At 68.5% G+C, this 56,059-nt stretch carries 52 protein-coding genes, 1 tRNA gene and 1 pseudogene (2 of these 54 only partly in view); 30 read left to right on the top strand and 24 right to left on the bottom strand.

What is annotated here, in order from left to right:
• Together BLW00_RS01770 and cls are read left to right on the top strand one after the other, a co-directional pair.
• Positions 1 to 114 carry the 3' portion of a hypothetical protein gene (locus BLW00_RS01770; RefSeq protein WP_092548302.1) on the top strand. 69 nt of this gene lie to the left of the window's left edge, so only the last 114 of its 183 coding nucleotides appear in the window; the start codon falls outside the window, past its left edge; its stop codon occupies positions 112 to 114.
• A 63-nt stretch (positions 115 to 177) separates the two neighbouring features.
• Positions 178 to 1,650, top strand: a complete 1,473-nt coding sequence (gene cls / locus BLW00_RS01765; RefSeq protein WP_092548299.1) for a cardiolipin synthase — start codon at positions 178 to 180, stop codon at positions 1,648 to 1,650.
• On the opposite strand, the gene BLW00_RS01760 is transcribed toward cls, so the two are convergent.
• Positions 1,651 to 2,685: a pirin family protein gene (locus BLW00_RS01760; RefSeq protein ID WP_092548296.1), complete on the bottom strand. Its 1,035-nt coding sequence runs from the start codon at positions 2,683 to 2,685 to the stop codon at positions 1,651 to 1,653.
• 74 nt (positions 2,686 to 2,759) lie between these two features.
• Between BLW00_RS01760 and BLW00_RS01755 the strand changes: the two genes are divergently transcribed.
• From BLW00_RS01755 to BLW00_RS01740, 4 genes are all read left to right on the top strand, one after another.
• Positions 2,760 to 3,164: a DUF5684 domain-containing protein gene (locus BLW00_RS01755; RefSeq protein WP_092548293.1), complete on the top strand. Its 405-nt coding sequence runs from the start codon at positions 2,760 to 2,762 to the stop codon at positions 3,162 to 3,164.
• 101 nt (positions 3,165 to 3,265) lie between these two features.
• On the top strand, positions 3,266 to 5,782 hold the full coding sequence (locus BLW00_RS01750) for an ATP-dependent Clp protease ATP-binding subunit (RefSeq protein WP_092548290.1): 2,517 nt from the start codon (positions 3,266 to 3,268) through the stop codon (positions 5,780 to 5,782).
• Between the two features lie 87 nt (positions 5,783 to 5,869).
• Positions 5,870 to 6,388: an amino-acid N-acetyltransferase gene (locus tag BLW00_RS01745; RefSeq protein ID WP_092548287.1), complete on the top strand. Its 519-nt coding sequence runs from the start codon at positions 5,870 to 5,872 to the stop codon at positions 6,386 to 6,388.
• Positions 6,385 to 6,687 (top strand): hypothetical protein, encoded by a 303-nt coding sequence (locus tag BLW00_RS01740; protein WP_092548284.1) that lies wholly within the window; start codon positions 6,385 to 6,387, stop codon positions 6,685 to 6,687. The genes BLW00_RS01745 and BLW00_RS01740 overlap by 4 nt, the downstream gene beginning before the upstream one ends.
• 70 nt (positions 6,688 to 6,757) lie before the next feature.
• On the opposite strand, the gene BLW00_RS01735 is transcribed toward BLW00_RS01740, so the two are convergent.
• Positions 6,758 to 7,027: a TraR/DksA family transcriptional regulator gene (locus BLW00_RS01735; RefSeq protein ID WP_092548281.1), complete on the bottom strand. Its 270-nt coding sequence runs from the start codon at positions 7,025 to 7,027 to the stop codon at positions 6,758 to 6,760.
• A gap of 92 nt (positions 7,028 to 7,119) precedes the next feature.
• Positions 7,120 to 7,290, bottom strand: a complete 171-nt coding sequence (locus BLW00_RS23255; protein ID WP_175494089.1) for a hypothetical protein — start codon at positions 7,288 to 7,290, stop codon at positions 7,120 to 7,122.
• A gap of 113 nt (positions 7,291 to 7,403) precedes the next feature.
• Between BLW00_RS23255 and BLW00_RS01730 the strand changes: the two genes are divergently transcribed.
• Complete coding sequence (locus tag BLW00_RS01730; RefSeq protein ID WP_175494088.1) at positions 7,404 to 7,916, top strand: 8-oxo-dGTP diphosphatase; 513 nt, start codon at positions 7,404 to 7,406, stop codon at positions 7,914 to 7,916.
• Here the strand turns inward: BLW00_RS01730 and BLW00_RS01725 are convergent.
• Together BLW00_RS01725 and fdhD are read right to left on the bottom strand one after the other, a co-directional pair.
• Positions 7,913 to 10,219, bottom strand: coding sequence for an FdhF/YdeP family oxidoreductase (locus BLW00_RS01725; protein WP_092548275.1), 2,307 nt, complete (start codon positions 10,217 to 10,219; stop codon positions 7,913 to 7,915). The genes BLW00_RS01730 and BLW00_RS01725 overlap by 4 nt on opposite strands.
• Positions 10,216 to 11,151 carry a formate dehydrogenase accessory sulfurtransferase FdhD gene (gene fdhD / locus BLW00_RS01720; RefSeq protein WP_092548272.1) on the bottom strand — a complete coding sequence of 312 codons (936 nt, stop codon included), beginning with the start codon at positions 11,149 to 11,151 and terminating at the stop codon, positions 10,216 to 10,218. The genes BLW00_RS01725 and fdhD overlap by 4 nt, the downstream gene beginning before the upstream one ends.
• Positions 11,152 to 11,274: 123 nt before the next feature.
• Between fdhD and BLW00_RS01715 the strand changes: the two genes are divergently transcribed.
• The 4 genes from BLW00_RS01715 to BLW00_RS01700 all read left to right on the top strand — a co-directional run bounded on the left by BLW00_RS01715 (position 11,275) and on the right by BLW00_RS01700 (position 16,748).
• The gene (locus tag BLW00_RS01715) at positions 11,275 to 12,372 is read left to right on the top strand and encodes a DUF6457 domain-containing protein (protein ID WP_092548269.1); all 1,098 of its coding nucleotides are present in this window, start codon (positions 11,275 to 11,277) and stop codon (positions 12,370 to 12,372) included.
• Positions 12,369 to 13,760 carry a molybdopterin molybdotransferase MoeA gene (locus tag BLW00_RS01710; RefSeq protein WP_175494087.1) on the top strand — a complete coding sequence of 464 codons (1,392 nt, stop codon included), beginning with the start codon at positions 12,369 to 12,371 and terminating at the stop codon, positions 13,758 to 13,760. Before BLW00_RS01715 ends, BLW00_RS01710 begins: the two co-directional genes overlap by 4 nt.
• 53 nt (positions 13,761 to 13,813) lie before the next feature.
• Positions 13,814 to 15,205, top strand: a complete 1,392-nt coding sequence (locus BLW00_RS01705) for a GAF domain-containing protein (protein WP_245741196.1) — start codon at positions 13,814 to 13,816, stop codon at positions 15,203 to 15,205.
• 217 nt (positions 15,206 to 15,422) lie between these two features.
• Entirely contained in the window at positions 15,423 to 16,748 is a 1,326-nt protein-coding gene (locus BLW00_RS01700; protein WP_217634264.1) for an MFS transporter, read from the top strand.
• Positions 16,749 to 17,124: 376 nt separating this feature from the next.
• On the opposite strand, the gene BLW00_RS01695 is transcribed toward BLW00_RS01700, so the two are convergent.
• Complete coding sequence (locus BLW00_RS01695; RefSeq protein WP_175494086.1) at positions 17,125 to 18,099, bottom strand: AraC family transcriptional regulator; 975 nt, start codon at positions 18,097 to 18,099, stop codon at positions 17,125 to 17,127.
• A 121-nt stretch (positions 18,100 to 18,220) separates the two neighbouring features.
• On the opposite strand from BLW00_RS01695, the gene exaC reads away from it, so the two are divergent.
• The 4 genes from exaC (at position 18,221) to BLW00_RS01675 (ending at position 21,621) form a co-directional block, all read left to right on the top strand.
• Entirely contained in the window at positions 18,221 to 19,792 is a 1,572-nt protein-coding gene (gene exaC, locus BLW00_RS01690; protein ID WP_092548260.1) for an acetaldehyde dehydrogenase ExaC, read from the top strand.
• A complete protein-coding gene (locus BLW00_RS01685; protein ID WP_092548257.1) occupies positions 19,792 to 20,238 on the top strand; it encodes a DUF779 domain-containing protein in 447 nt (148 codons plus the stop codon). Before exaC ends, BLW00_RS01685 begins: the two co-directional genes overlap by 1 nt.
• A 35-nt stretch (positions 20,239 to 20,273) precedes the next feature.
• Positions 20,274 to 20,945 carry a hypothetical protein gene (locus tag BLW00_RS01680; protein ID WP_092548254.1) on the top strand — a complete coding sequence of 224 codons (672 nt, stop codon included), beginning with the start codon at positions 20,274 to 20,276 and terminating at the stop codon, positions 20,943 to 20,945.
• Between the two features lie 319 nt (positions 20,946 to 21,264).
• Complete coding sequence (locus BLW00_RS01675) at positions 21,265 to 21,621, top strand: hypothetical protein (protein ID WP_139256576.1); 357 nt, start codon at positions 21,265 to 21,267, stop codon at positions 21,619 to 21,621.
• Positions 21,622 to 21,668: 47 nt separating this feature from the next.
• Here BLW00_RS01675 and BLW00_RS23250 read toward each other — a convergent pair whose 3' ends face one another.
• Positions 21,669 to 21,827, bottom strand: coding sequence for a hypothetical protein (locus tag BLW00_RS23250; RefSeq protein WP_175494085.1), 159 nt, complete (start codon positions 21,825 to 21,827; stop codon positions 21,669 to 21,671).
• Positions 21,828 to 21,936: 109 nt separating this feature from the next.
• Between BLW00_RS23250 and BLW00_RS01670 the strand changes: the two genes are divergently transcribed.
• Positions 21,937 to 23,523 (top strand): carboxylesterase/lipase family protein, encoded by a 1,587-nt coding sequence (locus BLW00_RS01670; protein WP_092548248.1) that lies wholly within the window; start codon positions 21,937 to 21,939, stop codon positions 23,521 to 23,523.
• Positions 23,524 to 23,583: 60 nt separating this feature from the next.
• Here the strand turns inward: BLW00_RS01670 and radA are convergent, their stop codons facing one another.
• Both radA and BLW00_RS01660 read right to left on the bottom strand, forming a co-directional pair.
• Complete coding sequence (gene radA, locus BLW00_RS01665; protein ID WP_092548245.1) at positions 23,584 to 24,906, bottom strand: DNA repair protein RadA; 1,323 nt, start codon at positions 24,904 to 24,906, stop codon at positions 23,584 to 23,586.
• A gap of 137 nt (positions 24,907 to 25,043) precedes the next feature.
• Positions 25,044 to 25,829, bottom strand: coding sequence for a cupin domain-containing protein (locus BLW00_RS01660; RefSeq protein ID WP_092548242.1), 786 nt, complete (start codon positions 25,827 to 25,829; stop codon positions 25,044 to 25,046).
• 146 nt (positions 25,830 to 25,975) lie between these two features.
• Between BLW00_RS01660 and BLW00_RS01655 the strand changes: the two genes are divergently transcribed.
• The gene (locus BLW00_RS01655) at positions 25,976 to 26,377 is read left to right on the top strand and encodes a DUF6855 family protein (RefSeq protein ID WP_092548239.1); all 402 of its coding nucleotides are present in this window, start codon (positions 25,976 to 25,978) and stop codon (positions 26,375 to 26,377) included.
• A gap of 117 nt (positions 26,378 to 26,494) precedes the next feature.
• Positions 26,495 to 28,117 carry a stealth family protein gene (locus BLW00_RS01650; RefSeq protein WP_407650940.1) on the top strand — a complete coding sequence of 541 codons (1,623 nt, stop codon included), beginning with the start codon at positions 26,495 to 26,497 and terminating at the stop codon, positions 28,115 to 28,117.
• Here BLW00_RS01650 and BLW00_RS01645 read toward each other — a convergent pair.
• Together BLW00_RS01645 and BLW00_RS01640 are read right to left on the bottom strand one after the other, a co-directional pair.
• The gene (locus BLW00_RS01645) at positions 28,053 to 28,997 is read right to left on the bottom strand and encodes a phosphodiesterase (protein WP_092548236.1); all 945 of its coding nucleotides are present in this window, start codon (positions 28,995 to 28,997) and stop codon (positions 28,053 to 28,055) included. The two genes, BLW00_RS01650 and BLW00_RS01645, sit on opposite strands and share 65 nt — an antisense overlap.
• 167 nt (positions 28,998 to 29,164) lie before the next feature.
• Complete coding sequence (locus BLW00_RS01640) at positions 29,165 to 29,878, bottom strand: potassium channel family protein (protein ID WP_407650939.1); 714 nt, start codon at positions 29,876 to 29,878, stop codon at positions 29,165 to 29,167.
• A 43-nt stretch (positions 29,879 to 29,921) separates the two neighbouring features.
• Between BLW00_RS01640 and BLW00_RS01635 the strand changes: the two genes are divergently transcribed.
• Positions 29,922 to 30,830 carry an alpha/beta fold hydrolase gene (locus BLW00_RS01635; protein ID WP_245741194.1) on the top strand — a complete coding sequence of 303 codons (909 nt, stop codon included), beginning with the start codon at positions 29,922 to 29,924 and terminating at the stop codon, positions 30,828 to 30,830.
• A gap of 26 nt (positions 30,831 to 30,856) precedes the next feature.
• Here BLW00_RS01635 and BLW00_RS01630 read toward each other — a convergent pair whose 3' ends face one another.
• A complete protein-coding gene (locus tag BLW00_RS01630; RefSeq protein WP_092548230.1) occupies positions 30,857 to 31,639 on the bottom strand; it encodes a glycosyltransferase family 2 protein in 783 nt (260 codons plus the stop codon).
• Positions 31,640 to 31,714: 75 nt separating this feature from the next.
• Between BLW00_RS01630 and BLW00_RS01625 the strand changes: the two genes are divergently transcribed.
• Positions 31,715 to 31,804: transfer RNA gene (locus tag BLW00_RS01625), tRNA-Ser, on the top strand.
• A gap of 215 nt (positions 31,805 to 32,019) precedes the next feature.
• On the opposite strand, the gene BLW00_RS01620 is transcribed toward BLW00_RS01625, so the two are convergent.
• Complete coding sequence (locus BLW00_RS01620) at positions 32,020 to 32,709, bottom strand: helix-turn-helix domain-containing protein (RefSeq protein ID WP_245741192.1); 690 nt, start codon at positions 32,707 to 32,709, stop codon at positions 32,020 to 32,022.
• Between the two features lie 13 nt (positions 32,710 to 32,722).
• On the bottom strand, positions 32,723 to 33,289 hold the full coding sequence (locus tag BLW00_RS01615; RefSeq protein WP_092548227.1) for a recombinase family protein: 567 nt from the start codon (positions 33,287 to 33,289) through the stop codon (positions 32,723 to 32,725).
• A 241-nt stretch (positions 33,290 to 33,530) separates the two neighbouring features.
• Here BLW00_RS01615 and BLW00_RS01610 point away from each other — a divergent pair, with 241 nt between their 5' ends.
• The 5 genes and pseudogenes from BLW00_RS01610 (at position 33,531) to BLW00_RS01590 (ending at position 38,008) form a co-directional block, all read left to right on the top strand.
• Positions 33,531 to 34,442, top strand: a complete 912-nt coding sequence (locus BLW00_RS01610) for a chymotrypsin family serine protease (RefSeq protein WP_092548224.1) — start codon at positions 33,531 to 33,533, stop codon at positions 34,440 to 34,442.
• Entirely contained in the window at positions 34,373 to 34,651 is a 279-nt protein-coding gene (locus BLW00_RS01605; RefSeq protein ID WP_245741185.1) for a PDDEXK nuclease domain-containing protein, read from the top strand. The genes BLW00_RS01610 and BLW00_RS01605 overlap by 70 nt, the downstream gene beginning before the upstream one ends.
• Before the next feature lie 670 nt (positions 34,652 to 35,321).
• Complete coding sequence (locus BLW00_RS24345) at positions 35,322 to 35,561, top strand: DUF6518 family protein (protein ID WP_407650938.1); 240 nt, start codon at positions 35,322 to 35,324, stop codon at positions 35,559 to 35,561.
• Positions 35,562 to 35,689: 128 nt separating this feature from the next.
• A pseudogene (locus BLW00_RS01595) lies at positions 35,690 to 36,217 on the top strand (integrase core domain-containing protein); the annotation flags it as partial.
• Between the two features lie 606 nt (positions 36,218 to 36,823).
• Positions 36,824 to 38,008, top strand: coding sequence for a thioester domain-containing protein (locus BLW00_RS01590; RefSeq protein WP_092548218.1), 1,185 nt, complete (start codon positions 36,824 to 36,826; stop codon positions 38,006 to 38,008).
• 168 nt (positions 38,009 to 38,176) lie between these two features.
• Here BLW00_RS01590 and BLW00_RS01585 read toward each other — a convergent pair whose 3' ends face one another.
• From BLW00_RS01585 to BLW00_RS01560, 6 genes are read right to left on the bottom strand one after another with little or no spacing between them, the layout of a single operon-like run.
• Positions 38,177 to 39,682 (bottom strand): aminopeptidase P family protein, encoded by a 1,506-nt coding sequence (locus tag BLW00_RS01585; RefSeq protein WP_092548215.1) that lies wholly within the window; start codon positions 39,680 to 39,682, stop codon positions 38,177 to 38,179.
• On the bottom strand, positions 39,679 to 40,593 hold the full coding sequence (locus BLW00_RS01580) for an ABC transporter ATP-binding protein (RefSeq protein ID WP_092548212.1): 915 nt from the start codon (positions 40,591 to 40,593) through the stop codon (positions 39,679 to 39,681). The genes BLW00_RS01585 and BLW00_RS01580 overlap by 4 nt, the downstream gene beginning before the upstream one ends.
• Entirely contained in the window at positions 40,590 to 41,423 is an 834-nt protein-coding gene (locus tag BLW00_RS01575) for an ABC transporter ATP-binding protein (protein WP_217634263.1), read from the bottom strand. Before BLW00_RS01575 ends, BLW00_RS01580 begins: the two co-directional genes overlap by 4 nt.
• Positions 41,420 to 42,385, bottom strand: coding sequence for an ABC transporter permease (locus tag BLW00_RS01570; RefSeq protein ID WP_245741183.1), 966 nt, complete (start codon positions 42,383 to 42,385; stop codon positions 41,420 to 41,422). The genes BLW00_RS01575 and BLW00_RS01570 overlap by 4 nt, the downstream gene beginning before the upstream one ends.
• A complete protein-coding gene (locus BLW00_RS01565; RefSeq protein ID WP_092548209.1) occupies positions 42,382 to 43,458 on the bottom strand; it encodes an ABC transporter permease in 1,077 nt (358 codons plus the stop codon). Before BLW00_RS01565 ends, BLW00_RS01570 begins: the two co-directional genes overlap by 4 nt.
• 14 nt (positions 43,459 to 43,472) lie before the next feature.
• Positions 43,473 to 45,047, bottom strand: coding sequence for an ABC transporter substrate-binding protein (locus tag BLW00_RS01560; RefSeq protein ID WP_092551795.1), 1,575 nt, complete (start codon positions 45,045 to 45,047; stop codon positions 43,473 to 43,475).
• Between the two features lie 158 nt (positions 45,048 to 45,205).
• On the opposite strand from BLW00_RS01560, the gene BLW00_RS01555 reads away from it, so the two are divergent.
• Positions 45,206 to 45,790, top strand: coding sequence for an Lrp/AsnC family transcriptional regulator (locus tag BLW00_RS01555; protein WP_092548206.1), 585 nt, complete (start codon positions 45,206 to 45,208; stop codon positions 45,788 to 45,790).
• Positions 45,791 to 45,802: 12 nt separating this feature from the next.
• Here BLW00_RS01555 and BLW00_RS01550 read toward each other — a convergent pair whose 3' ends face one another.
• Both BLW00_RS01550 and BLW00_RS01545 read right to left on the bottom strand, forming a co-directional pair.
• Positions 45,803 to 46,156 (bottom strand): hypothetical protein, encoded by a 354-nt coding sequence (locus BLW00_RS01550; protein WP_245741181.1) that lies wholly within the window; start codon positions 46,154 to 46,156, stop codon positions 45,803 to 45,805.
• 131 nt (positions 46,157 to 46,287) lie between these two features.
• Positions 46,288 to 49,779, bottom strand: a complete 3,492-nt coding sequence (locus BLW00_RS01545; RefSeq protein WP_092548203.1) for a bifunctional proline dehydrogenase/L-glutamate gamma-semialdehyde dehydrogenase — start codon at positions 49,777 to 49,779, stop codon at positions 46,288 to 46,290.
• Between the two features lie 92 nt (positions 49,780 to 49,871).
• On the opposite strand from BLW00_RS01545, the gene BLW00_RS01540 reads away from it, so the two are divergent.
• Positions 49,872 to 50,789, top strand: a complete 918-nt coding sequence (locus BLW00_RS01540) for a LysR family transcriptional regulator (RefSeq protein ID WP_092548200.1) — start codon at positions 49,872 to 49,874, stop codon at positions 50,787 to 50,789.
• Positions 50,790 to 50,968: 179 nt separating this feature from the next.
• Here the strand turns inward: BLW00_RS01540 and BLW00_RS01535 are convergent, their stop codons facing one another.
• Together BLW00_RS01535 and BLW00_RS01530 are read right to left on the bottom strand one after the other, a co-directional pair.
• Positions 50,969 to 51,640, bottom strand: coding sequence for a GAP family protein (locus BLW00_RS01535; protein WP_092548197.1), 672 nt, complete (start codon positions 51,638 to 51,640; stop codon positions 50,969 to 50,971).
• A gap of 5 nt (positions 51,641 to 51,645) precedes the next feature.
• The gene (locus BLW00_RS01530) at positions 51,646 to 52,953 is read right to left on the bottom strand and encodes a DUF1254 domain-containing protein (RefSeq protein ID WP_092548194.1); all 1,308 of its coding nucleotides are present in this window, start codon (positions 52,951 to 52,953) and stop codon (positions 51,646 to 51,648) included.
• Between the two features lie 405 nt (positions 52,954 to 53,358).
• On the opposite strand from BLW00_RS01530, the gene BLW00_RS01525 reads away from it, so the two are divergent.
• From BLW00_RS01525 to BLW00_RS01515, 3 genes are all read left to right on the top strand, one after another.
• Positions 53,359 to 54,339, top strand: a complete 981-nt coding sequence (locus tag BLW00_RS01525) for a hypothetical protein (protein ID WP_092548190.1) — start codon at positions 53,359 to 53,361, stop codon at positions 54,337 to 54,339.
• A 337-nt stretch (positions 54,340 to 54,676) separates the two neighbouring features.
• Positions 54,677 to 55,714, top strand: coding sequence for a LacI family DNA-binding transcriptional regulator (locus BLW00_RS01520; protein ID WP_092548187.1), 1,038 nt, complete (start codon positions 54,677 to 54,679; stop codon positions 55,712 to 55,714).
• Positions 55,715 to 55,716: 2 nt separating this feature from the next.
• Positions 55,717 to 56,059, top strand: the 5' portion of a protein-coding gene (locus BLW00_RS01515; protein ID WP_217634262.1) for an ADP-ribosylglycohydrolase family protein. 1,007 nt of this gene lie beyond the right edge of the window; 343 of the gene's 1,350 nt are visible here — the first part of the coding sequence; the start codon lies at positions 55,717 to 55,719; the stop codon falls past the right edge of the window.

Genomic DNA, 56,059 nt, shown 5'->3' with positions numbered 1-56,059 from the left:
ATCATGCGCGCCCTCATCCGCTCCGACAAGTCCGAGCGCAAGGCCCTCGCGAAGATCGAGGCCGAGGAGCGCGCGAAGCTGGGCCTGCCGCTGGAGAAGGCCGCCGCCGAATAGGAACATCCGGAGTTCCCGCACCCGATACGGTATCCCTGAGAGGTTGACGAGGGGGAGGCCGCATTGTCGGGAGCTGATGTCGCGGGATTCATCGCGCTGGCGCTGTTGCTGATCGATCTGACCATCCGTGTCGTCTCGGTCATCGTCGTGCCCCGCAACCGACGACCCTCCACGGGGATCGCGTGGCTCATGGCCATCTTCGTGCTGCCCTACGTGGGCTTTCTGCTCTTTCTTCTGATCGGCAGCTACAAGCTGCCGAAATCGCGGCGAGACAAGCAGTACGCCATCAACGAGTTCATCATCGAGACCACCGAGGGAATCGAGCAGGTCAGCGACGACGACCCGTGGCCCCCGTGGTTCAAGAACGTCGTCGAACTGAACCGCACCCTCGGCGCCATGCCTTTGGTGGGCGGCAACGACGCCACGCTGGTGGGCGACTACGACGACGCGATCCGCCAGATGACCGTCGACATCCAGAACGCGCAGCGCTATGTGCACGCCGAGTTCTACATCCTGTCGTACGACAAGACCACCAAGCCGTTCTTCGACGCCCTCGAGGCCGCGGTCAAGCGCGGCGTGATGGTGCGCGTACTGCTCGACCACATCGCATCCGTTCGCGCCCCCGGTCACAAGAAGACCGTCAAGATGCTCAATTCGATGGGCGTCAAATGGCACTTCATGCTGCCGGTGCAGCCGCTGAAGGGCAAGTGGCAGCGGCCCGACCTGCGCAACCACCGCAAGATCCTCGTGGTCGACGGCGACGTCGCCTACATGGGGTCGCAGAACGTGGTCGACCGCAGCTACAACAAGAAGGGCAACATCAAGCGCGGCCTGAAGTGGCAGGACTTGATGACGCGGCTCGAGGGCCCGATCGTCGCGGGCATCAACGCCATCTTCATCACCGACTGGTACAGCGAGTCGAACGAGCTGCTGCTGCGCGAGACCCGGGCGATCACCGAGGACATCGTCGACGAGCAGAAGGATGCGCTCGACATGCAGGTGGTGCCCTCCGGTCCCGGGTTCGAGGGCGAGAACAACCTGCGGCTGTTCTTGGCACTGCTCTACAACGCGCAGGAGCGCATCATCATCACGAGCCCCTACTTCGTGCCGGATGACGCGATGATGTACGCCATCACCACCGCCACCCAACGCGGCGTCGAGGTGCAGCTGTTCGTCTCGGAGATCGGCGACCAGGCGCTCGTCTACCACGCCCAGCGCTCCTACTACGAGCTGCTGCTGCGGGCAGGCGTGCGGATCTACATGTACCAGGCGCCCTACATCCTGCACTCGAAGCACTTCACCATCGACGACGAGGTGGCCGTGATCGGATCGTCGAACATGGACATGCGGTCGTTCAGCCTCAACATGGAGGTGTCGCTGATGGTGCGCGGGCGCTCATTCGTGGAGGCCGTGCGGGCGGTCGAAGACGGCTACCGGGCGGTGAGCCGAGAGCTCACCCTGGATGAGTGGCACAAGCAGCCGCTGCGCTCGACCATCCTCGACAACCTCGCGCGCCTCACGTCGGCCATCCAGTAGCTAGCGGCGGCGGGGCTGCAGGCGCACGTTCGGCAGCACCGGGGCCGGCAGGGGCGGGCCTTCGAAGTGGTGGTCGGTGTCGCCGAATCGACGCGTGATGGGGGCGGAGCCGGGTGGCAGCGCATCCGGCTCGCCGACCGCGGCGCCGGCACCCGACTCGCGCTGCCATTCGGCACGGTATGCCACGATCTCCTCGTGGCTTCGGCCCACGAAGTTCCACCACATCAGGATCTGCTCGTCGAGCGGCTCGCCGCCGATGAGGAGAACGCGGGCCGGCCCATCCGCCGAGGCCGCGATCGTGAGGGTCTCGCGGCCGGTTCCGGTGTAGACGAGGTCGGTGCGTTCTGCGGCCACGCCGTCGACGGTGACCCGGCCCGTGTCCAGGAGCACGCCGTACTCGTGGTCGGGGCGCACCGGGAGCACCGCGCTGCCGCCGGCCGGGAGGCGGATCTCGGCCGCCGAGAGGGCGGTGAAGATGGTGGCGCCGACTGCGGCGCCCGCGAACTCGCCCACGAACACGCTGATCTCGGCATCGTCGATGCGGGTCGCCACCGCGGTGTGGCTCTCGAAGAACGGGTGGACCTGGCGGCTCGCCTCCGGCAGCGCTACCCAGAGCTGGGCGCCGTGCAGGATCGTGGTCGCAGCCGTCGACACTTCGGAGTGCGAGATCCCGTGCCCCGCGGTCATCAGATTCAGCACGCCGGGGCGCACGAAGGCGTGGCTGCCCACGCTGTCGCGGTGTTCGATCTCGCCCTCGAAGAGCCAGCTCACGGTCTGCAGGCCGGTGTGCGGATGCGGCGGCACGACCATCCCGCCCGTCTCCGCGACATCGCTCGGGCCGTAGTGGTCGACGAAGCACCAGGCGCCGATCATCGTGCGCTGCTTGCTCGGCAGGGTGCGGTGCACGGTCATCGCGCGGGGGCCGCCGAGCGGAACCTCGCGGGCCTGGATGATCTCGGGAGCACCCGGTGTTCCGAACACCTCGGCGTCGCACTCGACCCAGGTCTCGGCGGGTCGTCTCTCGAGGTTGCTCATGCCCGCATCCTAATCTCCAATAAGCTTGCGCAGCGGCGGGAAATGCTCGCCCATCGACATGCCTTGGGGGCTCCATGATCGCATCGACCGTCGCAGAGAACACCTTCTCCTACAGTTACTCCTTCGACCCGCTGAGTTCGGTGTTCGCCTTCGTGGTCTGGGCGCTGATCGTCGCGGGCATGTGGGCCACGTTCCTCAAGGCCGGGCGCCGGGGCTGGGCCGCGATCATCCCGTTCTACAACATCTACACGTTGTGCAAGGTGGCCGGAAAGCCGGGCTGGTGGTGGATCCTCTACATCATCCCGATCGTCAACATCGTGATCAGCATCATCGTGGCGGTGAACGTGGCCCGCAACTTCGGCAAGGGTGGCGCCTACGGCTTCTTCCTGCTCTGGTGGCTGCAGTTCATCGGTTACCCGGTGCTCGGCTTCGGCAGCGCCCCCTACCTGGGCCCGGGTTCCACCGCCCCGCGGATCTGATTCCGTCACGCCCACGGCGAACAGGGGCTGTCGGGCCCCCGTTCGCTGGCTAGTCTCTTCGTAACGGTCGTCATCCTGCCCTGGCGGCCAAGGAGACAGACATGTTTGAGAGATTCACCGACCGAGCCCGTCGCGTCGTCGTTTTGGCCCAAGAAGAGGCCAAGATGCTCAACCACAACTACATCGGCACCGAGCACATCCTGCTCGGTCTCATCCACGAGGGTGAGGGCGTGGCCGCGAAGGCCCTCGAGTCGCTGAACATCTCGCTCGACGCCGTGCGCGAGCAGGTGCAAGACATCATCGGCCAGGGTCAGCAGCAGCCGACCGGCCACATCCCCTTCACGCCGCGCGCGAAGAAGGTGCTGGAGCTGTCGCTGCGCGAAGCCCTTCAACTCGGCCACAACTACATCGGCACCGAGCACATCCTGCTCGGTCTCATCCGCGAGGGTGAGGGCGTCGCCGCTCAGGTGCTCGTGAAGCTGGGCGCCGACCTGAACCGCGTGCGGCAGCAGGTCATCCAGCTCCTCTCGGGCTACCAGGGCAAGGAGCAGGTGGCTGTGGGCGGCAACGACCAGGCTCCCGACAAGGGCTCGCAGATCCTCGATCAGTTCGGGCGCAACCTCACTCAGGCGGCGCGCGACAACAAGCTCGACCCGGTGATCGGGCGCGAGAAGGAGATCGAGCGAGTCATGCAGATCCTCTCCCGCCGCTCCAAGAACAACCCCGTTCTGATCGGTGAGCCCGGCGTCGGCAAGACCGCCGTGGTCGAGGGCCTCGCCCAGGCCATCGTGCGCGGCGACGTGCCCGAGACGCTGAAAGACAAGCAGCTCTACACGCTCGACCTCGGTTCGCTCATCGCCGGTTCGCGTTACCGCGGAGACTTCGAGGAGCGCCTGAAGAAGGTCACCAAAGAGATCCGCACCCGCGGCGACATCATCACCTTCATCGACGAGATCCACACGCTCGTCGGCGCGGGTGCCGCCGAGGGCGCCATCGACGCGGCTTCGATCTTGAAGCCGCTGCTGGCCCGCGGAGAGCTGCAGACCATCGGCGCCACCACGCTCGACGAATACCGCAAGCACTTCGAGAAGGATGCCGCGCTCGAGCGCCGGTTCCAGCCCATCCAGGTGGCCGAGCCGTCGCTGCCGCACGCCATCAACATCCTGAAGGGCCTGCGCGACAAGTACGAGGCGTTCCACAAGGTGTCGATCACGGATGGCGCGATCGTCGCCGCCGCGAACCTCGCCGACCGCTACGTGCAAGACCGCTTCCTGCCCGACAAGGCCATCGACCTGATCGATGAGGCCGGCGCTCGCCTGCGTCTGTCGATCCTGTCCGCCCCGCCGGAGCTCCGCGAGTTCGACGAGCGGATCGCCGCGGTGCGCGGCCAGAAGGAAGCCGCGATCGAAGACCAGGACTTCGAGAAGGCCGCATCCCTGCGCGACGAGGAGAAGAACCTCCTCGGCGAGCGGCTGCGCCTCGAGAAGCAGTGGAAGTCGGGCGACGTGCAGACCTCCGGAATCGTCGACGAGGGGCTCATCGCCGAGGTGCTGGCTCAGGCCACGGGCATCCCGGTGTTCAAGCTCACCGAAGAGGAGTCCGCTCGCCTGGTGTTCATGGAGAAGGCCCTGCACCAGCGGGTCATCGGCCAGAACGAGGCCATCGCGGCGCTCTCGCGCACGATCCGCCGCACCCGCGCGGGCCTGAAAGACCCGAAGCGCCCCTCCGGTTCGTTCATCTTCGCCGGCCCCACCGGTGTCGGTAAGACCGAGCTCGCCAAGGCGCTCGCCGAGTTCTTGTTCGACGACGAGAACGCGCTCATCTCCCTCGACATGTCGGAGTACGGCGAGAAGCACACGGTCTCGCGACTGTTCGGTGCCCCTCCCGGATTCGTCGGCTTCGAAGAGGGTGGGCAGCTCACCGAGAAGGTGCGCCGCAAGCCGTTCAGCGTGGTGCTGTTCGACGAGATCGAAAAGGCGCACCCCGACATCTTCAACTCGCTCCTCCAGGTTCTGGAAGAGGGCCGGTTGACGGATGGCCAGGGTCGCGTGGTCGACTTCAAGAACACGGTCATCATCATGACGACCAACCTCGGCACGAAGGACATCACGGGTGCCCCGATCGGCTTCCAGGCCACGGGCAACGAGTCGACGTCGTACGAGCGGATGAAGGCGAAGGTCTCGGAGGAGCTGAAGAAGAGCTTCAAGCCCGAGTTCCTCAACCGCGTCGACGACACCATCGTCTTCCCGCAGCTGAACAAGGTGGAGCTGCTGCAGATCGTCGATCTGTTCGTCAAGCGCCTCCGCGATCGCCTGCTCGACCGCGACATGACCATCGAGCTCACGCTCGCTGCCAAGGAGCGCCTGATCGAGGTCGGGTTCGACCCCTCGCTCGGTGCGCGCCCGCTGCGTCGTGCGATCCAGCACGAGGTCGAAGACCAGCTCTCCGAGCGCATCCTGCAGGGTGAATTGAACGCCGGCGACCACGTTCACGTGGACTTCGTCGACGGCAAGTTCACCTTCTTGCAGAGTTCGCGTGAGCCGGTCGCCATCGGCGCCGGCACCGACGAGCAGGTCTCGGCAGCCGCTGCCGCCGCAGCCCTGGGAGACCTCGACTAGAACCCCTCCCGCGAGACGTCAGAATCCGCGCATCCCGCTTCGGGGTAGCGCGGATTTTGACGTCTCGGCGAAAGGTACGCTGGTTCGATGACAACCCAGAAGTCGCTCGTCTCCGTACGGCGGGCGCGCACCAGTGACGTTCCCCGCATCCAAGAGCTGGTGGAGCCCCTGGTGCAGCGACGAATCCTGCTGGGTAAAGATGCGGTCGTGTTCTACGAGGCCGTTCAGGAATTCCGGGTCGCCGAAGACGAGAACGGCGTGCTGGTGGGATGCGGGGCGCTGCACGTGTTCTGGGAGGACCTCGGCGAGGTGCGCACTCTCGCCGTGCACGATGACTGGCTCGGTCAGGGCATCGGCCGCGCGCTGGTGCAGCGGATCGAGGCGGATGCGCTCGAGCTCGGCCTCTCGCGCCTGTTCTGTCTGACCTTCGAGGTGCCCTTCTTCGAGCGCAACGGCTACACCGCGTCGCCGCTGTCGCTCGTCGACCCGGAGGTGTATGCCGAGCTCGTGCGCTCGCCCGACGAAGGTGTGGCCGAGTTCCTCGACCTCGCCCGTGTCAAGCCGAACACGCTCGGCAATACGCGCATGCTGAAGCACCTGCGATGAGCGCTTCGGGTTCGGGCGAGTCGCCCGCTGAGAAGAAGAGCTTCAACGAGCGACTGCGCGACCGGTACTTCGGCCGCCGGCGCGCCGGATCGGGCGATCCGGATGCGCCGGTGGATTTCGATGGCCCTGCCGAGTCGGTGCTCCCGAAGTCGAATCAGATGGGGTTCTTCGGCCGGGTGCAGCGCCCGGGTGGTTTCGACACCCCGCCGGAGGAGCCGGTGGAGCTCGAGGGCCCGCTCCCGTGGGAGCTCGGTGGCGACGCGCCCGACGATTCGGAGGGCGAGCGTTCCGCTCGCTGACTTCTTGCCCCTAAGCGCCCCAAGTTCCCGCTTGTGGGTCGCTTAGGGGCAAGAAGCTCGGAGTAGCGGGTCAGGTGAGGGCGGAAGCGCAGGGGACGCAGAGGCGGGCCGCGGGGCGGGCCTCGAGGCGCGCGGGCGGGATCGGGCGGCCGCAGTTCTGGCAGAGACCGTAGGTGCCGGCCTCGACCCGGGCCGACGCGGCATCCGTCTCGGCCAATTGGGCCTCGGCTTCCAACAGCAGGCCCCGGATGCGCGACCACTCACTGGACAGCGTGGGACCTTCGGGATCGTGCTCGTCGTCATCCGACGACGACTCGCGCACGACCCGGAGGGCCGACATCGACTCGGTGAGCGAGGCGACGTCGTCGAGGATCCGTGCGCGCAGGGTCGTCAGCGCCTCGATCGGCGCCGCATACGCGTTCTCGAGCGTCGTCAGCCTGCCGGGGCGGGGCCGTCGGTGGCCTGGGCTTCGCCGATGTACTCCTTGAACTCGGCTTCGACCTGCTTGTCGAACGAATCCTGCTGCTCGTCTTCGTCGACCTCGGGACGTTGGCCGTTGTGTTCGAACGAACCGGGCTCGAGGGGATCAATGAAATCGGTCATGCCTCCGAGGGTACGCCGGGCCCCCGACATTTCCCAGTGCGGTGCGGGCGACCGGATGACGCACTCGAACCTCATGAAACATGCCGAACACATGCGCGGGTTATCATCCACAGATGTCTCCGGTGTCTCCCTATCAGGTCTGCGTCGCGTTCTTGACGCGCGTGCGCGCCGACGGGCGCCCCGAGGTGCTGCTCGGCCGCAAGAAGACGGGACTCGGCTCAGGCAACATCGTGGGGCTCGGCGGCAAGATCGAACCCGGCGAAAACGCACGCGACGCCATCGTCCGCGAGATCGAGGAAGAGTCGAGCCTCGTGGTCGATCCCGCTGATCTGCGGCAGGCGGGGCTGGTGAAGTTCGCGTTTCCGTACCGCGAGAACTGGAGTCAGGACTCGACGGTGTTCGTGGGTTCGCGCTGGACCGGCGAGCCCGCGGAATCCGACGAGGTCGCGCCCGCCTGGTATCCGATCGACGAGCTCCCGCTCGATGAGATGTGGGACGACGCGAAGTACTGGCTCCCCACCGTGCTGGCGGGCGGACGGGTGCTCGGCGACTTCCGTTTCGGCGAGGACTGCCGCACGGTCTCCGAGCACGAACTCCACGACCCTCACCTGCTTTCGGCCGGTTAGGCGGGCGCGGGCACTCGAGCCGGTTCGATCCGCACCACGACGGCCTTCGAGACCGGTGTGTTGCTGCCTTCTGCGGTGCTGTCGAGCGGCACCAGCACGTTCGCCTCGGGGAAGTAGGCGGCCGCGCATCCGCGGGCCGTCGGATACGACACCACGCGGAACCCCCGCAACTCGCGGTCGGGCTGCCCCGGCCATTCGCTGAACACGTCGACCTGCTGCCCGTCTTCGAGCCCCAGCTCGAGCAGGTCGTCGGGGTTCACGAACACGACGTCGCGACCCTTCTTGATGCCCCGGTAGCGGTCGTTGCGGCTGTAGATCGTGGTGTTGAACTGGTCGTGCGAGCGCAGCGTCTGCAGCAGCAGGCGACCGGGCGGGCACTCGATCGGCTCCAGCTCATTGACCGTGAGGATGGCCTTTCCGGCCGTCGTGGGAAAGGTGCGCGAATCGCGGGGACCGTTGGGCAGCACGAAGCCGCCAGGGCGGCGCACCTTCTCGTTGTACCCCGCGCATCCGGGCACGACATTCGCGATGTGCTCGCGGATGACGTCGTAGTCGTGCTCGAAGGCGGCCCAGTCGACGGGACTGTCGGCACCCAACGTGGCGCGCGCGAGTCGCGAGACGATGGCGACCTCGGAGAGAAGATCGGGCGCCACCGGTTCCACCCGGCCGCGGGACGCGTGCACCGCGCAGACCGAGTCTTCGACGGTGACGAATTGCACGCCGCCTTGCTGCCGATCGATCTCGGTGCGGCCGAGCGTCGGCAGGATGAGGGCGGCTGCTCCGGTGACCGCGTGGGAGCGGTTGAGCTTCGTGGAGATCTGCACCGTGAGGTCGGTGCCGCGCATGGCGGCCTCGGCGGCCGCGGTGTCGGAGATGGCGCCCACGAAATTGCCGCCGAGCGAGATCCAGAGCTTGATGTCGCCCCGCTGCATCGCCCGGATGCCGTGCACCGCGTCGACACCGTGCGCCCGCGGCGGATCGAAGCCGAACTCCCGCTCGAGGGCGTCGAGGAAGGAGTCGGGCATCTGCTCCCAGATGCCCATCGTGCGGTCGCCCTGCACGTTGCTGTGCCCGCGGATCGGCGAGGCTCCCGCGCCCGGCTTGCCGATGTTGCCGCGAAGCAGCAACAGGTTGACGATCTCCTTGATGCCGGCCACCGCCCGCTTGTGCTGGGTGATGCCCATCGCCCAGGTGATGATCACCCGATCGGCGCGGATGTAGCGTTCGGCCAACGCGTCGATCTCGGCGCTCGTGAGGCCGGTCGCGGCCAGAACGGCGGCTTCGTCGAGCTCGGCGAGGTGGGAGGTGAGCTCATCGAGGCCCACGCAGTGCTCGGTGAGGAATTCGTGGTCGAGCACGGTTCCCGGATGCGCGGCCTCGGCATCCAGCACCCGCTTCGACAGGGCCTGCAGCAGGGCCATGTCGCCGCCCAGCCGGATCTGCAGGAACTGATCGGCCAGCGCCGTTCCCTTGCCGAGGAGCCCCCGCACCGTCTGCGGATTCTTGTAGTGCTGCAGCCCCGCCTCCGGCAGCGGATTAACCGAGACGATCGAGGCTCCGGCTCGTTTGGCATCTTCGAGCGCGGTGAGCATGCGCGGATGGTTGGTGCCCGGATTCTGGCCCATCACGATGATGAGGTCGGCCTGTTCGAAGTCGTCGTAGCTCACCGTGGACTTGCCGATGCCGATGACCTCGGAGAGCGCCGTGCCGGTGGACTCGTGACACATGTTCGAGCAGTCGGGAAGGTTGTTGGTGCCGAAGGCGCGCACGAACAGCTGGTAGGCGAAGGCGGCCTCGTTGGAGGCCCGGCCGCTGGTGTAGAACGCGGCCTGGTCGGGGGTGTCGAGCTCGCGAAGAGCCGTGCCGGCGATGGAGAACGCTTCGCTCCAACTCACCGGGCGGTAGTGCGCGGCCCCGGCGGGCTTGTAGACCGGTTCGGTGAGGCGGCCCTGCAGCCCCAGCCAGTACTCCGACTTCGTCGCCAGGTCGTCGACCGAATGCTCGGCCCAGAAGCTGGTGGGAACGGTGACGGGCGTGGCCTCCCAGATGACCGCCTTCGCCCCGTTCTCGCAGAACTCGAGGGTCTTGCGCGAATCCGGATCGGGCCACGCGCAGCTCATGCAGTCGAAGCCCTCCTTCTGGTTGATCGACGTGAAGAGCGAGAGGGTGCGGCGGGGGCCGAGCTGGGCGAGCGCCGGCCCCATCGAGTGCACGACACCAGGGATGCCGGCTGCCGCGTGCCCGGGCAGGGTGACCTTGATGAGCGCGTCGGTGGCGTCGGCGATCGGCGGTTTGCTGCTCATGCGCGGGCCGCCTGGGTGGCGCGGGCGGGGGATTCGGGGGCGGCTCCGGCGGTGCCGACCCCAGCGGCGGCGGCTGCCGGGGTGGATTCCGATGCCGGCCGGGCTTCAACGAGACGGTGCGCTCCGCTGTACACCACCATCGACGGACCGCGGAGGAACCCGACGAGCGTCATGCCCAGCTCGATCGCGAGCTCGACCGCCAGCGACGAGGGCGCCGAGACGGCTGCGAGCAGAGGGATGCCCGCCATCGACGCCTTCTGGGTGAGCTCGAAGCTCGCCCGGCCCGACACCATGAGCACGGTGCTGCGCAGGGGGAGGAGGTTCTCCTTCGCCGCCCAGCCGATCACCTTGTCGACCGCGTTGTGCCGCCCGACGTCTTCGCGCAGCACGAGGAGCTCACCGGTGCGCCCGTCGAACAGCGCTGCCGCATGCAGCCCGCCGGTCTTCTCGAAGACGGCCTGGTGCGCGCGGAGCCGGTCGGGGAAGGTGGCGAGGAGTGCGGGGTCGAGAGTGAGCGCATCCGTCGCCACCTCGTAGTGCGAGAGGGTGCGCACGGCGTCGATGCTGGCCTTGCCGCAGAGACCGCACGAGCTCGTGGTGAAGAAGTTGCGTTCGAGGCTGGGATCGGGCGCGGGAACTCCCGGCGCGAGCGTGACGTCGAGCACGTTGTAGGTGTTGACACCCTCGTCGGTGGCGCCGGCGCAGTAGCGGGCGGCGGCGAAGTCGTGGCCATGGTGGATGACGCCCTCGGAGACGAGGAAGCCGGCCGCGAGATCGATGTCATGGCCGGGAGTGCGCATCGTGATCGCGAGCGAGCGGCCGCCGACCCTGATCTCGAGCGGCTCCTCCACCGCGAGCGTGTCTTCGCGGATGACGCGTGATTCGCCGACGGTGATGCGGGTGACCCGGCGTCGAGCGGTGATTCTTCCCATGGGTTCAGGGTAGGCACGGTGGCGCTGCTGGGCAATCGACGGCCGAAATTGTGGAGCTGTCGGTGAGCTCGGCGGTCTGTGCAGGAGAAGACGGGCGCTCGCGACCCCGTCTAGGGTGGAGGCGTGTTGTTCGATGCGATCGTGCTGGCTGGTGGGAGGTCGTCGCGTCTCGGCGGAACGCCGAAGGCCGGGCTGAGGTTCCGGGGCAGTTCGCTGCTGGCGGCGACGGTCGCGAGCGCGGTGTCACGGGGCGCGCGACGGGTGGTGGTCGTCGGTGCGGCGGATGTCGCGGATGTCGCGGCCGATGTGGCGTATGCCCTGGAGTCGAGTGGTGCACAGCGAGCGCGACCCGGCGTGCCCGGTGCGGGCGAACCGGCCGACGGCGATCGCGAACGCATCGTCGTGGCACGGGAGGAGCCGGCGTTCGGGGGCCCGGCAGCGGGCATCGCGGCGGGTTTCGCGGCACTGGCGGGTGCATCCGGTGGGCAGGAGGACTCCGACTTCGTGCTGGTGCTGGCCTGCGACCTGCCGGAGGTCGACGGCGCGGTCGGCGCCCTGCTGGCGGCGGTGGGCGAGTACGCGCGGCTCGATCAGCTCGACGCGGTGCGGGGGGCGGATGGGATCGTAGCGGTCGACGACGAGGGGCGGCAGCAGCATCTGCTCGCGATGTACCGCACGGCGGCGCTCGCCACGATCGTGGCACGCCATCGAGCGGCCGGCGATCTCGACGGACTGCCGGTTCGGCGGCTGGTCGACGGGCTGAACGTCGGAGTGGCCGAGGTGCCGCGCGGATCGGCCGACGATGTCGACACCTGGGCCGACGCAGCTCGGCACGGGATCGAGGGCGCGGTCGTGCCCGGCGCCGACACGGACGCGCGTGAACCGAAGGGGTGGACGCCCGACGACCAGGAGCAGGGCGTCGTGCTCGACCGGTGGGTGGCACGGCTGGCGGCCGGACTCGGCCTCGACGGGCTCGAGGTCGACATCGAGGAGGTGCTCGGGCTCGCCGGGGTGGCAGCGCACGCGGTGCGCCGGCCGGCGGCGCCCCTCACGACATTCGTGGTGGGCTACGCCGCGGGCTTGGCGGTTGCGGCAGATGGAGCGGATGCCGCGGCAGCGGCGACGCGGGCAGGCGAGGTGGCGCGACGGCTCGCGGCGGCCTACGCCGCAGAGGTCGCGTCGTCGGACGACGGCACCGCCGATGTCGCGCGCGAGACGTGAGCGCCTCGACGGTCTCGTGGCAGGAGGCGCGGCGCCGAGCGCACGAGGCGGGCGGGCGCCGGGCGCCCGAGACGGTGGCCCTCGAGGATGCCGTCGGCCGGGTGCTCGCCGATGATCTCGTCGCGCTGATGGCGGTTCCGCATTACGCGTCGTCGGCGATGGACGGCTGGGCGGTCGCGGGCGACGGGCCGTGGCGCATCCTGGAGCGTCGTGCTGAAGGGCCTGACGAACGCGAGCGTGAGGATGTCGCTCAGAGTGTTCTGCGGGCCGGGGAAGCGGTGCCGATCGTCACCGGCGCGGTGATCCCGCCCGGAACCCGGGGCGTGCTCCGCAGCGAGCACGGCGTGCTCGCCCCCGCCGGCGACGAGACGGGTCAGGCCGTCGGCACCGGCCCGGCACGTCTCTCGGTGGGGCCAGACGGTGCGACGGGGGAGCCCCGCGAAGGCCTGCACATCCGGCCCGCCGGAACGGAGGCCGCGGCAGGGGAGACGGTGTTCCGCGCGGGTGCGGTGCTCTCGCCGGTCCACGTGGCCGTGGCGGCCGGATGCGGCCACGACGCGCTCGAGGTCGTGAGTCGGCCGCGCGTGACACTCGTTCTCACTGGCGGCGAAGTCGTCGAGCGGGGCATTCCTGGCCCCGGCTCGGTGCGCGACAGCTTCGGGCCGACGCTCCCGGCCGTGCTCGCGGGGCTCGGTGCCGAGGTCGTGGCCCGCCATCGCGTCGGCGACGACTTCGGTGCGACGCTCGCGGTCTTCGCCGCGGTGCCGCTGCGAGGCTCCCACGAGACGGGTGATGGAACCCCGGGCGCACTGCTCCCGGAGGCCGCGACGCCCCCGGGAGGACGGACCGGCCTCCCGGGCATCCGATACACCGCGCCCGGCCTCACGGAGCGATCGATCGCCGATGTGCCCGGCCCCGTCGCGGAACTGATCGTCACCACCGGCGGCACCGGCGACTCCTCGGCCGATCACGTGCGGCCCGCACTCCGAGCGGCCGGCGCCGAGTTCCTCGTCGACGGCGTCGCCGTGCGGCCCGGAGCGCCCGCCCTGCTCGCCCGCCTCCCCGATGGGCGGCTGGTGATCGGGCTGCCGGGCAACCCGCTCGCGGCGATGCTCGCACTGCTGACCCTCGCCCATCCGCTTCTCTCCGCGATGCAGGGGAGGGGGATGCCCGAACTCGGCCGGGTGCGGATGGCCGAGGCCCTGCCGGCGGGCAAAGCGCCGACGACGCTGCGACCGTATCGTCTGGTGGCCGGGCAGGCCCACCCGACCGCCTGGCACGGTGCCGGGATGCTCCGAGGCCTCGCCGAGGCCGACGGAGTGCTCGTGGTTCCCCAGGACGGCGCGGCTGCGGGGGCCGAACTCGAGGTGCTCCGGCTGCCCTGGTGAGTCACGCCGCGCCGCGCCCCTCTGGTGGGTCGCAGCTTGGGGAGCGATACTGGGTGCGCGGACCGCCGCGCGCGGAGCGCCCCACGATCGACGACGATTGGTGCACGACGATGACCAGCCCCTGGCTCGCCCATCCGGGTGACCGCGCGCCCGCGCGTCCGCGCCGTGTCGTGCACGAGTCATGGGAGCGCGCCCGTCGCCGCGAGCTCGACCCCGAACACCTGCTCCCCTTGCTCGAGGTCGCCGAGGACAGCCTCGCCGACTTCCGGCTCGCGCATCCGCTCGCTCCGGTGCTGCCGGTGATCCGCAAACTGCTCGTGCGCGATGCCGAGGGCTCGGGTCTCCTGGTCGCGGTGGGCGACGAGATGGGGCGGCTGCTGTGGGTCGAGGGCGACGACGCCGCGAAACGGCGAGCTGAGGAGATGCGGTTCGTCGCGGGCGCCGGATGGTCGGAACGGCAGGTGGGCACCTCGGCGCCGGGCACGGCGCTGGAGCTCGACCACGGCATCCAGATCCACGACGAGGAGCATTTCAACCGGCTGGTGCACGGCTGGAGCTGCACCGCGGTGCCGGTACACGATCCGGAGACCCGGCGCATCCTGGGGGTCATCGACATCACGGGCGATGCTCGGGCCGTCGACCCGCACACCCTTCCCTTGATCGAGGCGACCGCCGCGGCCGCCGAAGCCGAACTCATGGTGCTGCGGCTGAAGGCCCTGCGCGGCGGAGCGACAGAACCGCGGATGCGCGTCGCCGGGTTCGCGTCGACGGCACGACCCGGCGCATCCGGTTCCGCCGCGTATCCCGACGTGCGGCCGGCCCGGCCCGCACGGCCGCGGCCCGTGTCGATGCACGTGCTGGGCCGCGACACCGGCGAGCTCACCTCGCCCTCGGGGACTCTCGAACTGAGCACCCGGCACTCGGAGATCGTGACCGTGCTGGCCTGGCACCGCGAAGGTCTCTCGGCCGCCCGGCTGGCCGATCTCGTCTACGGCGATGCCGACGCCACGGTCACGCTGCGTGCCGAGATCGTGCGGCTGCGGCGCATCCTCGCGTCGGTCGGCAGCGGCGACCCCGGCAGCGGCGCGGGCAGCGGGCTGGGACTCGAATCGCGGCCGTACCGCCTGAGCGTGCCCGTGGAGCTCGACGCCCACCACGTCATCTCCCTGCTCGACCGGGGCGCGCACCGCGTGGCGCTCGCGGCCTCGCGTGGACCCCTGCTGCCCGGATCGGAGGCACCCGGGGTGGTCGAGATCCGCGACACCGTGCGACGGCGCCTGCGTGAGGCGATGCTCACGGATGCCGCGATCGACGTGCTGCTCGACTACGCCGCCACCGAAGACGGGCGCGACGACGCGGAGGTGCTGACGGCCGCATTGCGTCTGCTGCCGCCGCGCTCTCCGAAGCGCGCAGGGGTCGTGGCGCAGCTCGAGTCGCTGTGTTAGTTCCTGCGGGGCCGCTGCTTCGCGGCGGCTCCGCAGCCGGCGCCGCCGCTGTTGCGGCGCCGGGCGGCATGTTCGGCTGAGGTCGCTGCGCGGCCTCGGCCTCACCTTGGGTCGTCTGGGAGGGGCCTGTTGCGGTGCGGCGCGGGGCGGTGTGTTCGGCTGAGGTCGCTGCGCGGCCTCGGCCTCACCTTGAGTCGTCTGGGAGGGGCCCGCGGCGATGCCGGACGATCTGCACGGTTACGGCGACGAACGGCGTGCTGACGGAGAGCGCTTCGACGTTGCATTCCTCATGACCAGCACCGACACCTCATCGACGGCCGCGATCCGCGCGACCGATGCCATCGCCTCCCCTCCCTCGTCCGCCGCCGAATCGACCGGCCCGACCGGGCTGGTCGGCCCGGCCCGCGCATCCTGGACCGCCGTCGTCTCTCTCGCACTCGGCGTGTTCGCGCTCGTGATGGCCGAATTCCTGCCCGCGAGTCTTTTGACCCGCGTCGCCGGCAACCTCGGCGTCAGCGAAGGGGTCGCCGGCCAATCGGTCAGCGTCACCGCCATCGTCGCGGCCGTCGCCGGGCTCACGGTTCCCGCGCTGCTGCCGCGCCTCGACCGCCGCCGCCTGCTGCTCGCCCTGGGCGTGCTCGCGGTGCTGTCCGACCTGCTGGTCGCGCTGGCTCCGAACTACCCCGTGCTGCTGTTGGCGCGGGTGCTGCTCGGCGTGGCGCTCGGTGCATTCTGGGCACTGGCGATCTCGGTCACCGCGCATCTGGTTCCGCCGTCGCGGCTCGGCCGCGCGATGACGGTGGTGCAGATCGGAGTGTCGCTCGCGACCGTGGCCGCCATCCCGCTCGGAACGTGGCTCGGCGAGATCTGGGGCTGGCGATCGGTGTTCCTGCTCGCCGCGGGTGTCGGAATCGTTGCGCTCGTGTTCCAGTGGACCGTGCTGCCGGGCATCCGCCCGAGCGGCGTCCCGGGCCTGCGATCGTTGTTCGCCACGGTGCGTTCACGCCTCATCCTGGTCGCCTTGCTCGCGACGGCGCTCGTGGCCGGCGGTCACTTCGCGGCCTTCACCTACATCCGCCCCGCCGCGACCGAGGTGGGCGGATTCGATGCCGCGCACCTCGCGTTGTTGCTGCTCGTCTACGGGCTGGCGGCCTTCGCCGGGAACCTGCTCGCCGGGCCGCTGGTCGACAAGCGGGCCCGCGCCGCCGTGCTGGTGTTCCCGGTGCTCCTCGGAGCGGCCTTGCTGCTGTTCGCGTTCTCGAACGGGGTGCCTGCCCTGGTGCTCGCCGCCACCGCGCTCTGGGGATTGGGCTTCGGTGGCGTGCCGACGTCGTTGATGACCTGGATGGCGCGCGCCGAGCCGACCCGCCTGGAGAGCGTCGGCGGACTGCAGGCGGCGGCATTCCAGGTCGCGATCGCGACCGGCGCGGTCGTGGGCGGCGTTCTCGTCGACGCCGTGAGCGTACAGGCCACCCTGGTCGCAGGCGGCCTGGCCGCTGCAGCCGGCGGCCTCCTCCTGGCGTCCCTGCGCACGCGCCGCTAGCCGTGTCGTTCCGGCTTCCGAGCCACCCGATCAACGAGACCGACGCAACACCCGCAGGCAACTCCCGCCCGCAACGGCCGCACCCCCCACCGAACGCAACGGCCGCACCCCACAGCCCGAACGCAACAGGCGAACGCAACATCAGCACCCCCCCAGCCCGAACGCAACAGGCGAACGCAACACCCGTACCCCCCAGCCGAACGCAACAGGCCTTTATCGACGACCCAGGGTGAGCGCGAGGCCGCGAAGCGACCTCACGCTCACATGTCGCGCGGCGCCGGGCAAGGACCGGCGCCGCCCTCGGAGGCCGCGCGCAGCACGGCCCCCGAGGCAGCCAACACAGCACGGCCCCCGAGGCTGCCAACACAGCACACCGCTACGAGCGACGGAAGCCGCTCGGCGACTGGCCCGCGACGCGGCGGAACGCGCGGCTGAACGCGACGTCGCTGCAGTAGCCGAGCGCCGCCGCCGTCTGCCCCACGCTCCAGTGCTCGTCGCGCAGCAGCTGCTTGGCCCGCTGCATCCGCACTCGCGCCAGGTAACGCAGCGGCGGTTCGCCGACGGCTGCGCGGAACTGCTCCGCGAATACCGACCGCGAGGCATTCGCCACCCGGGCCAGCTCTGCCACCGACCATTTCGTGCCTGGATCGGCGTGGATCGCCTCTACGGCGCGGGCGATGTGCGGATCGCGCACCGCAAGCCGCCAGCCCTCGCCGTCGGCCGCGCATCGGCCCTCGGCCCAGCCGCGGATGACGGCGGCGGCGATGAGCGTGGCGAGTCCGGCGGCGAGCGACGTGGCGTCGGCTCGAGCGGAGTGCTGTTCTTCGAGCATCCCGTCGAGCAGGCCCGCCAGCACGGCCGGACGGTCGCGTTGGGCGCAGTTCACGATCAATTCGGGCAGCCCGACCACTGCGGTCTCGATGCCCCGGGGCTCGACGTGACCCGGGGTCGAGGCGACGCCGGCGCCGGCACCCGCGGCAACACCTGCGCCCGCCGAGAACGGCGTGACGCCCGGTCCGGGCTCGGGCCGCAACCGGACCGCCATCAGGTGCGCGTCGTCGACCACCGTGATGTCGTGTTCGCGGGCCGCCGGCAGCAGCACCACGTCTCCCGCGCGCATCAGAGTGCAGGCCCCGGACCCCGCGGATGCGGCAGCGTGATCGCTCGTAGTCGCCACGCAGACCGAGCCCGAGACGAGGTGATAGAGGGCCGGAGCGGCAGCCGGCCGGCGCCGCTCGCCGAGGGCGAGCTCGAGCATCTCCACCTCGAGCGCGCGGTACCGGAGGCGCGCCAGCAGTTCTCCGAGGGCGTCGGCGGCGGGTGGTGCAGAACTCGGCGGCACAGAACTCATGGGAATTTCAAGGCCGGGGGCGCCCCGCGCATTCCCCCACCCCGCTCCGCGCAACCCGATGCAACCTCCACGCGCGTAGCGTGCTGCGCATCCGACATCGTCGTCGCAGAAGGAGCATTCCATGACCATCACCGATCGCCCCGAGGCCGCCGCAGCCGCGCCCTCCGCCCCCACCGTCTACGCGAATCCGGGAACCGCCGGATCCGTCATGAGCTTCAAACCGCGCTACGACAACTACATCGGCGGTCAGTACGTGCCGCCGGCGAACGGCCAGTACTTCCAGAACCCGTCTCCCGTGACGGGCCAGGTCTTCACCGAGGTCGCCCGCGGCACCGCGCCCGATGTCGATCGCGCGGTCGAGGCGGGCTGGAAGGCGTTCGACGCCTGGGGCAAGACGAGCGTCGCCGAGCGCGCCGTCATCCTCAACAAGATCGCCGACCGGATGGAGCAGAACCTCGAACTCCTCGCCGTGGCCGAGACCTGGGAGAACGGCAAGCCGGTGCGCGAGACGCTCGCGGCCGACATCCCGCTCGCCATCGACCACTTCCGCTACTTCGCCGGGTGCATCCGGGCGCAGGAGGGCGGCATCTCCGAGCTCGACCAGGACACCGTGGCCTACCACTTCCACGAGCCGCTGGGCGTCGTGGGGCAGATCATCCCGTGGAACTTCCCCATCCTGATGGCCGTGTGGAAGCTCGCCCCGGCGCTCGCAGCGGGCAACTGCATCGTTCTGAAGCCCGCCGAACAGACGCCGGCGTCGATCCACGTCTGGCTCGACCTCATCAAAGACCTGCTGCCGGCGGGCGTGCTCAACATCGTGAACGGATTCGGCATCGAGGCCGGAGCGCCGCTCGCGAGCCACCCGAAGATCCGCAAGATCGCGTTCACCGGCGAGACCACCACGGGTCGCCTGATCATGCAGTACGCGAGCGAGAACCTCATCCCGGTCACCCTGGAGCTCGGGGGCAAGAGCCCGAACGTGTTCTTCGCCGACGTGGCCGACCAGAAGGACTCGTTCTACGACAAGGCGCTCGAGGGTTTCACCTTCTTCGCGCTCAACCAGGGCGAGGTCTGCACCTGCCCGTCGCGGGCGCTCGTGCAGCGCTCGATCTACGACGGTTTCGTGGCCGACGGGCTCGACCGGGTGGCGAAGGTCAAGCAGGGCAACCCGCTCGACGTGTCGACCATGATCGGGGCGCAGGCCTCCAACGATCAGCTGGAGAAGATCCTCAGCTACATGGACATCGGCAAGCAGGAGGGCGCGAAGCTGCTCGCCGGCGGCGCGCGGGCCGACCTCGGCGGTGAACTCTCCGGCGGCTACTACGTGCAGCCGACGGTGTTCGAGGGGCGCAACGACATGCGCATCTTCCAGGAGGAGATCTTCGGTCCGGTGCTCGCGCTCACGAGCTTCGACGACTACGACGACGCCATCTCCATCGCCAACGACACCCTCTACGGGCTCGGCGCCGGCGTCTGGTCGCGCTCGGGATCGCAGCTCTACCGCGCGGGCCGCGCCATCCAGGCCGGCCGGGTCTGGTCGAACACCTACCACCAGTACCCGGCGCACGCGGCGTTCGGCGGCTACAAGCAGTCGGGCATCGGCCGGGAGAACCACCGGATGATGCTCGACCACTACCAGCAGACGAAGAACCTCCTCGTCTCCTACGCCGACGGGCCGATGGGATTCTTCTGATGCCCGACCGGCTCACGACCGACGGTGCAGGGGTCTCGGCTCCTGCACCGTTCGGTGCGCCGTCCCGGGTCGACGTGACGGATGCCGCTGCCGACATGCTGCGGCACCTCGCTGAGACCAACGGGCAGCTGATGTTCCACCAGTCGGGCGGATGCTGCGACGGCTCGTCGCCGATGTGCTACCCGGTGGGCATGTTCCGGGTGGGCGCCTCCGACATCCTGCTCGGCACGTTGCACGTCGAGGGCACCTACCCGATCGACGTGTACATGTCGAAGTCCCAGTTCGAGTATTGGAAGTACACCCACCTCACCATCGACATCGTCGACGGGCGGGGGAGCGGGTTCTCGATCGAGGCGCCCGAGGGCAAGCGGTTCCTCATCCGCTCCCGGATGCTCGATGACAGGGAACTCGAAGCTTTCGGCCTTGCGACTCACGGAGCGGTGTAGCGCCCGTTCGCGCATCCGCTGGTTAGCCTGGGGGCATGTCGACGATCAGGCATCCGGTCGGGCCGCAGCCCAAGAAGGTGTACTGGCGCCGCCGTCTGGTGGTGCTCTTGCTGGCGCTCGCGATCATCGCCATCGTGGTGCTGATCGTGGTGCGGCCGGGCTCCGGTCCGGCCGATGCGAGCAACGGCGGCATCCACACCGGCCCGCCGCCCACCACCGCGTCGACGGATGCCGCCGACACGACCGCATCCTCCACACCCGGTGCGGTCGACGCGTCCTCCACCACGCCGCCCGGCGAGGTCGTGGCCTGTGCCGCCGGCAACATCTCGATCTCCCCGGTGACGGATGCCGCGAACTACGACGCCTCCACGAAGCCCCAGCTGTCGTTCACCATCACGAACACGGGCTCGGAGCCCTGCAAGATCAACGCGGGCACCTCGCAGCAGGTCTACACGATCACGAGCGGCGACGAGACCTACTGGGTCTCGACCGACTGCCAGACCGACCCCTCCGACACCGAAGCCGTGCTCGAGCCGGGCGTCGCGGTCTCGTCGACGCCCTTCACCTGGGACCGCACGCGTTCCTCGAAGGACACCTGCTCGGCCACCGATCGCCCTCAGGTGCCGGCCGCTGGCGCGTCCTACCACCTCAACGTGCGGGTGGCGGGCATCGATTCGGCCGACTCGCAGCAGTTCATCCTCAACTGAGCAGGCGTGGCGTCGGACACCATTCAACGCTAGGGGCGCGGCCGTCGATCCTGGCAAAGCGCTCCTAACCAGGGATGCTGACACGAATGTGTATAGTGACAAGGAAATAGGCGAAATACGCGTTTGGGGGAACGTGTGAACATGCAACGCATGCCCCATCCGGATTTCGAGACCGAGAAACTCATCCGATGGCTTGAAGCAAGCGATCAGTGGATCACGCGACAAGGAGACGCCATGGTTGTCGCTCAATGCTCCAGCTGCAGTCGTTTGGAATACTTCAGTCTCTTCAAGCAGCAGTTCCCAGCCGAGAGGCGTAAGAATGACATCAACAAGAGAGAGTGTTGTCGAGGTGAAGAAGTTGCCTAACGAGTTTTATGCCGAGATCGTGTGCGAGGCCGTGAACGTTTCCGAGAAGCGCTTCGTGGCAGCCCTGGATGCTGTGGCCACCTGTCTCTTCGTTCTCGATGGCGCGCAAGGAGCACAGTTTTCTGCTGATCCTAAGCAGCGCCGAGTGACATTCGGCTTCGTTCTCGTCGCGGAGGATGAGTTGGCGGCGGGGCGTGAGGCATCAAACTTGGCACGCACGGCTCTTCACGCCTCAGGTGGGGCCACGCCGTCTTGGACGGGGAACTTCCGGGTGGTGGAGTCAAGCCAAAAGCTGCTGGTTACCGCCTGAGTAGGCGCCGTGGGTAATGGTTTGTTTGGCCGATTGTTGCGCGACGGCTACTTGTAGAACAGGGCCGCCCAGACCAGGATGCCGGCCAGCGCCAGCAAGACGGCGACCAGGGCGATGATTCCCACGCGGCGAAGGCGTGGGTGGGCCGCGGGGTAGTAGCGGCGGTGAATGCGTCGCTCTCGGCGACGTCGCTTCGTCGAGGGCACGGATGCGACGCTACGCCCGGCGCCGATCCGGTGGGTGACGAGCGTGTGAACGGGCCCTGGGAATCCGCCTCTTGCGGTGCTGTTCAGACGACGGCTGTAGCATTCAGCCGTGAGCGCCACGACGTCACAAAAGGGCACGGCGACGACCGTCGCGCCCACCGGCCCGCTCGAGATCGCCGTCTCGGGCGGTGTGGTGCGCGGTGTCGAGCGGGCGCGGCTCGGGATGCGGCACTGGCGCGGCATTCCGTACGCCGCTCCGCCGGTCGGGTCGCTGCGGTTCCGGTCGCCGCGGCCGGTCGTGCCGTGGCAGGGCGTGCGCGATGCCTCCGAGTTCGGGCCTATCGCGATGCAGTCACGTGACGGCAACTTCATCGGCGCCTCTCGCACCGCCACGATGTCGGAGGACTGCCTCACCATCAACGTGCTGCGCCCGGCGACGGATGTGCAGGGCCTTCCCGTCATGGTCTTCGTGCACGGCGGCGCCTACAGCGTCGGCTCGTCGGCCGAACACCCGCGCAACGGCGAAGCGCTGGTGCGCGAGGGCGGCGTGGTCTACGTGAGCTTCAACTACCGGCTCGGCGCGCTCGGCTACCTGGACTTCACCCGGTTCTCGACCCCCGAGCGACCCCTCGAATCGAACCTCGGCCTGCGCGACCAGGTCGCCGCTCTCGAATGGGTGCGCGACAACATCGCGGCGTTCGGCGGCGACCCGGCCAACGTGACCCTGTTCGGCGAATCCGCCGGGGCCAACGCCGTCACCACGTTGATGGCCACCCCCGCCGCCCGCGGACTCTTCGCCCGCGCGATCGCGCAGAGTGCCCCGGCCAACGCGATCTACCTGCCCGAGATGACGGCCGTCTGGGCGGAGGAGTTCGTCGAACTCCTCACCGAGTCGATCGACACCGACGGCGTCGAGTCCACCTCCGACGACATCGCGGGGCAGGTGCTCGCGGATGCCGCCGCCGCTGAACTGGTGGAGGCGGCCGTGTCTCTCACCCTCAAGACCCCGGATGCGCATCCGGGCACCATCGTGCTCTCCCCGGTGATCGATGGCGACTTCCTGCCCGAGCGCCCGCTCGACGCGTTCAAGGAGGGCCGCGCCGCACCCGTGCCGCTCATCATCGGCACCAACGACCGCGAGGGATCGCTCTTCACCGGGCGACTCGACATCCTCGCCACGACGCCGAAGCGCATCCGAGCCATCTTCTCCCGCACCAAGAAGGGCGCGCGCAAGGCGATCAAGGCCGAATACCCGGGGCTGCCGGCCAAACGCGCGGCGGCCGACTTCGGAGGTGACTACGCGTTCTGGTATCCGACGGTGAAGGTGGCCGAACGGCACGCCCGCTACCACCCCGTGCACTTCTACCGCTTCGACATCGCACCCCGGCTCGTGCGTCTGGCCGGCTTCGACGCCACGCACGGTCTCGAGCTCTACGCCATCTTCGACCGGATGAACGGCTGGTTCGGTCGCACCATGACCGCCCTCGGCGGTCGGCGGGCCTTCCTCGGCGCGAGCAGGCGGATGCGCGCCCACTGGCTCGCCTTCGCCCGCGACGGGCGGGTCGACGAGACCGAGTGGCCGCGTTACGACGACGACGAGCGGCTGACACTCATCATCGACAAGTCGGATCGGGTCGAATCCGACCCGCGCGGTTCGCGGCGCCTGGCCTGGCAGGCCTTCGTTCCCCACGTGTGAGCGGCGCCGCGTGCCGGGCCGACCCCACCCGGCAGGGCAGGGCAGGGGGTGGCCGTTCCGCTACCCGAAGGCGCGACCCAGGGCTTTCACGAGCTGACGCACGTCGTCGTCGATGATCGTCGTGAAACCCAGACGACGGGCTTCGGATGCGCGGGTGCGGCTCGAGGAGACCGGCCGCACCTCGCCCGCGAGGCTGATCTCACCGAAGGCCGCCAGATCGTGCGGTAACGGCTTGTCGTTCGAAGCCGAGGCCAGAGCCAGCGCGATGGCGAGGTCGGCCGCCGGCTCGGTGAGCTTCACGCCGCCCACGGTGGAGACGTAGACGTCTTGGTCGCTCAGCCGGATGCGCGCCCGCCGCTCGAGTACGGCGAGAATCATCGCCACCCGCGAGGAGTCGACTCCGTTGGTGACCCGGCGCGGATTCGGCGACGGTGTCGACACCACGAGCGCCTGCACCTCGACCGGGAGGGCCCGCCGGCCCTCGAGCGCAACGGTGACGCAGGTGCCCGACACCGCATCCGACCCGCGCGAGAGGAACAATCCGCTCGGATCGGGCACCTCGGCGATGCCGTCGGACGTCATCTCGAAGCAGCCCACCTCATCCGTCGGCCCGAACCGGTTCTTGAGCGCCCGCACGAAGCGCAGCGAGGTCTGCCGGTCGCCCTCGAACTGGCACACCACGTCGACCAGGTGCTCCAGCACCCGGGGCCCCGCGATCGACCCGTCTTTCGTGACGTGCCCCACCAGCAGCACCGGCAGCGACCGCTCCTTCGCCACCCGGATGAGGGAGGACGCCACCTCCCGCACCTGCGTTGGTGAGCCGGCGGCCGAGTCGAGCGAGGAGGACGACACCGTCTGCACCGAGTCGACGATGACGAGGTGCGGCTGCACCGCGTCGATCTGCCCGAGCACGGTGGCCAGGTCGGTCTCGGCCGCCAGCATGAGAGTCGGGGAGAGCGAGTGGGTGCGCTCGGCCCGGAGCTTCACTTGCGAGACCGACTCCTCGGCCGAGACGTAGAGCACGCGCAGGTGCTCCTCGGCGGCTTTCGCCGCGACCTCGAGCAGCAGCGTCGACTTGCCGACACCGGGCTCGCCGGAGAGCAGGATGGCGGCGCCGGGCACGAGCCCGCCGCCGAGCACGCGATCGAATTCGCCGATGCCGGTGGCCCAGTGCGCCGCCACGTCGGACGAGATCTCGGTGATGGGCCGGGCGATGCGCGCCGCGTCGAGCACCGTCGCCCGAACGGCGCGCGAGATGCCCTCGTTTTCGGCCGACGACACGACGGTGCCCCACGACTGGCATTCGCCGCAGCGCCCCACCCACTTCGCCGTCTGCCATCCGCATTCGGTGCAGCGGTATGCGCTCGGTGTCCTGGTGGCCATGAGCACACACTAAAGCCGACCCCCGACATCCGGATGCCGACCCGCGAGAAGTGCACGACCGCGCCGCTTTACACAGCGCCGCAGGGACAGGATGCCGGGTCGGGTGAAGACCCTCCGCGGCGCCGACCCGAGTCGGCTCAGTCCTCGTCGAGATCCAGGTCGACCAGCACCTGACCGGCCTTGCCCCGGGCGGCGAGCGTCGCGGCACGCTCGGCGAGGCGGCGGCGCACCTCCACCTGGGCGTCTTCGACGAACTTCGGGTCGAGTGCGGCGCTCGGGAAATGCGGGTCGCCGTGGTACTTCTCGATGTAGGCGTCGAGCTCGGGGCCCGACTCCCACGAGGTGATGAGGCAGTAGCGCGGCTCGGGGCCCTTCTGCCAGACCGCGTGCCAGAAGCGCTGGGTGTCGACGATCACCTGACGGCCGGCGGGCAGCGAGATGCGCACCTCGGTCTCGGGGTCGAAGCGGTCTTCGCGCAGGATGAGGTAGGAGTCCGGATCGTCGGAGAGGTTGAAGAATCCGCGCACGATCCAGCCCGTTCCATCGGGGTTCAGACGGTTGTTGTCGTCTTGGTGCAGGTTGTACAGGGCCGTCGGATAGGTGTCGGGCTGCAATTCGATCACGCGGCAGCGGCCGATGTTCGCCCCGGGCTCCTCGGCGCGGGCCTTCAGGATCGGGGCCTTTTCGATGTTCGACGGCACCCACACGCCGTCTTTGTCGGTGCGCGGCGGGGTGTGGTTCCAGAAGCCGTTGCACTCCATGTCGCCGAATGCGCTCGCCAGCGGGGCGAAGCGGGTGTCGCCGGACGACTTCCAGTCGACGTATTCGAGGTCGAGCCATTCCTTCGGATCGGCGGCCTGGTCGTAAGAGTCGAGAACGACGTAACCGGTCTCGTCGAATGCTGTCGATCGAACGTAGCTCATCGGGGAAATGGGCCCTTCCAGTAAGAGAACAAGTGCATTGTGACATGCTCTACTTAGGCAAGGCTAACACGGCGTATCCGGCCCGACAGGGGCCGAAAGTCCCGTCGGTCTTCCGGTGGCGCCCCCTGCGGAGGACAATGCGAGGCATGGCATCCGGAACCGCAGAAGACCCTTGGCAGCTGACGACCGCACCCGGCTCGTCGAGCTACACGATGTACCGCGACGAGACCGTCGATCCGCCCACCCTGGTGTGTCAGGTGGGTTCGACGACGCTGAAATACCAGTTGCGCGCGATCGACGACCTGCACGCGTGGCTGAAGGAGCAGGGCGACTGGGTGCCGCTCGGCGCGGCCGACGAGCAGAAGCCCGCGCCGGAAGGATCCGTCGAGGCCTGGGGTCGCTCCGAACAGAACCCCGTGGGTGGCTGGTACGGCTTGCGCAAGGGCTACCGCGGGCGTTTCGGCATGTACCTGCCGCCGCTGCTCGAGCAGCTCGGGCTGGTGGAGCTCACGCATGACGCCCGCAACAATTCGGTGCGCGCGCTCTGAGCGGACAAGCGAGCCGTCGGCTCCGGATCGACGTAAACTGAATGGCGACTGGCGACGACGGCAGGAGCACCGACACCCAGCAGACCCGCACCACTCGTTCGACCCAAGGAGGCGACTTTGACCGATGACGTATCTGGAGCCCCTCACCTCGAATCCGTTCTGCGCACCGCCTCATCGCATCCGATCGCTCTCGATCGCAGCGACCTGGTTCTCCGCAAAGGCCAGCTGACCCTTCTCAACGGGCACGCCACCCCGCGCCAGTCGATGATCGAGGATCTCCTCTTCATCGCCGACGCGCTCGACGCGGCGCATGTGCCGTTCCTGCTCGTGCGCGGCAACGACGAGCGCCCGGTGCTCGCGGTTCGCTGGGCCGACCGCAAGCGCGCCAAGGCCGCTCTGTTGGAGAGCATGGCCGGTGAGCCGTTCTACTCCAAGGCGCCGGGTGCCCCCGCAGTGCTGGTGGCCGACGGCAAGCTCACTCGCGACCCGAAGGCGCGGGTCATGCGGCTCTACCGCCCCCGGATCGAGCCGATCGGCCGGCTGCGCTACGGAGTCGGCTCGGCCGTGCAGCTCGAGTTCTGGCGCGAGAACGGCGACGTCGTCGAGGCGCCGGTGGAGAACTCGCTCACGCGGCGCCTCATCCCGCGCGAGGAGATGACCGAGACCACGGTGGATCTCTTCGGCCGCACCTGGACGACGATCGAGGGCATGTTCTCCACGCTCGCGAGCGACATCGGCTTCGATGTCGACATCGTGTTCTCCTGGGTCGACGGCACGGCCATCGAGTTCCAGCGCGCCCGCGCGAAGCGCATGGCGAGCTACGTGGTGGGCGACGGCGACGACTCCGAGGCCCGCTACCGCCAGATCGACGAGTTGAAGTACGCCTTGCGCAGCGTCTACACCTTCGCCCCCTGGATCCGCCGCATCTTCATCGCCACCGACTCGCCGCGCCCCGCCTGGCTGGCCGACGACCCGCGGGTCACGATCATGCCGAGCGAGGAGTTCTTCCGCGACCCGTCCGACCTGCCGACGCACAACTCGCACGCCGTCGAAGCTCAGCTGCACCGCATACCGGGCCTCTCGGAGCACTTCCTCTACTCCAACGACGACATGTTCTTCGGGCGTCCGGTGAAGCCCGACCTGTTCTTCTCACCCGGTGGCATCACGAAGTTCGTCGAGGCCGACACCCGCATCGGCCTCGGCTCGAACGCTCTGCACCGCAGCGGTTTCGAGAACGCCGCGCGCGTCAATCGCGAGCTGCTGCAGCAGCGGTTCGGCCGGGTCACCACCCGGCACCTCGAGCACTGTGCCGCGCCGCTGCGCAAGAGCGTGCTGTTCGAGATGGAGCAGGAGTTCTCCGACGCCTTCGCGCGCACCGCGGCGAGCCCGTTCCGTTCGGCCACCGACATCTCGGTGACGAACTCGTTCTACCACTACTACGCGCTGATGACCGGCCGGGCCGTGGTGCAGACGGAGGCGAAGGTCAAGTACATCGAGACCACGCTCCGCTCCGCGCTCAGGGAGATGGACGTGCTGCTGAAGAAGCGGTCGATGGACATGTTCTGCCTCAACGACGGGTCGAAGCCCGAGATCGAGGTCGAGGAGCGCACCACGGCGGTCATCTCGTTCCTCGAACGCTACTTCCCGTTCCCCGCGCCCTGGGAGAAGACCGAGGTCACACTCCCGTCGGCAGCAGGATCGGCATCGTCATCGGCGGTTCTGGCGATACCCGCGGGCTGACCGCGTCGGCGATCGTGACGCCCAGCGTCGCGAGCCGCAGGCGGGTCTCCTCCGCCGTGATGTGGTCGAGCGCGGGGTAGCTGCCCACCGGCACCACGGAGTGCAGCACGGTGTGCTCGTAGACGTGCACGAGGTTGAAGGCCTGGGCGCCGGCCCGGCCCTTCGTGCCGCCGACCTCCACGTTGAGGTCCTGGGTGTAGCACGTGGCGCTCGCCACCGACACCGGGATGCCCGCGAACGTGGCGGTGGTGGAGTAGTGCAGGTGCCCGGCGATGATCGAGCGCACGTCGGAGCCCTCGAGCACCTCGGCGAGCCCCTTCTGGTCGCGGAGCTCGACGGCGACGGCCAGGTCGAGCACGCTCGGCACAGGCGGGTGGTGCAGGGCCAGGATGGTCCCGTGCGGGGCCGGCGAGGCGAGTTCTTCCGCCAGCCAGTCGAGCTGCGCACCCGAGACCTCGCCGTGGTGGTGGCCCGGCACGGTGGAGTCGAGGGTGATCACGCGCAGGCCGTTGACGTCGTAGACGCGGTCGACTGCGCGGTCGCTCGGCATCTCGCCGAAGAGCTCCTCGCGGAATGCCGCGCGGTCGTCGTGGTTTCCCATCACCCAGATCACCTGCGCGCCCAGCCGCGCGGCGGCCGGCTCGACGATCGCGCGGAGCCGCTCGTAGGCATCCGGTTCGCCCTTGTCGGCCAGGTCGCCGGTGAAGACGATGGCTTCGGGGCGGCCCCCGGAGGCCTCGAGTTCGGCGAAAACCTCGCGGAGGTGCGCCTCGCTGTCGACCGTGCCGTAGAGCTTGCCACCCCCGGCCAGCAGGTGCGTGTCGCTCAGGTGAAGGAGGAAATGGTTCGGCCTCGGGTACTCGGCCGTTCTGTTAGTCACAAGACTTCCATTCGGGTGAGGTGCGGGCGACAGGGGAGCCGTCCGTCCGTGGTGCTGGTTCGACTCAAGCACGCGAAAGTGAACGAATGGGTGACGTTTGCTGGCGAGTCGCACCGGGAATCGAGTCTGGCGGGCGGCTGGTTCAGGGAACACCCCCAATCCGGGGGTCAGTGCCCGGTGCGATCCGTGGGTTCGTCGTGGTCGGGATGAGCGTCGCGGCCGGGCCGGCGAAGGCCGATCTTCTCGTTGAGGAACGACACGATCGTCGCCGTCGCCACACCCAGGATGGCGACGCCGCCGAACATCAGGATCACCGCGAGCACCCGGCCGACGACCGTGACCGGGTAGTAGTCGCCGTAGCCGACCGTGGTCATCGTGACGCAGGCCCACCAGATGGCGTCGCCGAAACTCGTGATCGTGGCACCGGGCGCGTCGCGTTCGGCGGAGAGCTCGGCGAGCGAGATCGAGTAGATGAAGAGGATCACGAAGAGACCGGCGTAGATGATGACCGTCGCGCGCACCGAGCCGCCGCTGCGGCGGCGGAAATAGGGGATGTCGCGCAGTCGGGTCAGCAGGAGGAACGGGCGGAACACCGGCACGAGCACCGACAGGAGGTCGAGCGGCGTGGAGCGGAAGAACGCGCCCTTGTCGGTCGCCAGGACCAATCGCACGACGTAGTCGACGGCGAAGCTCAGCCAGATCACGAAGAGGACGATGCTGAGGGTGAGCGTTCCTCCAGGGGCCATCTCGGGAGTCAGCACCTGCACCGTGTAGAGCACGATGAACACCATCGAGAGCACCACGAGGGGAACCGACGTGGTGGTCTCCCAGCGGCGACGCCGATCCTCGTCTTTCGTCATGCCCGTCTCCTCGGTCGGCATCAGGATGACACGGTTCGTCGCCCGGAAAGAGTAAGTTGGGGGCGTGTTGGACCCGGCCCTGGAGGCGAAGCGACTGGCGGTCAGTCGCGACGAGAACCTCCCAGACATCGATTGGGTGACCCCGCCCGCCGGTGCGGTCACCTCCACCTTCCGCGCGCCGAGCGGCGATCTCGCGGTGGTCTCGCTGGGCGACCCCGCGCATCCGCGGGTCGTGCTGGTGGCCGGCGCGACCGGGTCGAAGGAGGACTTCCACTTCATCATGCCCGAGCTCGCGGCCGCCGGGTACTACGTGCAGAGCTACGACCTCGCCGGCCAGTTCGAGTCGCACGCGGCCGGACCCTGGAACCTCGATCCGCCGGCCAAGCACTACACGCTCGAGCTCTTCGTCGACGACATGATCGCCTTTCTGGCGGCCGGCGCCGCGCCCGTGCACCTGCTCGGCTACTCGTTCGCCGGCGTGGTCGCCGAAGTGGTGGTGACCTCGCGGCCCGACCTCGTGGCCAGCCTCACGCTGCTCGGCACCCCGCCCGACCCGGGCCAGAGCTTCGCCGGGGTGAGCCGGATCGGCCGATTCTCCGATCTCGCGACTCCGGCCGCGGCGGCGAACCTGATGCGCTGGGGCGTGCAGGCGAATGTGCTGCGGGTGCGGCCGGGCCGCTTGAAGTTCGTGCGCGACCGCTTCCACCTCACCCGTCGCGACTCGCACCGCGACATCATGGACATCATGATGCGGGCCCCCGATCTCGAGGCGGCGATCGCGGCCGTCGACATCCCGAAGGCTGTCGCCGTGGGGGAGCATGACCTGTGGCCGCTGGCCCGGCACGCGCGCTTCGCCGAGGCGATCGGCGCCTCCATCAGCGTGTACCGCACCGGACACAGCCCCTGCGAAGACGCTCCCTATGAGTTGAGTGGCGACCTGCTGGCGCTTTACGCGAAGGCGAACGCCGGGTAACGGTGCATTTCAGGGCGACCGATGCCCTATACGGGGTCGCTCTCGCTCAGATCTACCGAAACTCGCCGTGCAGCCTCACGGCGGGCCGCGCGCCGGCGTGACCAGCGCTGCCACGGCCACTGCCCGGGCAGGTTCACGCCGATGGTGCGGAAGGCCCAGCCGAGCCGTCGCATGAACCCTTTGTAGCTGTGGAACGGCCGGCCCGAGATCGGCATCACGAGAGTGGCGTCGTATTCCACGGTCATGTCGGGCAGCAGGTGGTAGGTGATGTCGAGATCGTCGTGCACCTGGCGGTCGGTGCGGTGCACGGTGTCGCGGATGCGCATCCAGGCATCCCGGCGCATCGCCATGTTGCTGCCGAACAGGGGTGCGTGACCGAGGAAGAGGGTCATCCAGGTGACGTAGCCGCCGAGGTAGAACGTCTTTCCGGCCCACGCGCCCGCGGCGTTGATGTCGTAGAAGCGGCCCGGCCCCGTGTAGGCGGTGGGGGCATCCGCTCGCTGAAAGACGCCCTCGACGCGTTCGAGCCAGTCGGGCAGCGGCACGGAGTCGGCGTCGATGCGGGCGAGCAGGGTTCCGGTGGCGGCGTCGAAGCCGGCCGCCGTGGCTCGCAGGATGCCCTGGATGGGCTCGTCGATGAGGCGCGCGCCGTATGCGCGGGCGACGTCGGCGGTATCGTCGGTGCTGCCGTTGTCGACCACGATGATCTCGTCGGCGGGGCGGGTCTGCGCGGAGAGGGCCTCGAGTGCGCGCCGGAGGAACTCGGCGTCGTCACGGGCAGGGATGACCACGGAAATCGAGATCTCCATCCCGCCAGACTATCGCCCGACGCACGGCCCGCTGCCGATTGGCGAGACTGGCCCCGCTCGCGTACACTCATCTGCGGTACCGTGTCCGAGCGGCCGAAGGTGCAACTCTCGAAAAGTTGTGTGGGGGAGACTCCACCGTGGGTTCAAATCCCACCGGTACCGCCATGGTAAAAGCCCCGCAGTCCCCTGGAAATAAGGGAATGTGGGGCTTTTCTTATTGTGCGAGACCCGGCCTTGACTACACCTTGACTACAACTACCCAAGAGAATGAGGTCAATCGACTCACGCGGCTTTCGAAGCTCCGCTCGGAGACCGTGGGACTGCTAGCCCAAATTCGTGATGCCACTGTGACGACGCTTCAAGCAGACGGTCACGAGCGCCTAACGCCGCGTACAAGAGAACCGTGAAGCTTCTCGGGTATTGAGACCTACCGGCCGGGTTCGACTTTCGATTGATGGCTTGGTGCAGTGCGAGTGCGGTCTGCTCTGCGTTCGGTGCTCCAAGGAAGAGAGTGTGAAGCCCGTGACGGCGCGGGAGTAGTCATCGAGGACGATCGTGAGCCACGGCCTCGCCGCGGCACCGTCCTTCCCGAGCACAACTACGTCGAGGAGGGTGTGGTCTGCTTGCCACTGCTCGTTGGGTCGCTCAGCGTTACGGCGGAACACGAGCTCGAACCGATCACGGTAGGCAGCATCACCCTTCGTGGCGAGCGTCCGCAGTCCCGGGTCGACCGCTTGCACGATCGCCCGGACGCTGGAGTAGCTGGGCGCCGGAAGCCCGCGGTCACGGGCGATGTCACTGACCCGGCGGTGAATGTACGCCGTCGTCGGCGTCGGATGACGGAGCGCGAGAGCCTCGACTGCTTCGATCAACTCGGCGGCCGTCCGCCGCTGCCCCCTGTCGCTGCGGGCCGGCCGCCGCAGCGAAGCCGGATCAGCTCGGTACGCGGCTGCCCACCGTCGGAGCGTGCGAGCTGGCACGCCTGAGTCCTCCGCGATCCTGACCCAGGGGACGCCGTCTTCGTGTTCCCGCAGTAGTGCCAGTTTCGTTTCGACACTGCGCTGCGCCACGACTCATCCCCGGCTAGGCCTGACCGAGCTCGGACTGGAGGTGGCGATAGATAGTCGGGCGGGAGACCCCGAAGGTGTCGGCGATTTCCTGCACGGTGTGGTTGCCACTGTCATACATCGACCGGGCCTGTCGGATCTTGTTCGCAGTCATCTTGAACTTCGGCCCACCCTTTCGGCCTCGAGCACGTGCCGCCGCGAGTCCGTCATGGGTGCGTTCAACGATGAGGTCATGCTCGAACTCCGCGATCGCCGCCAGCATGTGAAAGAACGACCGACCCCCAGGAGTGGTTGTATCGATGCCCTGCGACAACGCCTTCAACGCGATCCCGCGCTGCTGCAGCTCGTCGGCCACATGCTTCAGGTTCCGCACCGACCGGCCGAGCCGGTCCAGCTTTGTCACGACGAGGGTGTCTCCGTCGCGCAGATACGACAGCGCATCCGTCAGCGCCGGTCGCTTCGCGAGCGTGCCCGATGCGTGCTCGACGAAGATCTTCTCGCAGCCGGCGGCCTCGAGCACGTCGGTCTGGCCTTCGGGATTCTGATCCCGGGTCGAGACACGCGCATAACCGATCGTTGCCATGCGTCACTGTAACGCGAACGCAGTTCGCTTTACATAGATTGCGAACACGGGTAATGAGACACGACACGCCGATTTTGCATTCGAAGCCGTCGACCGTTTCGCGAACGTTCGTTCGTGGATGCTCGGCTACCCACGTAGATTTGCCTCAACGGAGTGCGAAGGCCCGAGGGCATAGCGCTTCCGTGTATCACGCCCGAGCCGATGGGGGAAATGTGATCAATCGAAAAGTAGGGCGGCCGTCGTGGCTCCCTTGACTCTGGCGGCGGTGGTCTTCGCCTTCAGTGCGCCGGCTGCATCCGGCTCCCCGAGTGCCGCCGTTAGCAGCGTGGGGTCCGGTGCAGCTCCCGCCATAGCCGCCCTTCCGACGCCGGTGACAGACCCATCTGAGATCGTGTTCTCGGATGAGGAATTGAAGTTCCAAGCAGAACGGGCCGAGGCCTCGGGAACCACCGCGGAACAGGTGCGAGCGGATGACGTTCGCGCCCTCCAATTTGGCCAGATCGCGGCGCAGCTGGAGAGCGCGTACAAGGGCATCTACATTCAGTCTGCGTGGCGGCATGATCAGACGCCGCAGGCGCAGCTCGTGCTCGCTGGTGAGGTGCCCGCAGGGGCATGGGAGATCATCAAGTCGGCACCGTTCGACATCGACGTTGTCGAAACGGACGGCCCGACCCTCGACGAATCCACTGCTGTCATTGATCAGATCGTTCAGGGGCTTCGGGCGGACGGCGAGGTCACTCTGGTGACAGGCAATTACGACCCGCTCGCATCCACGTATGCGATCAGCTACTTCGGTGAGCAACTCGATCAGTCCACGGCATTGCGTACCGCTCAGGCTGAGACGAGCGAGAAGGTTCAGATTACATACGAGGGCGCGGTGCCGGAGGGCGAGGGGCCGCAGTTCTTTGGCGGGGACCCCATAAATGTGGCTGGGTGCACGGCCGGGTTCGTGATCTGGAATCAACTGAGCACGTATGGCATCGCCACAGCCAGCCACTGCCCGAACCTGAACGGCAACTTCAACTACCTTGACGGGCTCTTCTCCAACGGTGGGACGGTAAATCCCGCATACGGTGATGTTCGATGGGGCTGGGCATCTTCCGGCACTGTCAGTTCAAACCCGAGTATCTCGGCCAGCTGGGCTTCTATGTAGCTCTCGTCGACGACAAGCTGCGTCGGCCCCAGCATGCCGAGACTGTTGGACTTCTGTTGGTCACGAACAAGAACGATGCCGTCGTGCGCTATTCGCTGGGATCTCAGCAGACGCCGATCGGGGTCGCCAGTTATGACATGCTTCCTCCGATGATCCAAGCCGCTCTCCCATCGGAGGACGATCTCGCCGCAGCACTGCGGACCGACTAGGGATATGCGGCGAAGGACCCGATCATCCGCAGTACGCCGAACGTTTGGGGCGACTCCCGACGACCGCGCAGGAAGTCAGATGCTGCCAAAGGGTGCCGGGCTATCCCGAGAAATGGTCGTCGGCGCTCAGGAAGGTTGCTCCGTCGAGGGCCTCTACGAGGCGCTCGGGACAGGGGTCAAGGGGATGGAGGTTCCAGCTGTCGAAGGTCGTTGAGCCTTCCATGGTGTAGCAGGTGTACACGGAGGTGGGGCCGAAGTAGGGTCCACTCTCGGTTCGTGGACCTCGTATGGGGCCGGAGCTGCGAACGCATCAGGATCGGAGATTTCATCCCATACCTCGCCGGGAAACTCGTCTTCTGCTCCTGCGATCGCATCGGAGATCGTCGAGACCGGTTTGTCGGATGATGAGCGAAGGGTGTTCCACACTGCATCCTTGTTCACCATGACCTGCTGCCACAGCGAGGGGTCCAGCTCGGACGAACAGCCAGCCAGCGCGGTCGCCATCACAACGATCATGGCGGAACCAACTACTCGAACAGGTCTCACGCGCACCCCTCCTCATCATGGACCGTCACAACTCTAAATCGTGCGTAGCTTCGTTATCGCGTCCCCGGTGTACCTAACGCTCGATCAGGTCGCGGTCGGTAAGGAATGAACATAAGACGCAGCGATGCTTGAGGCAAACCCTGGCGATGTCACTCCGGAACAAGACGCGCTTGGCGATCGGCTCGCTACGAGTGATCCAGTCGGTGAGATGTCGAGCAACGTCGGACTGCTCCGGCGAGCGGTCGTGGTGCTGGTGCTGAGTCTTCTGATCGGCTGCGCGGAGTCGTGGGCGCAGGGTCTCCTCCCGGACCTTCTGCGACCGCTGTCGAATTCACCGAGAGTGCCGACGACACCGAGTTCTTGAAACGAAACACCCCGATCCCAGTCGACGGCAACGGCTCGGTCCCGCTGGTCGAGCTCGCCAAGATCGACATGCCCTCACTGCCCAGGATCGGAGGGATCAAGTCACAAACGAACCGGCACGCGGAACTGAGGGCGTCGTATCGGCGGTTCGTGTATCCGGCGCCGAACGCGTGATGGCAGTTGGATGGAACCGAATATGTGCTGAGCGGTGGGCGGAAGTGTGTGATTTTCCAGCTCATCGACGACCACTCCCGCCTCGCGATTGCCACCCATGTCGCGTGGGGTGAGACGTCCGCTGGGGCGATCGCGGTGGTGTCTCAGGGCATCGCGGCTCACGGTGTGCCGCAGCGGCTGCTGAGCGATAACGGTGCGGCGTTGAACCCGTCCCGGCGCGGGGTGCTGGGCCAGCTCGTGGCGTATGTCACCTCGCTCGGGGTCGAGCCGATCACCGGGAAACCGGGTAAGCCGACGACGCAGGGCAAGAACGAGCGGTTCCATCAGCCCCTGCTCCGGTTCCTCGACCGGCAGCCGTTGGCTGAGAGCCTTGAGGAGTTGCAGGAGCAGGTCGACCGGTTCGATGAGGTCTATGACAACGAGCGCCCGCATCAAGGGTTGCCGGGGAGGGCGACTCCGCAGAAGGCGTGGTTGGCGACTCCGCGGGACACGGGGACGGTATTCCGGCGAGGGACCCTCTTCCACGTCGATCGCGCCTTGTCGGGCGCTCTCGTCTTCCTCGTCGAAACGGAGGCCGCGTTGCTCGTCTTCGACGATCAGGGCACCCAACTCATCGAGCACGCGTGGCCGGTGCCCGGCACCAGATACGTCGGCAGTGGGCGACCCAGAGGACCTCGCGGACCACGCACGACCGGGTGAGTGTCACCGATGTGCTGAGACATGAAGTGTTACCGATGTCCTGAGGCAGAACTGTCACCTATGTCCTGAGACATCACAGGGGTTTCGTCATTCCCTGATTGATCGCCCGGCCACGTTTTGACCACATCCGATCTGCGCGTGGCCTGATCGAGCTCGACCCAACACTGTCCAGGACCGGCTCACCACCGGATGGCTCCGTGCGTTGAGCACTTCCCTGCGAAACGTGCCTCCGGCCATGACCCCTGATCTGGTGTCTTTCTTCGGGCAGGACGTTGCCGGCCCGTCCCGGGACACTACTGTGTTTCCACTGTGGGCTGCAGTGCAGGATTCCGGACGAGTACGCCACGGTGACAGACGTTTGCGATTCGATGACGAAGGGCAGGGCTGGGCATGAGCGTAGGGGGACTGCGGAAGTTCTCGCGATCCGGCGGACGACTCGGCGCGGGTCTTCTCGCCGCCGTGGCGCTGATCGCACCGGCGATGGCAGCCAGCGCCGCGACGCCGACCGTGGGAGACACAGTCTATGTGGGCGACGGGACAGGATACAGCGGCACGTCCCTGCATCCCGTCTATCCTGAGACCCCCGCGGACCCCGACCACCCGGGCGAGGCCGCGTTCTGGGCCTACTGCGTTGAGCACGACATCCCCGTGCAGGTCCGTCGAGAGGGACAGCTGGGAGATCTCGACAGCTTCCTCGGAGAGAATTACTTCGCCGGCGACCAGGCCGTGCAGGGCCGAGTGCTTTGGATTCTTGCGCACAGCTATCCCGCGCTCAGCCTCACGGACTTTGGGGCCGCCGCCGGTGTTCCCGGTATCTCGCAGAACGACGCCATCGAGGCGACACAGTACGCGATCTGGCGCTACACCGATCTCGATTTCGATGCCTCGTGGAATTGGGAGACACAGGACTCCGAGAACGCGTACTGGTATCTGGTCGACAGTGCGAATGCGAGCGACGGGATGACGTCTGCCGACTTCGAGACGACGGCCACGGTCTCGGCGCCGCTCGCGCATCAGAGCGCGGAAAGCCTCATCGGTCCGTTCCTCGTGAACACGAACAAACCGACGGCGAGTGTCAGTGTCGACGGTGGTTTCGTCCTCACCGATGCGGAAGGGACCCCGCTCGACACCGATGCGGTCGTCGACGGGCAGGAGATCTACATAGACGCCCGTCATCTGACGGTGGCTGGGAGCGCGACTGTGACCGTCTCGGCCAGAGGCTCCAGCGCGACGGGCCGCGTCATCTCAACTCCCACCGAGCCCGGCGAGACGCCGACGGCGGGTGACCACAGCCAGTCACTCATCCTCGTCGCCGGTGACGCCACGACGACATCCGATGACGCGACCGTGACGTGGGCAGCGGCTCCGGGCTCCGGGACGGTCACAACCCCTACCGTCCCGGCCGGTATCCCGGGGCCCGCAGGGTCGGGAACCGGCAGCGACGCATCCGGAGGCGCCGGTCAGCTGGCGGCGACAGGGTTCGCGATCCTCCCGGTCGCGGCCACCTCGGTACTCCTCGGGGCTGCGGGCGCGGTCGCGCTGGTGTCCCGGCGCCGGCGCCACGGCAGAGCATAGACGACTCATAGATCAAGTCGCTGCCGCGCATACTGCGAATACATCCCGACCGTACACGGGATCGTCGCGCAATACGGCGCCGTTTCTGGGGTCAACATGGAGTTCGAATCCCACCGACATTGCCGCAGTAACTCCTGATCATGAGCACTTTTCGAAGTGTTCCTGATCTCACCGTTCCCGGGCGTCTGCGAGCGCGGTCATCCACTCCTCGATTCCCTCCGGCGTGCGTGGCATGCCCGCCGAGAGGTTGATCGATGAGGTCTCGGTCACGACGAGGTCGTCCTCGATGCGGACGCCGAGCCCTCGCAGCTCTGCCGGCACCGTGAGGTCGTTGACCTGGAAGTACAGTCCCGGCTCCACCGTCAGCGTGTGGCCCGCGGCGAGCGTTCCGCCCAGGTACGACTCCTGCGGCGCGTGGTTGCAGTCGTGGGTGTCCATGCCGAGCATGTGACCGGCCCTCGAGATGCTCCACCGGCGGTGGTGCAGCGCATCCGGGGCCATCGCCTCGTCGAGCGACGAACGGATGAGCCCCAGCTCGATCAGGCCCTCGGTGAGCGAGAGGCCGCACGCGTCCTGGTAGTCCTGGAAGCGGACCCCCGCCCGCAGGGTGTCGATGCCGGCCTGCTGGGCGCGCAGCACGATCGAGTAGACGTCTCGCTGCAGCGGGGTGAAGACGCCGTTCACCGGCACCGTGCGGGTGATGTCGGCCGAATAGAGCGACTGCAGCTCGACACCCATGTCCATCAGCACGAGCGCGCCGTCGGGCAGGTTGCCGGTGTTGCGGGTCCAGTGCAGGGTGGTGGCATGGCTGCCCGCCGCGACGATCGAGCCGTAGGCCGGCCCCTCGCCCTCGAGGCGAGAGCGGCGGGTGAACGTGCCCTCGATGTAGCGTTCCCCGCGCGTGCTCGCGCGGGCGGCATCCCACTCGGCGAGGCAGTCCTCGAAGCCTCGGGCGGTCGCGTCGACCGCGAGCTGCAGCTGGCCGATCTCCCAGTCGTTCTTGATCAGGCGCAGCTCGTCGAGCGTGGTCTTCAGCGCGAGATGCGGCGTGAACGCGGGGCCGCAGACCTGCCGCACCAGCTCGTCGACCGTCTCGTCGAGAGCGGGCAGAACCCGGATGCGCCGGGCCCGCCGGGCGGCTTGTTCGAAGTCGCGCCGGAAGTCGGTGAGTGGCCGGGTCTCGATGCCCAGCGCGTCCTGGGTCTCCTGCAGGGTGGGGCGGGCCCCCACCCAGAGGTCGCCGAGGGCGTCGTTCTGCCAGAACTCGTCGCCGTTCCGGCCCGAGGGGCCGCGCAGGTAGAGGATCGACCCGGCCTCGCCTCCGGTGGTGTCGACCACCAGCACGCTCTCGGCCACTTGGTTTCCGGTGAGCCAGACATGGTCGGTGCCGGGGCGGAAGGTGTGGTCGGTGTCGTTCGATCGCACCCGGGGCAACCCGGCCGGGATGACGAGCAGCTCTGCGGGCAGCGCCTGCGCAAGCCGGGCCCTGCGCTCGGCCGTGTACGCCAGCACCGGGTTGTCGCGGTCGAGCACCGGGGCGGGATCGGCCCAGCCGGTGGTCATGAAGGTGCCGTCGCCCGGCAGCGGGGGGCGATTGGCCGCGCGGGGCATGGCCCACGGGCTCGCGTGCAGGTGGGCGTGCTGCTGGCCGCTCGCGGAGTCGGGGGCGCTCATACGGTGGTCCGCTCGAGGGCGGCCGGCACGTCGTCCAGCCAGGCGGCACGGTCGGTCTCCGCGGGGGCGACCGGCAGGCGGCCCGCACCGTCGGGCAGCGGGATGGCGGCGAGCAGCGCCCTGGTATAGGGGTGCAGCGGGTTCTGCCAGACGGTCTCGGTGACGCCCGACTCGACGACGCGACCCTGGTACATCACGAGCACCCGGTCGGCGATGCGCCGCACCACCGAGAGGTCGTGCGAGATGAAGAGCATTCCCGCCCCGGCCTCGACGCTGAGCGAGCGCATCAGCGCCGCCACACTCGTCTGGGTGGAGGCGTCGAGCGCCGAGATGGGCTCGTCGGCCACGAGCATGCCGGGCCGCGCCGCCAGCGCCCGCGCGATGGCGATGCGCTGCTTCTGGCCGCCTGAGAACTCGTGGGGGAAGCGGCTCACCATCGCGGGATCGAGCCCCACGCGGCGCAGCCAGTCGGCGGGGTCGGAGCCCCGATCGCCGCGGGCGAGCGCGGCGCGCACCCCGTCGCCGATCTGATCGCCGACGCGGCGGCGCGGGTTGAGCGAGGAGTTCGGATCCTGGAAGACCATCTGCATCCCCGTCATGGCCGCCGAGCGTCGGCGCAGCCCGAGCGTCGGCACGTCGTCGCCGTTCAGGCGCACCACCCCGGCTTTGCGCTTCTCGATGCCCACGATCGCGCGGGCGAGGCTCGACTTGCCGCAGCCGCTCTCGCCCACCAGGGCCACGACCTCTCCGGCGGCGACGGCGAGTCCGACGCCGTCGACAGCCCGCAGGGCCGGGCGGCGCCCGTACTCGACGACGATCCCCTCGGCCTCGAGCACGGGGCGGCCGCCCGAGAGCGGCTCACGCTCCCGCTCCGGCTGCGACACCGACTCCGACGTCACGTGCTCGCTCATCGTGCCTCCTCCCCGGTCTGCTCGAAACTCGATCCGGGCAGTGCCGCCAGCAGCGATCGTGTGTAGTCGTCCTGCGGCGACGTGAACAGCTGCTCCCGGGGCGCCGACTCCACCACGAGGCCCTGCCGCATCACGGTCACCTCGTCGGCCACCGCGCTCATCACGCCGAGGTCGTGCGTGACCAGCAGGATGCTCAGATCGCCGCCGTCGGCCAGCTCGCGCAGCAGCTGAAGCACCCCGGCCTGAACGGTCACGTCCAGCGCCGTGGTGGGTTCGTCGGCCAGCAGCACGGTGGGGTCGCAGGCGAGTGCCACCGCGATGGCGATGCGCTGCCGCTGCCCGCCCGAGAACTGGTGCGGGTATTTCGAGAGCGCACCCCGTGCATCCGGAACCCGTACCCGGTCGAGCAGGGCTTCGGCCTTCTGGCGGGCCTCGGCCTTTCCGAGTCCGAGGTGGTGGCGCATGTGGTCGGTGAGCTGACGGCCCACGGGCAGCTGCGGGTGCAGGCTCGTGGACGGGTCTTGGAACACCATCGCCACGCGCCGCCCGCGCACGCCCTGCAGCACGCCGCGCGACGCGCCGACGAGCTCGGTGGAGGCCGGGCCCTCAGCGTCGGCCAGGCGGATGCTGCCGCTCGCCGTCATGCTTCCGGGCAGCAACCCCAGCACGGCCAGCGCCGTCATCGTCTTGCCCGAGCCCGATTCGCCGGCGAGCCCGTGGATTCCGCCGCGCTTCAACGCGAGGTCGATACCGCCCACGATGGTGTGGGAGCGGGTGGCGATGCGCAGGCCCTCGATGGTCAGGGCGGCCGGATCGATCGACGAGCTCACAGCGTGGTCCCTCCGCCCTTGATGGTGGCCGACTTCGGGTCGAGCGCGTCGCGCAGCGCGTCGCCGACGAAGTTGAACGCGATCACGACCGTGAGGATGGCGAGCCCGGGGAAGACCCCGATCCACCAGGCGTCGAAGTTCTTGATCGCATCCGACACCATCGATCCCCACTCGGCCGTGGGCGGCTTCGCCCCGAGCCCGAGGAACGACAGCCCCGACAGCAGCAGGATGGCCGTGCCGATGTCCAGGCTCGCGAGCACCAGAACCGGCCCCACGATGTTCGGCGCGATGTCGCGGCCGAGCGAGCGCACCGCCGAGAAGCCGAGAAGCTGACCTGACACCACGTAGTTCGACGACCGCAGCCCGAGCACGAGCCCGCGGGTGAGCCTCGCGTATGACGGCCACGACACGATCAGCGCGGCCAGAACCGCGTTGACCAGCGACGCCCCGAGCGCCGCGGCGATCACCATGGCCAGGATGACCGTGGGGAAGGCCATCACCAGGTCGGTGACGCGCATGGCCACCTCGTCGACCGCACGGCCGAAGAATCCGGCCACCGAGCCGACGACCGCGCCGATCAGCACCGAGAGCACCACGAGCAGCAGAGCGAGCGGGATGGTGACCTGGGCGCCCCAGAGCACGCGGGAGAAGACGTCCCGGCCGAGCGCATCCGTGCCCATCAGGGTGCCCTCGCCGGGAGCCTGCAGGATCGGGAGATCCTGGGCGAGGGGGTCGTGCGGGGCGATCACGGGGGCGAGCAGGGCGATCAGGATCCAGAACACGGCCACGGCCGCACCGAGGATGCCGAGGGGAGCCGACCACCGGCCGAGTCGCAGGCGGGGTCGCCGCCACCGCGGTGCCGCCGCCTCGATCGGGTCGAGCATCCCGGCCTGGACGCCGTCGCGCGGGCCGGCGGGGGCGCCGTCGCGAGGATCGGCGCGGGGGGAGCGCGGTTCGCTCATGAGGCCAGCCTCACTCTCGGGTCGAGCACGCCGTAGAGCAGGTCGACGATCAGGTTCACCAGGAGGTACATCACGCCGATCAGGAGGCCGACGCCCATGATGCCGGGCAGGTCGAGGTGCGACGCCGCCTGGTAGGCGTACGAGCCGATGCCCGGCCAGGCGAAGATCGCCTCCACGAGCACCGTGCCGCTGAGCAGGCTGCCGAAGGCGAGGCCCACGACGGTGAGGATGGGGATGCTCGCGCCGCGCAGCACGTACGACCAGATCACGGTGCGGGTGGGCAGGCCTTTGGCGCGGGCGGCCCGCACGTAGTCCTGGTCGAGGATCTCGAGCACGGCGGTGCGCACGAACCGGGTGAGCAGCCCCACCGTGTAGAGGGTGAGCACGAGCACGGGGAGGAAGAGGTGCGAGGCCGCGTCGAGGAAGGTGTCGAGCTGGCCGGCCAGCAGCGCGTCGACCGTGTAGAGGCCGGTGACGTGGGGTGGGGTGCTGAAGTCGCTGCTCAGCCGGCCGGAACCCGGCGCGATGTGCAGCTGGAAGTAGAAGACGTAGTAGAGCACCAGCGCCAGCCAGAACGTGGGAACGCTGAGGCCCGCCAGCGAGACGACGCGCAGCACGTGGTCGGAGGCCTTGCCGCGCCGGTAGGCCGCGATGGTGCCGAGCACCACCCCGATGATCACGCTGAGCACGATGGCCCCGAGCGCGATCTCGAGCGTGGCCGGCAGCGCCTTGGCCAGGTCGTCGACCACCGGGTTGTGGGTGGTGGTGGAGACGCCGAGGTCGCCGTGAAGCAGGTTGCCGAGGTAGGTGAAGTACTGCACCACGAGCGGCTGGTCGAGCCCGTAGGTGGCCCGGAACTGGGCGACGATGGCCGGGTCTTCGGCGGCGCGCTGGCCGAGGGCCGCGGCTACCGGATCGCCCGGCACCAGGTTCGTCAGCACAAAGGTGACGAGGGTCACGCCCACCACGAGCAAGAGGGATGTGAGCACGCGGCGCAGGGCGTAACGGAGAAAGGGATGGGCCGTCCGGCCCCCGCGCGAACGCGGGGGCCGGACGGCCGTGGTGCGGGTCACGAGTGGGCTGCTCGCTACTTGGCCGACAGGGCCGCGATGTCGATGGTCCAGACCGCGTTGTACACGACGCCGGTCACGCTCTTGGCCGCGGCGATGTTGTTGCCGGGCTGCAGCAGCGGGATGAACGGGCCGTCGGTGTTCAGCGCCTTCTGCAGGTCTTCGAAGCGGCTCTGTCGCTCCTCGTCGCTGCCGCCGGCCGCGGCCGCGTCGGCGAGGGACGAGATGGCGGGATTCGCACCCTCGGCCCAGCCGGATCGCAGGCCCACCACGTTGCCCGGGGTGAACACGAGGTAGTCGCTCGGGTCGGGGTAGTCGGGGCCCCAGTACCACAGGCCCATCGTCTCGGTGCCGTTGCGGTAGGCGTCGAGCTCGGTGGCGACGGGCGCCGGGGCGAGCTCGACGGTGATGCCGACCTCCTTGAGCTGCGACTGGATGCGCTGCGCGATCGTCGGGAAGTCGATTCCGTTCAGGCTGATGTCGCTGGGGAAGTTGAGCGTCACCGACTCGCCGGCGTAGCCGCTCTTCGCGAGATCGGCCTTGGCGGCGTCGAGATCCTGCGTGAGCTTCGCGCTCTCGGGCAGGGCGCCGAGCAGCATGCTGGGCACGACGCCCGCGGCCTGCGCGGTGCCGGTTCCGGCGATCGACACGAGGTCGTCGTAGTCGATGGCCTCCTTGACGGCCTTCACGAAATCGGGGTTCGACGTGACGGCCGAGACGCTCGGGTTCTGGTTGAGCAGCAGGAAGATCACGTTCGCCGACGGGTCGCTGGTGACCGCGACCGAGTCGCCGAGCGCTGATGCCTGGGTGCCCGACAGGTCGAGCGCCAGGTCGGCGCTGCCGCCCTCGACGTTGATCTTCTGGGTGGCGCCTTCGACGTTCTGGATGACGACGCGGCCGTATCCGGGTGCGTCGCCGTCGTAATTCTCGTTCGCCTTCAGCACGACCTGCGAGGCGAGGTCGAGCGTGTCGAGCACGTACGGGCCCGAACCGGCCGAAGTGGTGTTGAGGAACTTCTCGGCGGTGTCGGTCTCGTCGGTGGTGCCGCCGTTCTCCTTCACGACCGTGGAGTTCAGGATGCCGAGGGCCGGGTTGGCGAGGATCGCCGGGAGGGCGGGCGTGGGCGTGGCGGTCGTGAGCACGACGGTCTTGTCGTCCTTCTTCGTGACGGTGACGCCGTCGAGGAGGAACGAGGGGTTGCCCTTGAGGCCGATCACGCGCTGCAGCGAGAACACCACGTCGTCGGCGGTCATCGGTGTGCCGTCGGAGAAGGTGTGGTCGCCCTTCAGCGTGAGGGTGAAGGTCTTCGCGTCAGCCGACTGCTCGAGGCTCGCGAGACCGTCGACGACCTTCGAGACGTCGCCGCCCTCGAAGGTGAGGAGGGTCTCGTAGAGCGCCTTGTCGACCAGCTGGCCGGTGGGCTCGTACATCCGGCCCGGGTCGGCGGTCTTGAGGTCGAAGGCCTTGTCGATCGTGAGTGTCTTCGTGCCGCCGTCGGCGGTGTCGGTGCGGCCCGAGGAGCAGCCGGCGACGAGGAGCGTGAGCGAGACGGCAGCGGCGGCGAGCGCGATCAGGGTAGATCTGGAGCGCACGGTGCGGGCTGTGTGTGTGGAGCGGAAAACCATGGCGGCCTCCTGGGAAGGGTTCGTCTGGACGGTGTGGGGGTACTTTGGCACAATTTCGCGCAGTACTTTTTCGCGGAGGCGTTATCGTGGACGAATTGCAATCCCGTTTACAGAAAGAGACGGAAATGTCGATCATCGATCAGGCGGCGACCCTGCCCGCTGGACAAAGCGCAGCCGGTCTCGACGAGGTGAATCTGCGCATCCTGAGCATTCTGCGCGAGAACGGCCGCATCTCGATGTCGGCTCTCGCGGAGCGGGTGAACGTGTCGCGGGCCAGCGTGTACAACCGCGTCGAGCAGCTCACCGCGGCCGGGGTGATCACCGGGTTCTCGGCCCAGGTCGACCCGGGCAAGGTGGGGCTCGACGTGTGCGCGCTGGTGTTCGTGACGGTGCATCCGCAGTCGTGGCACCGCTTTCGTGAGGGAATCCTGCAGATGCCGGATGTCGAGTACTGCTGCATCACCACGGGTGAGCACGACGCCATGCTGCTGGTGCGATCACTCGACATCGGCGGCGTGCACGACTTCGTCACCGGGGTCGTCGCCGCGCGGCCGGAGGTGAAGTCGGTGGTGTCGGTGGTGGTGCTCGATGAAGTGGTGCGTAAGCCCTACCTGCTGCCTTCAGACATCCCCGACCGCTCCGGATCGACGAACCGCCTGGGCATGACGCGTTTCACCACCGCGGGCAACGGGCGCGACTCCGTGCGCTGACCAGGGGTGCTGTCAGACCTCGACGCAGATGCTCACGTGGTCGACACCGTCGATCTCGAAGTCCTCGACAAGGCGCACGCGGCCCTCGCCGTCGAGCTCGACGCGGCTTGCGCCGGTGCCGCCGACGACGGCGCCGTCGGCGAGCATCACATGCACGAAGGTGACCGACAGGAAGTCGCCCTCACGCGTTCCCACGAAGCGCCCGAAAGTGACCGTGTCGCCCTCGTAATCGCCCCAGATCACGCCGTCGCGCTCGGAGTACCGGAACCGCGAGGGCGACTCGGGATCGACTGCACTGTTGGTCGACGACGTCATCACGAACTCGCGGCCGTCGAGAGTGGGGGCGGTACGCAGGCTTTCGGTCACAGTCGACGAGTATGCAGCACTTCATCACCTGTCTGGCACGACCGAGCGAAACGTCGAGCAATTCGCGTCAGAACAGTCGAGATTTGGACGAATCGCCCGATTCGCCCTCCTCCCGTGGATGAGTTGCCGCGTCAGAAAGCCTGCACGAGGGTGGCGAGCGCGCGGTCGGACGTGCCGAAACGGTGGGCGGTGATGGACACGGCCTGCTCGCGCAAGAACGGCAGCAGCTCGAGCCGGCCGGCCTCCGTGACCGGGCCGCTCCAGACTGCGACATCCGGGCGCCCGTCGGTCGCGGCCACGATCTCGGCGGCCTCGGGTGACTCGGGTGCCGAGCCCGAGACGAGACGGATGCGCGCAGGCGGGTTCTGCGCGAGCGCCGAGCGCCACTCGGCCGGCGTCTGCACCCGCACCGGGAGCGGAATCCCGGCGAGCAGTTCGGCGAGCTCCGCCGTGGCCACGCTCACTTCGGCGGCGGCTCCGCTTCGGAGCGCGGCGGCGACGACCCGCACGAGTTCCGCCGGCACGGCCGTCACCCCCGCGCGAACGACCGCGCCGTCGAAAGGCCGGTAGCGGAACACGTTGTGTTCGGCCGTGACCTGCGAGACGTCTTGGGCCACGCCGAAGCGCTCGGCCCACAGCCGGGAGTCGCTCTGCGCCGCCCTGGCGAGCGACCGGTGCTCGGCGTCGCCGACCAGCGGGGAGCCGGCGGCCGCTCGGAGCAGCGCGGTGACCGCGGGCTGCGGCGCATCCGTCGCCCCCTCCCGAGACACGGCCGGCAGCCACGAACCGAGGTTGACGAGGTAGTTCGGGCCGCCGGCCTTCGCGCCCGCGCCCACCGACGACTTCTTCCACCCGCCGAACGGCTGGCGCTCGACGATCGCGCCCGTGATGCCGCGGTTGACGTAGAGGTTGCCGGCCTCGATGGTGTCGAGCCAGGTCGAGATCTCGCCGCGGTCGAGGGCGTGCAGGCCCGAGGTGAGGCCGTAGTCGACCTCGTTCACGATGGCGATCGCCTCCTCGAGCGTGTCGGCGGTCATGATGCCGAGCACCGGGCCGAAGTACTCGGTGCGGTGGAAGGCCGAGCCGCGGGCCACGTGGTCGCGCAGGCCCGGGCTCCACAGCCGGTCGCTCGCGTCGAGCGGCCTCGGCTCGATCAGCCAGCGCTCGCCGGCGCCGAGCTTCGTGAGCCCGTCGCGGAGTTTCGGGCCGGGCGCCTCGATCAGCGGCCCCATGCGGGTCGACGCCTGGTCGGGGTAGCCGACGGTGAGCGAGCCGATCGCATCCATCAGCTGCGAGCGGAAACGTGGCGACGTGGCCACCGAACCCACCAGCACCACGAGCGACGCGGCCGAGCACTTCTGGCCCGCGTGGCCGAACGCTGACGCCACGACGTCTTTCACCGCGAGGTCGAGGTCGGCCGAGGGCGTGACGATCACGGCGTTCTTGCCGCTCGTCTCGGCGAGCAGCGGAAGGTCGGGGCGGAAGGAGCGGAACAGCTCGGCCGTCTCGAACGCTCCGGTGAGGATGACGCGCTCGACGGCCGGGTGCGACACGAGCTGGCGGCCGAGCGACTCCTCGTCGACGTCGACCAGCCGAAGCACGTCGGTGGGAACTCCGGCCTGCCAGAGCGCCTCGGCCACGAGAGCGCCGCTGCGGGCGGTGAGGCCGGCGGGCTTGAACACGACGGCCGATCCGGCGGCGAGGGCTGCGAGGGCGGAGCCAGCGGGGATGGCGACCGGGAAGTTCCAGGGCGGCGTCACCAGCGTGACGCCGGCCGGCGTGAACCGGGCGCCGTCGACGGCCTCGAGCTCGAGGCCGCGCTCGGCGTAGTAGTGGGCGAAGTCGACCGCCTCCGACACCTCGGGATCGGCCTGGTCGACGGTCTTCCCGGCCTCGGCGGCCATCACCTCGATCAACTCCGCGCGGCGGGCCTCGAGGGCGTCGCCCGCCCGGTGCAGGATGGCGCCGCGTTCGGCGGCTCCCCGCTCGGCCCACGCGCGCCCGGCTTCGATGGTGCCGGTCATCAGGGCCTCGAGCTCGGACCCGTCGCGCACGGCGGCCGCGCGCACGGCGGCCATCCCGAGGGTCGACGTGGGCACACGCCGAAGGATGCCGGCGGCCCAGGTGCGGTTGGACTCGACCGAGGGGTCGGTGTCGGGCGTGTTCTCGAACCTCCCGGGCTCGGAGCGCTGCACCGCGGCATGGCGGTCGGCCACGCGGCGAGCCGGTGGCACCGCGCGGTCGAGTGCCTGGAGCGACGCCAGGAACCGGTTCTTCTCGCGCTCGAACAGCTCGGGCCGGTCGTTCAGCTCGAACACGGCCGACATGAAGTTCTCCTGTGACGCCCCCTCCTCCAGTCGGCGGATCAGGTAGGCGATCGCCACGTCGAACTCCTTCGGCGACACCACGGGCGTGTACAGCAGCAGCGATCCCACCTCGCGCTTGACCGCTTCGGCCTGGCCCTGCGCCATGCCGAGCAGCATCTCGAACTCCAGCCCGTCGCGCACGCCGCGGTGACCCGCGACGATCCAGGCGTAGGCGAGGTCGAAGAGGTTGTGCCCGGCGACGCCGAGCCGCACGTTGCCGATGCGGTCGGGGTGCAGCGCGTAGTCGAGCACGCGCTTGTAGTTGGTGTCGGATTCCTGCTTGGTCTGCCAGGTGGCGAGCGGCCAGCCGTGCAGCGAGGCCTCGACCTGCTCCATCGGCAGGTTCGCGCCCTTCACCAGGCGCACCTTCACCCCGGCTCCGCCCGAGGCGCGGCGCTCGGCCGCCCAGGCCTGTAGCCGCATCATGGCGCCGAGGGCGTCGGGCAGGTAGGCCTGCAGCACGATGCCCGCCTCCAGCCGGTGGAACTCCGGCCGGTCCAGGATGCGCATGAAGACCGCGAGCGTGAGGTCGAGGTCTTTGTATTCCTCCATGTCGAGGTTGATGAACTTGGCCGGCTTGCCGCTGAGGGTGGGCTTCAGGGCGGCGCTGAAGAGCGGGATGAGTTTCGCCACGACGTCGGTCACCGAGTCGTCGAAGGCCCAGGGGGCGTGCGGCGCCACGGTCGACGAGACCTTGATCGAGACGTAGTCGACGTCGTCGCGGCCGAGCAGGCGCACGGTCCCGCCGAGCCGTCGCCCCGCCTCCTGTTCGCCGAGAACGGCTTCCCCGAGCAGGTTGACGTTGAGGCGGGTGCCCGGTTTGCGGATCTTGGCGATCGCGGGTCCGAGCTTGCGGTCGGTGGCGTCGATGACGAGGTGGCCCACCATCCGTCGCAGCACCTGGCGTGCGATCGGTACCACGACGCCCGGGAGCACGGGTGCCATCGCACCGCCCAGCCGAACGGCGGCCCGGAGCGGCAGCGGGAGGAAGGCGGGGACGTCGGGTGCGATTCTCGCCAGGGTCGCCGCGGCGACCTTCAGGTCCTCGGGTCGCACCACACCGTCGACGAAGCCGACCGTGAAGTCCAGGCCCTTCGGGTCGGCGAGCACGCCAGCGAGTCGGGTGGCCGAGGCATCGGCGTCGTGCGTCGCGGCCTCGGCCAGCCAACGGCGAACCAGGGCGACGACCTCGTCGGCCACTGCCGCTTGGTCGGGGGCGCTGGAATCGAGGGGGGCGAGGTGGGTCAGATCCGTCATGAGACCATCGTCGAGCCGAACAACACCTCAGCAAAAGCAACGCTTTGTGACGCATACTGCTAAGACGAACTGATGGAACGGAGAAAGAGCGGATGCTCGATGTGCGAAAACTCGTGCTGTTGCGTGAGTTGGCCATCCGCGGCACCATCGCCGCCGTCGCGGAGGCCCTCAGCTTCAGCCCCTCCGCCGTCTCGCAGCAGCTCAGTGCGCTCGAGCGCGAGGCGGGCGTGGAGCTGCTCCGCAAGGCCGGCCGGCGGGTGCAACTCACCCCGCAGGCCGAGGTGCTCGTCGCGTCGGCCGCCGAACTGCTCGACACGCTCGAGCGCGCCGACGTGGCGCTGCAGGCCTCGCTCAGCACCGTGAGCGGCACCGTGCGGGTGGCGGTGTTCCAGTCGGCGGCGCTCACCCTCATGCCTGCCGCGCTCCGCTCGATGACCGACGAGCATCCGGCCGTTCGCATCGAGATGGCGCAGCAGGAGCCGGGCCAGGCGCTGCACGACACCTGGGCGCGGGAGTTCGACCTCGTGGTGGGTGAGGAGTACCCGGCCCACTCCGCACCCTGGCTCGACGGCCTGGAACGGCACGACCTCACCAGCGACGCGATCGAGCTGGCGCTGCCGGGCGAACGCGAGAGCCCGCATCCGCTCGCCGGATTCGGTGATGCGCGCAGCATGCCCTGGGTGATGGAGCCGCGCGGCACTGCCAGCCGGCATTTCGCCGAGCAGCTCTGCCGCACCGCGGGCTTCGAGCCCGACGTGCGCTACGAGACGGCCGACCTGCAGACCCAGATCAGGCTGATCGAGACGGGCAACGCCGTGGCGTTCATGCCCGAGCTCGTCTGGGCGGGGCGGCCCACCACCTGCCGGCTGATCGTGCCTCCGGGCGCCCCCCGGCGCACGATCTTCACCGCCCACCGCTCGTCGGCCAGCGGATCCGCGGCCATCACCGCGCTGCGCGCCGCCCTCGCGGCGTCGGCCGCCGCCTGGCGCGGCGTGGGCTCGCCGCTCTGACGGCCGGATTACCGCCCGACTCATCGTGGCCGGCCGCTGAATGCCGCCGATTGGCGATCAACTCCACGGGTGTCTCGTTTGCCTCGTCGGGTGGAGAGTCCGCCGCCACGCCACGATCCGAGATGTCGATCATCCGGTCGCCGGCTTGCGCGCTGACCGGTCAGCCTCAGGGGAGTGTTCTAGAAGCTGCCGATTCCTTTTCCGATCAGAACGACGCCAATGATCAGGAGCAGGATCGCCATCACGGTTGCGTTGTTGCGGAGAAGCCACTGGTGCAGTGCCTCCAACGGGCCAGCGACCTTGGCCGAGGCCACGAGGTAGGCGATCACGGGGAGCGCGACTGTAGACGCGGCGATCAAGGTGAAGATCACGATCACCAACGTGGTTGCGCCGATCGTCAGGTCTCCCGAGCCGATCGCGACACCGGCGCCGACTCCCATGAGCAGGTTCTTCGGGTTCAGCGCCGACAGAGCGAAGCCGAGGAGGAAGCCGCGAACGGCGGTCATCGAGTCGATCGCGGCCATCCACTTCGGCAACGCGGGCTGCCCACCGTCGTGCGGGCGGGAGCGCCACTGCCGGAACGCCAGGAACAGCAGGCCCAGGCCCAGGATGATCGTGATCACTCCGGCGATCGGCTTCGGCCCGTCATCGCCCGACTCGGGCAGGATCGACGCCAGCAGGGTGAACACCACGACCGCGACGATCACGCCGAGCACCCATCCGGCCAGGAACCCCAGGCCGGTGGTGCGCGCAAGGGGTGAGAGCAGCATCAGGATGGCTGCGATGATCGGGATCGGGCTGATCGCGATCCCGAGCGCCAACGGGAGGATCTCGCCGATGACAGACCCCATAGCCGTCACGCCCCTGTCGAGTCGGCGAGCTTGCGCACCCGCGGGTACGACCATGTGCCATCGAGAATGGTCTCGCCGGGCATGTAGAGGCGGAACACCAGCCGGAAGGCCGCATCCGGAGCCGGCAGCCAGTTCGCGCGCGCGACGGCATCCGATGGCTCGCCCCGCGAGATCGTGATCGTGAGCGACCCGTCATCGGCGTAGCGGATGCCCGCGGTACGGTCACCGAGCGAGTAGCGGTCAATCGCGTTGTCGACGAGGTAGTAGTTCGGGATGTCGTAGAGCGTGATCGACCAGAACGCGCCGACCGGCGGCGGTGACGGCACCACGATCTCGTAGGTGGACTCGCCGGTGAGCGGCGCACCGTCGATGTCGGTGAACGCCTGGGCGTAAACGGCCTCGTAGGCGTGGTTGCCCCAGAGTCCGAGGCGGCAGGCGATGGCGCGGATGAGGATGCGCTCCTTCTCGTCTCCGATCTTCCAGAGGTCTTCATCGACCGTTCCGAGGCCGAGCGCAAAGGAGTTGTAGTCGAAGGAGTGCAATCCGACGGTCCAACCGTCGAAGACGGGGGCGTGTCCACCCTTGGTCGCTTCCTCGAGTCCCGCCACTCCAGCCGCGTGGCCGGATGCTCGGGCCTCGGCGGCATCGTCGGCCCACAGCGGTTCGAACAGTCCCTGATAGCCGGCTTCGGCCTCGGGGGCCCGGAACGCGGTCGACCACGCGTGTGCCTCGGCCCAGAACAGCGCGGCGGCGTCCGATGCCTCGGCGGAGGTAGCGGGAATGCCCGCCAGGGCCGACATGGGGTCGATTCGGTCGAGAACGACCGCGTCCTGGAGTGCGGTGACGGCGGGGATGTCGTCGGGCCCGGTGCAAGCGAACCGGCCGACGATCGACACGATGTCAGTGGAGGCCCGGATGACGGGCAGCTCAGACTCGCCGGCCCATCCGGGCGGCACGATCAGGAAGCTGCCGGCGGCGTTGCCGGTGGCACGGGTACCGACGTAGGCGATGTTGTTCGTCCACGCGTCGACGAACTGGAACACGTAGTACCGGTCGCCGGTGGCCGGGACGTCGAGGCGGAGGGGTCCGCCGGAGAGGTCGAGCTGCGCCATCGAGTACACGGTGTCGTTGTTGATCGTCACGAACGTGTCTTCGGGCCCGGCGAGTTTGCGGGCGTGGGAGAACGAGTTGAACGGCGCGGCAGGGTTCGATCCGATACCGGTGGCGACGTACCGCTGCACCTGCCGGAGGTTCTCGACCAGGGGGTAGTAGTAGATGTACGCGGCGGTCGCCGTCTCTGTCTGGGTGCTCAACCTCGGATCCTCTCCATCGTGCTCGCCACATCGCGGGCGCTATTCAACGCTAGTGGTCCGCGCTGCGCCGCCCCGACGCGAGAGACCAGACCGTCGGACGGACGCGCTCTTGAGTCGTGCTCAGCTGCAACTGGGCGACCTCGTGAACGAACGTTCACGAGAAGGCGGCGGCTCTGCATCCAGCTCGACAGGTGAAAGGGAATCCAGGAACGTCCATGACGGAGTGTTCTGAGGCCTCCCGATTGACTGGGTTCCGGCGAAGACCACCACGACGAGTTGTACCGGTGTGTCGAAGAGATGGTGCGTCGTGCAAGTAAGGCCTACGGGCGCGTGAACCCCGATCCACCGACTAGGCATCGCGTGCATGGACGAGCGATTGTCAGGTGATGGTGGAGAATCGAGCGCGTGAAGCTGTCGTTGGTTGCCGAGGTTTCGTTGCCGGAAGGCGTTGATGCGTTCCATCTGTCCAAGACCTCTCTCACCGCTGGGGACGGCGCGCTCTGGGGTGTCGTGAACGTCGAGGACAAGGACGAGTGGGAGACCTGGATCGTCCGTGCCGACGGAGAAGGCTTGGCGCATCACGCGCTGTCGGCAGCAGATGTCGAAGACGTCTTCAGTGGGCAGGCGATCGTCGACGTGGGAGGCGGGTCGGTCGCTGTCGTGCTCTCGGCCGATGTGGTGCGGGTTCTCGACCCTGCGTGCTCCGTCGTCGCCGATCTCGTGATCGAGAGGGCGCACGAGTTGCGTCAGGCGGAGCTCCAGATCACGCCGAGCACGGCACGGGGTGAGCGCGGTGGGGCCCACATCCTGCGCCTGGGATCGAGATTCGGCGCGCGCACTCTCGTTTCCTTGCAGCTCGACGTCGCCTCCGGCTCGGCCAGCTGGGGCACTCCCTTCAGCCTCGACCCGTCCGCTTATCCCGTGGACAGGTACGGCAGCGACGACTTCGAGGGCAATGATGACCCGACGCCGCCGATCGTCGGCGACGTCGCCAACCTCGACGACGGCATCCTCGTCTCCACCGAGGGATCGAACGAGTTCGTGCTCCGCTACGGCGCGGACTTCTTCACCGTCGACCGGGTGAACGACGACGGGAGTGTCGCGGCACGAATCCACGAACAGTCCGGGTGGAAGCGGATGCCGGGAAAGCACGGCTGGCAGGGGCGCATCACATCCGACGGCGACGCGGTCATCGTGACCCCGGTGTTCTCCTCGGGAGAGTGGAAGGGTAAGCAGAGGATCCTCTGCCTCGCAGACGGCTCCTTCGAGGCCCTGTCCATGCCGCGCGGGGCGTCGAAGAGCACCCTTCTTGACGTTCGCGACGGGCGCGCGTGGCTCTTCGACGGGAGCGCTCGCCTGCTGTACTGCGACCTGTTGGGCGAATGATCAAGCTGCACAGGTCGATCTCATCGGATGCGTCGCCCGCCCCGCGGGGCGATGATCGCGAAGCGCGCTCCTGGATGAGGCGGATCAGCTCGCGGTCGCCTCTCCGGGGAAGGCGACGCGTCGCAAGACATCCATGAAGTCGTCGCCCGGCGTGCGGTCGCGGGAGTCTCGATCAGTGGCATGTTGTCTACGGCCGGTAGATGTGTGAAAGTGCTCTACGCGCGTAGAACCATCGTCGGTCGCCTCCTCGAAAGACCGACCGCGATTGTTGTGAAGGAGCATCGATGTCGCTGACCGCTAGTCCATCCGTGTCCGTGTTCGGGAGCGCGGTGCGCGCATGAGTGGTCGACGCGCAACCCGCGACGACGTGGCCCGCCTCGCCGGCACGTCCACCGCCGTCGTCAGCTATGTGCTCAACGACGGACCTCGAAACGTATCGGCCGAGCGCCGTGCCCGCGTGCTCGACGCGGTCGCTCGCCTCGAGTACCACCCCAATGCCATGGCGCGCTCGCTCGCCGCCACGCACACCAAGACGCTCGGGATGATCGTCCCGAACATCTCCAACGCCTACTTCTCGGAGCTCGCACTGGCTGTCGAGGAGGCCGCGACCACGCGGGGGCTCCTGCTCTTCCTCGGCAATTCCAATGAGGACGTGGGCCGCGAGGAGGCGTACGTCTCGAGCTTCCTCGAGCAGCGCGTCGATGGGATCGTCATGATCGGCGTCGCCCTGTCCGCCGCGTACGAGAAGGCGACGAAAGCCGGCATCCCGGTCGTCATCGTCGACCGGAACATCCCCGCCAGCAAAGCCTCGACCGTGAGCATCGACCATCGCGCCGCCTCTCGCGCCGCCACCGAGCACCTGCTCGGCCACGGCCACACGCGGATCGGATGTCTGGCGGGCCCCTCGGATCAGCCGGTCGCGCAGGACCGGTTCCTCGGCTGGCAAGACGCGCTCGTCTCCGCCGGGATCGAACCGTCCGAGCAGCTCGTCGTGCGATCCGAGTTCTCGATCGGATCGGCGGAGGAAGCGATCGCCGCGGTGGGGGCACGGGTCGTTCCCGCCCGGTCGACGGCGATGATCGCGTGCAGTGACGAGCAAGCCAGAGGCCTGTTGCTCGCGATCGCGGCCGCCGGCGTGCGCCTCCCCGAAGACACCGCTCTGGTCAGCATCGACGGAACCCGCGAGGGCCTCTACACCATGCCGAGCCTCACCTCCGTCCAGCAGCCGTTCGCCGGGTTGGCGACGGCGGCCTTGGAGACCTTGCTCGACGACGACGGCGGCACGGGTCATACCTCGGTGCCGTTCGGGTTCCGAACCGGGGCGTCCTGCGGGTGTCTGCCGGGCAGGTCATCGTCGTCGTACGGAAGGAACTGATCGTGGAGTACATCGACGAGTTCGAACGCCGCTTCGGCATCAGCCAGGAGCCGTATGGCCTGGCGTTGAACGAGCTCCAGCAGGCGATGGAAGCCGGACACGATGTGAGCGCGGAGCGGCGCCGCTTCGCCGAACTGTCGTTCGCCGACGAAACCGCTCTCACCGAGCTCTACGAGACGCTTCCCCTCGTCCCGCCGAGCGACAGCCCGTACTTCGAGGAGTCCGGCCTCGCCGACATCCTCGAGTCTCTTCCGGCCGCGTCGAGAACTGCTCCTTCGCTCGGCGGGATCTCCGATCGCATCCGTGGGGCCTGGCACGGGAGGCTCGCCGGCAACATGCTCGGAA

Source organism: Herbiconiux ginsengi (assembly GCF_900107435.1).
Classification (GTDB): Bacteria; Actinomycetota; Actinomycetes; order Actinomycetales; family Microbacteriaceae; genus Herbiconiux; species Herbiconiux ginsengi.
This window is presented reverse-complemented; position numbering and strand designations above follow the sequence as displayed.

Bases quoted from the DNA above. Each gene is read 5' to 3' on its own strand.
- BLW00_RS01535 (WP_092548197.1), bottom strand. From the start codon at position 51,640: ATGGGGTCTGTCATCGGCGAGATCCTCCCGTTGGCGCTCGGGATCGCG.
- BLW00_RS01740 (WP_092548284.1), top strand. From the start codon at position 6,385: ATGAGCGCTTCGGGTTCGGGCGAGTCGCCCGCTGAGAAGAAGAGCTTC.
- BLW00_RS01585 (WP_092548215.1), bottom strand. From the start codon at position 39,682: ATGAGCGCCCCCGACTCCGCGAGCGGCCAGCAGCACGCCCACCTGCAC.
- BLW00_RS01725 (WP_092548275.1), bottom strand. From the start codon at position 10,219: ATGAGCAGCAAACCGCCGATCGCCGACGCCACCGACGCGCTCATCAAG.
- BLW00_RS01580 (WP_092548212.1), bottom strand. From the start codon at position 40,593: ATGAGCGAGCACGTGACGTCGGAGTCGGTGTCGCAGCCGGAGCGGGAG.
- BLW00_RS01745 (WP_092548287.1), top strand. From the start codon at position 5,870: ATGACAACCCAGAAGTCGCTCGTCTCCGTACGGCGGGCGCGCACCAGT.
- BLW00_RS01570 (WP_245741183.1), bottom strand. From the start codon at position 42,385: ATGAGCGAACCGCGCTCCCCCCGCGCCGATCCTCGCGACGGCGCCCCC.
- BLW00_RS01615 (WP_092548227.1), bottom strand. From the start codon at position 33,289: ATGGCAACGATCGGTTATGCGCGTGTCTCGACCCGGGATCAGAATCCC.
- BLW00_RS01735 (WP_092548281.1), bottom strand. From the start codon at position 7,027: ATGTCGGCCCTCCGGGTCGTGCGCGAGTCGTCGTCGGATGACGACGAG.
- BLW00_RS01695 (WP_175494086.1), bottom strand. From the start codon at position 18,099: ATGAGTTCTGTGCCGCCGAGTTCTGCACCACCCGCCGCCGACGCCCTC.
- BLW00_RS01520 (WP_092548187.1), top strand. From the start codon at position 54,677: ATGAGTGGTCGACGCGCAACCCGCGACGACGTGGCCCGCCTCGCCGGC.
- BLW00_RS24345 (WP_407650938.1), top strand. From the start codon at position 35,322: ATGCTTGAGGCAAACCCTGGCGATGTCACTCCGGAACAAGACGCGCTT.
- BLW00_RS01755 (WP_092548293.1), top strand. From the start codon at position 2,760: ATGATCGCATCGACCGTCGCAGAGAACACCTTCTCCTACAGTTACTCC.
- BLW00_RS01750 (WP_092548290.1), top strand. From the start codon at position 3,266: ATGTTTGAGAGATTCACCGACCGAGCCCGTCGCGTCGTCGTTTTGGCC.
- BLW00_RS01605 (WP_245741185.1), top strand. From the start codon at position 34,373: ATGGGGCTGGGCATCTTCCGGCACTGTCAGTTCAAACCCGAGTATCTC.
- BLW00_RS01730 (WP_175494088.1), top strand. From the start codon at position 7,404: ATGTCTCCGGTGTCTCCCTATCAGGTCTGCGTCGCGTTCTTGACGCGC.
- BLW00_RS01545 (WP_092548203.1), bottom strand. From the start codon at position 49,779: ATGACGGATCTGACCCACCTCGCCCCCCTCGATTCCAGCGCCCCCGAC.
- BLW00_RS01660 (WP_092548242.1), bottom strand. From the start codon at position 25,829: ATGAGCTACGTTCGATCGACAGCATTCGACGAGACCGGTTACGTCGTT.
- BLW00_RS23255 (WP_175494089.1), bottom strand. From the start codon at position 7,290: ATGACCGATTTCATTGATCCCCTCGAGCCCGGTTCGTTCGAACACAAC.
- exaC (WP_092548260.1), top strand. From the start codon at position 18,221: ATGACCATCACCGATCGCCCCGAGGCCGCCGCAGCCGCGCCCTCCGCC.
- BLW00_RS01680 (WP_092548254.1), top strand. From the start codon at position 20,274: ATGTCGACGATCAGGCATCCGGTCGGGCCGCAGCCCAAGAAGGTGTAC.
- BLW00_RS01760 (WP_092548296.1), bottom strand. From the start codon at position 2,685: ATGAGCAACCTCGAGAGACGACCCGCCGAGACCTGGGTCGAGTGCGAC.
- BLW00_RS01655 (WP_092548239.1), top strand. From the start codon at position 25,976: ATGGCATCCGGAACCGCAGAAGACCCTTGGCAGCTGACGACCGCACCC.
- BLW00_RS01700 (WP_217634264.1), top strand. From the start codon at position 15,423: ATGCCGGACGATCTGCACGGTTACGGCGACGAACGGCGTGCTGACGGA.
- BLW00_RS01630 (WP_092548230.1), bottom strand. From the start codon at position 31,639: ATGGAGATCTCGATTTCCGTGGTCATCCCTGCCCGTGACGACGCCGAG.
- BLW00_RS01555 (WP_092548206.1), top strand. From the start codon at position 45,206: ATGTCGATCATCGATCAGGCGGCGACCCTGCCCGCTGGACAAAGCGCA.
- fdhD (WP_092548272.1), bottom strand. From the start codon at position 11,151: ATGGGAAGAATCACCGCTCGACGCCGGGTCACCCGCATCACCGTCGGC.
- BLW00_RS01685 (WP_092548257.1), top strand. From the start codon at position 19,792: ATGCCCGACCGGCTCACGACCGACGGTGCAGGGGTCTCGGCTCCTGCA.
- BLW00_RS01675 (WP_139256576.1), top strand. From the start codon at position 21,265: ATGACATCAACAAGAGAGAGTGTTGTCGAGGTGAAGAAGTTGCCTAAC.
- BLW00_RS01640 (WP_407650939.1), bottom strand. From the start codon at position 29,878: ATGCCGACCGAGGAGACGGGCATGACGAAAGACGAGGATCGGCGTCGC.
- BLW00_RS01540 (WP_092548200.1), top strand. From the start codon at position 49,872: ATGCTCGATGTGCGAAAACTCGTGCTGTTGCGTGAGTTGGCCATCCGC.
- radA (WP_092548245.1), bottom strand. From the start codon at position 24,906: ATGGCCACCAGGACACCGAGCGCATACCGCTGCACCGAATGCGGATGG.
- BLW00_RS01590 (WP_092548218.1), top strand. From the start codon at position 36,824: ATGAGCGTAGGGGGACTGCGGAAGTTCTCGCGATCCGGCGGACGACTC.